Source organism: Desulfovibrio sp. Huiquan2017, from assembly GCF_017351175.1.
In the GTDB taxonomy this organism is placed as follows: Bacteria; Desulfobacterota; Desulfovibrionia; order Desulfovibrionales; family Desulfovibrionaceae; genus Pseudodesulfovibrio.
Map to the genome: position 1 here is coordinate 283,244 of NZ_JAFMPN010000001.1, position 48,598 is coordinate 331,841.

The 48,598-nt window shown below is 61.9% G+C and carries 43 protein-coding genes, 1 tRNA gene and 1 other RNA gene (1 of these 45 only partly in view); 21 read left to right on the forward strand and 24 right to left on the reverse strand.

Going from position 1 to position 48,598, the window contains the following annotated elements; translation table 11 throughout:
* A protein-coding gene (locus J0909_RS01465) for a metal-dependent hydrolase (RefSeq protein ID WP_207259837.1) crosses the window boundary here: on the forward strand, positions 1–141 show its end. 537 nt of this gene lie to the left of the window's left edge; the window shows 141 of its 678 coding nt (coding positions 538–678); the start codon falls outside the window, past its left edge; its stop codon occupies positions 139–141.
* Between the two features lie 4 nt (positions 142–145).
* On the opposite strand, the gene J0909_RS01470 is transcribed toward J0909_RS01465, so the two are convergent.
* Complete coding sequence (locus J0909_RS01470) at positions 146–991, reverse strand: aldo/keto reductase (RefSeq protein WP_207259838.1); 846 nt, start codon at positions 989–991, stop codon at positions 146–148.
* A gap of 94 nt (positions 992–1,085) precedes the next feature.
* Positions 1,086–2,900 (reverse strand): excinuclease ABC subunit UvrC, encoded by a 1,815-nt coding sequence (gene uvrC, locus J0909_RS01475; RefSeq protein WP_207259839.1) that lies wholly within the window; start codon positions 2,898–2,900, stop codon positions 1,086–1,088.
* A gap of 281 nt (positions 2,901–3,181) precedes the next feature.
* Between uvrC and J0909_RS01480 the strand changes: the two genes are divergently transcribed.
* The 9 genes from J0909_RS01480 to J0909_RS01520 all read left to right on the forward strand — a co-directional run bounded on the left by J0909_RS01480 (position 3,182) and on the right by J0909_RS01520 (position 11,745).
* Positions 3,182–4,579, forward strand: a complete 1,398-nt coding sequence (locus tag J0909_RS01480; protein ID WP_207259840.1) for an outer membrane homotrimeric porin — start codon at positions 3,182–3,184, stop codon at positions 4,577–4,579.
* A 288-nt stretch (positions 4,580–4,867) separates the two neighbouring features.
* Positions 4,868–6,172: a histidinol dehydrogenase gene (gene hisD / locus J0909_RS01485; protein WP_207259841.1), complete on the forward strand. Its 1,305-nt coding sequence runs from the start codon at positions 4,868–4,870 to the stop codon at positions 6,170–6,172.
* A 25-nt stretch (positions 6,173–6,197) separates the two neighbouring features.
* The gene (locus J0909_RS01490) at positions 6,198–7,094 is read left to right on the forward strand and encodes a phosphoribosylaminoimidazolesuccinocarboxamide synthase (RefSeq protein WP_207259842.1); all 897 of its coding nucleotides are present in this window, start codon (positions 6,198–6,200) and stop codon (positions 7,092–7,094) included.
* A gap of 283 nt (positions 7,095–7,377) precedes the next feature.
* Positions 7,378–7,668, forward strand: coding sequence for a 30S ribosomal protein S6 (gene rpsF, locus J0909_RS01495; RefSeq protein ID WP_207259843.1), 291 nt, complete (start codon positions 7,378–7,380; stop codon positions 7,666–7,668).
* Positions 7,669–7,679: 11 nt separating this feature from the next.
* On the forward strand, positions 7,680–7,943 hold the full coding sequence (gene rpsR / locus J0909_RS01500; RefSeq protein WP_014321549.1) for a 30S ribosomal protein S18: 264 nt from the start codon (positions 7,680–7,682) through the stop codon (positions 7,941–7,943).
* A gap of 12 nt (positions 7,944–7,955) precedes the next feature.
* A complete protein-coding gene (rplI, locus tag J0909_RS01505; RefSeq protein WP_207259844.1) occupies positions 7,956–8,507 on the forward strand; it encodes a 50S ribosomal protein L9 in 552 nt (183 codons plus the stop codon).
* The gene (gene dnaB, locus J0909_RS01510) at positions 8,476–9,930 is read left to right on the forward strand and encodes a replicative DNA helicase (protein ID WP_207259845.1); all 1,455 of its coding nucleotides are present in this window, start codon (positions 8,476–8,478) and stop codon (positions 9,928–9,930) included. Before rplI ends, dnaB begins: the two co-directional genes overlap by 32 nt.
* A 21-nt stretch (positions 9,931–9,951) precedes the next feature.
* Positions 9,952–11,241, forward strand: coding sequence for a phenylacetate--CoA ligase family protein (locus tag J0909_RS01515; RefSeq protein ID WP_207259846.1), 1,290 nt, complete (start codon positions 9,952–9,954; stop codon positions 11,239–11,241).
* A gap of 6 nt (positions 11,242–11,247) precedes the next feature.
* On the forward strand, positions 11,248–11,745 hold the full coding sequence (locus J0909_RS01520; RefSeq protein ID WP_207259847.1) for a DUF456 domain-containing protein: 498 nt from the start codon (positions 11,248–11,250) through the stop codon (positions 11,743–11,745).
* A 23-nt stretch (positions 11,746–11,768) separates the two neighbouring features.
* Here J0909_RS01520 and J0909_RS01525 read toward each other — a convergent pair whose 3' ends face one another.
* Both J0909_RS01525 and J0909_RS01530 read right to left on the reverse strand, forming a co-directional pair.
* Entirely contained in the window at positions 11,769–12,116 is a 348-nt protein-coding gene (locus tag J0909_RS01525) for a carboxymuconolactone decarboxylase family protein (RefSeq protein ID WP_207259848.1), read from the reverse strand.
* Positions 12,117–12,268: 152 nt separating this feature from the next.
* Positions 12,269–12,616: a carboxymuconolactone decarboxylase family protein gene (locus J0909_RS01530; RefSeq protein ID WP_207259849.1), complete on the reverse strand. Its 348-nt coding sequence runs from the start codon at positions 12,614–12,616 to the stop codon at positions 12,269–12,271.
* A 126-nt stretch (positions 12,617–12,742) separates the two neighbouring features.
* Here J0909_RS01530 and J0909_RS01535 point away from each other — a divergent pair, with 126 nt between their 5' ends.
* The gene (locus tag J0909_RS01535) at positions 12,743–13,570 is read left to right on the forward strand and encodes a LysR substrate-binding domain-containing protein (RefSeq protein WP_286181664.1); all 828 of its coding nucleotides are present in this window, start codon (positions 12,743–12,745) and stop codon (positions 13,568–13,570) included.
* Here J0909_RS01535 and J0909_RS01540 read toward each other — a convergent pair.
* Entirely contained in the window at positions 13,567–14,451 is an 885-nt protein-coding gene (locus J0909_RS01540; RefSeq protein ID WP_207259851.1) for a patatin-like phospholipase family protein, read from the reverse strand. The two genes, J0909_RS01535 and J0909_RS01540, sit on opposite strands and share 4 nt — an antisense overlap.
* Positions 14,452–14,615: 164 nt before the next feature.
* On the opposite strand from J0909_RS01540, the gene thrC reads away from it, so the two are divergent.
* From thrC to J0909_RS01555, 3 genes are read left to right on the forward strand one after another with little or no spacing between them, the layout of a single operon-like run.
* The gene (thrC, locus tag J0909_RS01545) at positions 14,616–16,064 is read left to right on the forward strand and encodes a threonine synthase (RefSeq protein WP_207259852.1); all 1,449 of its coding nucleotides are present in this window, start codon (positions 14,616–14,618) and stop codon (positions 16,062–16,064) included.
* Between the two features lie 28 nt (positions 16,065–16,092).
* Positions 16,093–16,842: a TlyA family RNA methyltransferase gene (locus J0909_RS01550; RefSeq protein ID WP_207259853.1), complete on the forward strand. Its 750-nt coding sequence runs from the start codon at positions 16,093–16,095 to the stop codon at positions 16,840–16,842.
* Between the two features lie 3 nt (positions 16,843–16,845).
* Positions 16,846–17,718, forward strand: coding sequence for a DMT family transporter (locus tag J0909_RS01555; RefSeq protein WP_207259854.1), 873 nt, complete (start codon positions 16,846–16,848; stop codon positions 17,716–17,718).
* 7 nt (positions 17,719–17,725) lie between these two features.
* On the opposite strand, the gene J0909_RS01560 is transcribed toward J0909_RS01555, so the two are convergent.
* The 4 genes from J0909_RS01560 to J0909_RS01575 form a co-directional block, all read right to left on the reverse strand.
* Positions 17,726–18,550: a rhodanese-like domain-containing protein gene (locus tag J0909_RS01560; RefSeq protein ID WP_207259855.1), complete on the reverse strand. Its 825-nt coding sequence runs from the start codon at positions 18,548–18,550 to the stop codon at positions 17,726–17,728.
* A 99-nt stretch (positions 18,551–18,649) separates the two neighbouring features.
* A complete protein-coding gene (locus J0909_RS01565) occupies positions 18,650–19,360 on the reverse strand; it encodes an energy-coupling factor transporter transmembrane component T family protein (RefSeq protein ID WP_207259856.1) in 711 nt (236 codons plus the stop codon).
* The gene (locus tag J0909_RS01570) at positions 19,360–20,100 is read right to left on the reverse strand and encodes an energy-coupling factor ABC transporter ATP-binding protein (protein WP_207259857.1); all 741 of its coding nucleotides are present in this window, start codon (positions 20,098–20,100) and stop codon (positions 19,360–19,362) included. The genes J0909_RS01565 and J0909_RS01570 overlap by 1 nt, the downstream gene beginning before the upstream one ends.
* 153 nt (positions 20,101–20,253) lie before the next feature.
* Positions 20,254–21,465: an OmpP1/FadL family transporter gene (locus J0909_RS01575; protein ID WP_207259858.1), complete on the reverse strand. Its 1,212-nt coding sequence runs from the start codon at positions 21,463–21,465 to the stop codon at positions 20,254–20,256.
* Positions 21,466–21,732: 267 nt separating this feature from the next.
* Here J0909_RS01575 and J0909_RS01580 point away from each other — a divergent pair, with 267 nt between their 5' ends.
* Positions 21,733–22,170: a hypothetical protein gene (locus J0909_RS01580; RefSeq protein ID WP_207259859.1), complete on the forward strand. Its 438-nt coding sequence runs from the start codon at positions 21,733–21,735 to the stop codon at positions 22,168–22,170.
* Positions 22,171–22,210: 40 nt separating this feature from the next.
* Here J0909_RS01580 and J0909_RS01585 read toward each other — a convergent pair whose 3' ends face one another.
* Complete coding sequence (locus J0909_RS01585; RefSeq protein WP_207259860.1) at positions 22,211–22,957, reverse strand: DUF4198 domain-containing protein; 747 nt, start codon at positions 22,955–22,957, stop codon at positions 22,211–22,213.
* A 139-nt stretch (positions 22,958–23,096) separates the two neighbouring features.
* A complete protein-coding gene (locus J0909_RS01590; protein ID WP_207259861.1) occupies positions 23,097–24,020 on the reverse strand; it encodes a bile acid:sodium symporter family protein in 924 nt (307 codons plus the stop codon).
* A 230-nt stretch (positions 24,021–24,250) separates the two neighbouring features.
* Between J0909_RS01590 and ffs the strand changes: the two genes are divergently transcribed.
* An RNA gene (gene ffs / locus J0909_RS01595) (signal recognition particle sRNA small type) lies at positions 24,251–24,344 on the forward strand.
* A gap of 41 nt (positions 24,345–24,385) precedes the next feature.
* On the opposite strand, the gene J0909_RS01600 is transcribed toward ffs, so the two are convergent.
* Entirely contained in the window at positions 24,386–27,820 is a 3,435-nt protein-coding gene (locus J0909_RS01600) for a hybrid sensor histidine kinase/response regulator (RefSeq protein WP_207259862.1), read from the reverse strand.
* A 413-nt stretch (positions 27,821–28,233) separates the two neighbouring features.
* Here J0909_RS01600 and J0909_RS01605 point away from each other — a divergent pair, with 413 nt between their 5' ends.
* Positions 28,234–28,422, forward strand: a complete 189-nt coding sequence (locus J0909_RS01605; RefSeq protein ID WP_207259863.1) for a hypothetical protein — start codon at positions 28,234–28,236, stop codon at positions 28,420–28,422.
* A 61-nt stretch (positions 28,423–28,483) separates the two neighbouring features.
* Here J0909_RS01605 and J0909_RS01610 read toward each other — a convergent pair.
* From J0909_RS01610 to J0909_RS01620, 3 genes are all read right to left on the reverse strand, one after another.
* Positions 28,484–28,575: transfer RNA gene (locus tag J0909_RS01610), tRNA-Ser, on the reverse strand.
* Between the two features lie 61 nt (positions 28,576–28,636).
* Positions 28,637–29,554 carry a dihydroorotate dehydrogenase gene (locus J0909_RS01615; protein ID WP_207259864.1) on the reverse strand — a complete coding sequence of 306 codons (918 nt, stop codon included), beginning with the start codon at positions 29,552–29,554 and terminating at the stop codon, positions 28,637–28,639.
* 12 nt (positions 29,555–29,566) lie between these two features.
* On the reverse strand, positions 29,567–30,352 hold the full coding sequence (locus tag J0909_RS01620; protein WP_207259865.1) for an iron-sulfur cluster-binding protein: 786 nt from the start codon (positions 30,350–30,352) through the stop codon (positions 29,567–29,569).
* Between the two features lie 11 nt (positions 30,353–30,363).
* On the opposite strand from J0909_RS01620, the gene J0909_RS01625 reads away from it, so the two are divergent.
* Positions 30,364–32,382 (forward strand): peptidase U32 family protein, encoded by a 2,019-nt coding sequence (locus J0909_RS01625; RefSeq protein WP_207259866.1) that lies wholly within the window; start codon positions 30,364–30,366, stop codon positions 32,380–32,382.
* A 46-nt stretch (positions 32,383–32,428) separates the two neighbouring features.
* Here J0909_RS01625 and J0909_RS01630 read toward each other — a convergent pair whose 3' ends face one another.
* From J0909_RS01630 to carB, 8 genes are all read right to left on the reverse strand, one after another.
* A complete protein-coding gene (locus tag J0909_RS01630) occupies positions 32,429–34,456 on the reverse strand; it encodes a methyl-accepting chemotaxis protein (protein WP_207259867.1) in 2,028 nt (675 codons plus the stop codon).
* A 239-nt stretch (positions 34,457–34,695) separates the two neighbouring features.
* On the reverse strand, positions 34,696–35,034 hold the full coding sequence (locus J0909_RS01635) for a phenylpyruvate tautomerase MIF-related protein (RefSeq protein ID WP_207259868.1): 339 nt from the start codon (positions 35,032–35,034) through the stop codon (positions 34,696–34,698).
* Positions 35,035–35,043: 9 nt separating this feature from the next.
* A complete protein-coding gene (locus tag J0909_RS01640) occupies positions 35,044–35,826 on the reverse strand; it encodes a PhzF family phenazine biosynthesis protein (protein ID WP_207259869.1) in 783 nt (260 codons plus the stop codon).
* 16 nt (positions 35,827–35,842) lie between these two features.
* Complete coding sequence (locus J0909_RS01645) at positions 35,843–38,191, reverse strand: penicillin-binding protein 1A (protein ID WP_207259870.1); 2,349 nt, start codon at positions 38,189–38,191, stop codon at positions 35,843–35,845.
* Between the two features lie 10 nt (positions 38,192–38,201).
* The gene (locus tag J0909_RS01650; RefSeq protein WP_207259871.1) at positions 38,202–38,765 is read right to left on the reverse strand and encodes a YkgJ family cysteine cluster protein; all 564 of its coding nucleotides are present in this window, start codon (positions 38,763–38,765) and stop codon (positions 38,202–38,204) included.
* A complete protein-coding gene (locus J0909_RS01655; RefSeq protein WP_207259872.1) occupies positions 38,762–39,778 on the reverse strand; it encodes a KpsF/GutQ family sugar-phosphate isomerase in 1,017 nt (338 codons plus the stop codon). Before J0909_RS01655 ends, J0909_RS01650 begins: the two co-directional genes overlap by 4 nt.
* A 124-nt stretch (positions 39,779–39,902) precedes the next feature.
* Positions 39,903–41,315, reverse strand: a complete 1,413-nt coding sequence (gene purF, locus J0909_RS01660; RefSeq protein ID WP_207259873.1) for an amidophosphoribosyltransferase — start codon at positions 41,313–41,315, stop codon at positions 39,903–39,905.
* A 28-nt stretch (positions 41,316–41,343) separates the two neighbouring features.
* The gene (gene carB / locus J0909_RS01665; RefSeq protein ID WP_207259876.1) at positions 41,344–44,577 is read right to left on the reverse strand and encodes a carbamoyl-phosphate synthase large subunit; all 3,234 of its coding nucleotides are present in this window, start codon (positions 44,575–44,577) and stop codon (positions 41,344–41,346) included.
* Positions 44,578–44,949: 372 nt separating this feature from the next.
* Between carB and J0909_RS01670 the strand changes: the two genes are divergently transcribed.
* The gene (locus J0909_RS01670; protein ID WP_207259877.1) at positions 44,950–45,231 is read left to right on the forward strand and encodes a FeoA family protein; all 282 of its coding nucleotides are present in this window, start codon (positions 44,950–44,952) and stop codon (positions 45,229–45,231) included.
* Positions 45,232–45,400: 169 nt separating this feature from the next.
* On the forward strand, positions 45,401–46,351 hold the full coding sequence (locus J0909_RS01675; RefSeq protein ID WP_207259878.1) for a YbgA family protein: 951 nt from the start codon (positions 45,401–45,403) through the stop codon (positions 46,349–46,351).
* A 54-nt stretch (positions 46,352–46,405) separates the two neighbouring features.
* Here the strand turns inward: J0909_RS01675 and J0909_RS01680 are convergent, their stop codons facing one another.
* Positions 46,406–47,188, reverse strand: coding sequence for a radical SAM protein (locus J0909_RS01680; protein ID WP_207259879.1), 783 nt, complete (start codon positions 47,186–47,188; stop codon positions 46,406–46,408).
* A gap of 211 nt (positions 47,189–47,399) precedes the next feature.
* Here J0909_RS01680 and J0909_RS01685 point away from each other — a divergent pair, with 211 nt between their 5' ends.
* Entirely contained in the window at positions 47,400–48,461 is a 1,062-nt protein-coding gene (locus J0909_RS01685) for a glycosyltransferase (protein WP_286181666.1), read from the forward strand.
* Positions 48,462–48,598 lie beyond the last annotated feature (137 nt).

The window sequence follows — 48,598 nt, forward strand, 5'->3', positions numbered from 1 at the left end:
TGCAGGAAGCTCATCCCCCAGCACTGGGGAACGTGGCCCATCCTGGCCCAGAACACCCGGGACATGGCCGAACAGCTCGCCCTGGTGGCCCCGGATACCGACATGCTCGAGCTGGCCGTGGGCGAGCCCGTGACCCTCTAGTCAGCTAGAGTTCCTCGTAGACCGCCGGGTCCTGCCCCTTGAGGCGGCCATCCGGACGCGTGAGCGCGTCGATGGTTGCCATGTCCGCATCGCACAACTGGAAATTGAAGACATTCAAATTCTCCGCCCGGCGGTCGGCCGTGGCCGACCTGGGCAGGGGCACAACGCCAGACTGGATGTGCCAGCGCAGGACGACCTGAGCCACGGTCTTGCCCGTGACCTCGGCTATTTCGCACAAGGTGCCGTCTTTCAGGATATCGACGCCTTGACCCAACGGGCTCCACGCCTGGGTGACGACGTTGTGCCGCCGGTCAAAGGCCCGTTGCGGCCTCTGGGAAAAATACGGGTGCAGCTCCACCTGATTGACCGCCGGGGCCACGCCGGTTTCCCGGACCAGGGCCTCCACATGTTCGGGCAGAAAATTGCACACGCCCACCGAGCGGACCAGACCACGCTCCCGAGCTTCGAGCAGGCCCTCCCACGCCTCCACGAACAATCCGCGCTTCGGGTTGGGCCAATGGATCAGATAGAGATCCCAGTAGTCCAGTCCGGCCCGATACAGGGACTCTTCCACCGTGCGCAGGGCCTCAGCGCGCCGCTGGTGTCGGCCCGGCAGTTTGGAGACCAGGAACAACTCCTCGCGGGGGATGTCCGCCCACCGGACGGCCTCGCCAAGGGCCCCCTCATTCTCGAAGTTGAAGGCCGAATCCAAAAGACGGTATCCGGCCCGAATGCCGTCGGCCATGGCCTCCACGCCGGCGGCTCCGTTAAGCGTATAAGTACCGAGCCCGATGGCGGGCATAGTCCGGCCGTCATTCAGGTTGATGTCGGGAATACGGATTTCGTGCATGGATCGTCTCCGGGTGGATGGGCGTGAGGCGCGGGCGGCGCCAAGGCCGTTTTGGTCAACATACGGCATTTCCGACGGGATTCAACCCGGGAAATCAGGCATCTCGCGACGACTTGAGGGTCTGGAGGGCGGCGTGAATCCGCTCTGCCCGCTTGGGTCCGATGCCGGGCACCCCACCGATGACCCGAGGGTCGGCCTCCAGCATGGCGTCCAGGGACTCGAAGCGATCCCAAAGAATGCGCGCGGTCTTGGGACCGATGCCGGGCAAGGAGGTCAACTCGCTGCTCAGGACCGCCTTCTTGCGCGCCCGGCGCTGTCTGCCCAGAACGAAACGATGAGCCGCGTCGCGGATCTTCTGCAGAAAAAGCAATTCCGGACTGCCGGGCTTGAGCGGCATGGGATTCTTGCGCCCGGGCCGGAAGATCACGTCCCCCAACTCACCCGCGCGCCGCGACTCGCCCTTGGCGATGGATGCCAGCTCCCAGCCGCACTCCTCGGTGCATTCGGCCAACCCCCTTTCCACGGCCGCTATCTGGCCGCGCCCACCGTCTATGAGCACCAGATCGGGCCACGGCGGGCCGGATTCCATGCGGCGCCGCGCCCACCCGGCCAGGGCTGCATAGTCGTCCCCGGTCCCCTCAAGATCGGGAAAGGCGTACAGTCGCGACGCTTCGGGATTGCGTCGGCCGTCCTCAAAGACGACCTGCCCCACGCGCATGTTCGTGCCCCCCAGGTGCGAAGCGTCCACGCACTCGATGCGCACAGGCTCCTCGGGCAGCCGCAACGCCCTTTGCAGTCGCGACGTGATGGTCTCGCTCGTCTCCACCGCCCGGGCGGCCACGTTGCGGGCAATGCCCAAGAGCTGCTTTTCCTGGGTATTTCGGGGCGCGACGATATGCACGTTCCCCCCGCCGCGCTCGGCCAGGACCTCGGGCAACGGGGATTCATCAAGCTCCATGGGCACGACCACCGTAGGTGGAATAAAGCGGCCCGGTCCGTAAAACTGGCCGATAAAGCTCTCGACCACCTCCGGGCCTTCGTCCAGGGTCAGGCCGGGCCAGAGAAACTGTTTCTGGTCCAGGAGCCGTCCCTGGCGCACGAAAAGCAGACCAAGACCAAGCCCCTGGCCGGTCTCGGCCAAACCGATCACATCCCGGTCGCGGTTGTCGTGGATCACGGCGGCCTGTCCTTCCACCGTCTTCTTTACGGCGCGAATCTGGTCGCGGTATTCAGCGGCCAGCTCGTAGGCCATATCCATGGATGCCGCCTTCATCTTGCGGGTCAGATCGTCCACCAGCTCCAAGCTGCGGCCCGACAGGAGCATCTCCACCCGATGCACCATCTCCGCATAGGCCGCGTGGTCCACATCCTTGACGCACGGAGCCCAGCACTGGCCGATGTCGTGATACAGGCAGGGCCGTACGCGGTTGCGGAAGGCGGCGTCCTTGCACTTGCGCAGGGGAAAGACCTTGCCGAGCAGCTTCCAGACAGTGCGGGCCGCCGCGGCCGAGGTGAACGGGCCGAAGTAAACGGAGCCGTCGCGGACCACCTTGCGGGTCATGGACAGACGAGGGAACTCGTTCTGTCGGTCCAGGCGAAAGAGCACGTACTGCTTGTCGTCCTTGAGCACCACGTTGTAGCGCGGCCGGTGCTTCTTGATCAGCCCGGACTCCAGAAGCAATGCCTCTTTTTCCGTGGCCGTAAGCAGGGTGTCGATCCGCCGGATGCGGCTGACCAGGGCCCGGGTCTTGGGAGTCTGCGCCGCCGGATTGCGGAAATAGGAAGCCAGTCGGCGGCGCAACCTCTTGGCCTTGCCCACATAGAGAATCCGGCCGCGCTCATCTTTCATTAAATAGACGCCCGGAGTGTCCGGGAAACGGTCGGCAAAAAATTTGTACTCAGTGTCCATATCGGTGCGGTATTTTTTCAACACAATTTGTATGAGACGCGGCTATACGGTGAATTCCGACGCAATCCATCTTATCAAATTACACAACAACTATCTTATTTTATAAGTAATAAATACAAAACAATTGCCCGGCGAGTTCAATTTTTTGGTCGGTAAAAAAATTTTTACCCAAATGATTTTTTCGAGCAAAATCCCTTGCAAAAGGGATCAACCTGGGCTAAACGGAACAACAGTTAAGGCGTTAACTTGGTTTTTTAACCGCAAAGAAAGGAAGATCACAAATGAAACGTTTGACTTTGCTCGCAGCCGCCCTGGTTATGGTCCTGGGCATGGCTGTGTCCGCTTCCGCCGCTCCCGAGGTTTCCATCTCCGGTAACCTCCTGATCAACGCGATCTGGGAGAGCAACTGGGGCTTTGGCAAGGACCGGGCCGACCACGTAGGCGATAAGGCCATGGAAATCCGTCAGCGCGCTGACCTGTACTTCACCGTCACCGCCAACGAGAACCTGAAGGGCGTCCTTGGTTTCCGTTCCGTCAAGTCTAACTGGGGCCAGGGCGGCTTCGAGCTGGACGGCGCTGGCAGCGGCACCCGGAACACCATCGACATCCGTGACGCTTACATCGATTACAACTGGCCCGGCACCGACGTCAACGTCAAGGCCGGTCTGTACACCGTGGCTCTGCCCCAGGCTGTTGGCGGCGCTTCCATGATCATCGCCGAGCGTGCTGGCGCCGTCATGGTTTCCACCCCGGTGACCGACAACGTCTCCGTCCTGGCCGGTTACACCCGCCTGTTCGACGTTGACAACAACAAGAAAGACAACTCCGACACCGACTCCAACGAGAACACCCTCGGCGCCGGCTTTGATGACGCTTACGCTGACGGTTGGCTGCTGGCCGTGCCCCTGTCCTTCGAGGGCGTGTCCGCCACTCCGTACTTCCTGTACGCCGACTACGGCAAGAACTTCCTGCACGCCGCTTCCTACGACGCTGAAGACGCCAGCTTCGAGTACGACTCTGACACCGATGCCCACTCCTACTGGGTTGGTACCGATTTCAAGATGTCCATCTTCGATCCGTTCATCGTGCGCGCTGACCTTGCCTTTGGTAAGACTGACGTGGATGACTACGACAACGCCGAGACCTCTGGTTGGATGTTCGACGCCGCTCTTGATTACACCGGCTTCGACTTCATGACCGTGACCGGTTACTTCGTCTACACCTCCGGTGACGACAGCGACGTGAAAACGGACGGCGGCAACTCCATGCCCGTCCTGAACTCCGACTGGGCTGTTGGTTCCTTCTTCTTCGGCGGTGGTTCCATCACCTCTGACGACATCAACGGTGGCGACATCGAAACCGGTTTCTGGGTTCTTGGTCTTGATCTGGCCGACATCCAGTCCTTCGCCGACGGCCTGACCCACACTGTACACGTCCTGTACGCCAAGGGTACCAACGACGAGAAGGCCGCCAACGTCTCCAAGACCTACGGCATTGGCCTGACCGACCAGGACTCCCTGTGGGAAGTTGACTTCAACACCGACTACCAGATCTACGACGAGCTGACCCTGTACACCCAGCTGGGCTACATCAACTCCGACTTCGACGAAGACGTCTGGGGTAAGGATGTTGACGACGACGCTTGGAAGGTCGCCACTGGTGTTGTCTACAAGTTCTAAGCTCGCTTAGAACCATAAGCTGAAAAGCTTATTCGCCAAGTAACGCCCAGAGGGCCGGGGAGTGCAAACCCCGGCCCTCTTCTTTTTTTTCTTGCGGGTTGGACGAGGAACGCGGACACTGTCCGGCGGAGACGGGACGTAGCGGGAGTGCGCGACACCATCTCCCCAGACGATGCGAAAGCGGCACAACGCCCGCCCAGCCCCGCCGCCCTCGACTTTTGATCGACGCTCGGCTATAAAATATCCCCTTGGATGAACAACAAGACAACCGTCTTTCATGAGGTCATCATGCCCTGTAGAAATTTGACGTATACGAATCGGGACGACTGGACCGGCATCGCCCGCTGGCTGGGGAAACGCAAGGACCCGGACACAAAAGTGGACACCATCGTCCGGGACATCCTCGCCGATGTCCGTGAACGGGGCGACGAGGCCCTGACCGAATACACCCGCAAATTCGACTGCGCCTCCTTTGAAACGACCGGCCTTCGCGTGCCCGAAAAAGCCATCGCCACGGCCCTGGAGAAAATTCCGAACGACGACGCGGCCATCCTCAAAGAAGCCATCCAGCGGGTGCGCGACTTCCACCTGAACCAGAAGGAAACGTCCTGGTGGACCACCGCCGAGGACGGCACCATTCTCGGCCAGATGGTCCGCCCCGTGGACCGCGTCGGGCTTTATGTGCCCGGCGGCCAGGGCGGCGAGACTCCGCTCATTTCCAGCTTGATCATGAACGCCATCCCGGCCCAGGTGGCCGGGGTCGAATCCATTGCCGTGACCTCGCCGCCGCGCAAGGACGGCACGCTCAACCCGTATATCCTGGCCACGGCCGCCCTCCTCGGATTGAACGAGATCCATCTGGCCGGATCCGCCTGGGCCATCGCGGCACTGGCCTTCGGCACCGAATCCATCGCCCCGTGCGACGTCCTGGCCGGGCCGGGCAACATCTTCGTGGCCACAGCCAAATCCCAGCTCATCGGCCAGGTAGGCATCGACATGGTCGCCGGTCCGTCCGAGATCGTCATCCTGGCGGACGGTTCAGCCAATCCGCAATGGCTGGCGGCGGACATGCTGTCCCAAGCCGAACACGACCCCCTGGCCGCCTCCATCCTGGTCACTCCGGACGCGGAACTGGCCGCCCGGGTCCGGGAAGCGCTGACGCCCCAATGCGAGGCCTTGCCGCGTTGCGACATCGCCGCAAAATCGTTGGAAAGCTGGGGCGCGATCGTCACCGTGCCCGACATCGAAACAGGGACTGAACTGGTCAACCTGCTCGCCCCCGAGCACCTGGAACTGGCCGTGGCCGATCCATGGCCCCTGCTCGGCTCCATCCGCCACGCCGGCGCCATCTTTATGGGCCACACTTCGCCCGAGCCCGTGGGCGATTATTTTGCCGGACCCAACCACGTGTTGCCCACCCTGCGCACGGTTCGTTTCTCCTCCGCTCTTTCAGTGCAAAACTTCTGCAAGAAATCCAGCGTGATCGCCACGAGCCCAAGCTACGTGGCCGAACACGGTGCCAAAATCGCCCGACTGGCCAGGTTGGAAGGACTCGAAGCCCACGCCCGCAGCATGGAACAACGCAACAAATAGTAGTACAATCATAAAGAGGAATATCATGGCTGCCGTTTTTGAAACCAATATCACCGAATACCCGCTCATCTCCCGGGGCAAGGTCCGCGACATCTACGAGATCGACGAGAACAGTCTGCTCCTGGTGACCACTGATCGCATTTCCGCCTTCGACGTGGTCATGCCCGACCCCATTGAGGACAAAGGCAAGGTGCTCAATCAGATCACCCTGTTCTGGATGAAGATGATGGAGGATCTGGTTCCCAACCACATCCTCGCCACCAACGTGGATGACTACCCCGAACCGCTGCACAAATACCGCGATCAGTTGCAGGATCGCTCGGTCCTGGCCAAGAAAGCCAGCCCCTTGCCCATAGAATGCATCGTGCGCGGCTTCATTACCGGCACAGGCTGGTCCGACTACAAGAAGACCGGGGAAGTCTGCGGCCACAAGCTGCCCGAAGGGCTCCAGGAATCCGCGATGCTCGAAACGCCGCTGTTCACCCCATCCACCAAGGCGGACCTGGGCGAGCACGACGAGAACATCTCCTTGGACAAGGCCGCCGAACTGCTCGGCGAAGAGAAGATGCGCAAGGTCGAAAAACTGGCGCTCGACATCTACACTCGGGCCCGCGACTACGCAAAAAAACGCGGCATCCTCATCGCGGACACCAAATTCGAGTTCGGCATTCTGGACGGGGAACTGCTCTTCATCGACGAGGCCCTGACCCCGGACTCCTCCCGTTTCTGGCCCGAGGCAGGGTACGCGCCCGGCAAATCCCAGCCGAGCTTCGACAAGCAGTACTTCCGCGATTGGCTGGTGGAGATCGGTTTCAACAAGCAGCCGCCCGCGCCCCATGTGCCCGCGGACATCGCCGCCCGGACCCGCGCGAAGTATCTCGAAGCCTACAGGCTCCTGACCGGCGAAGATCTGAAGGTCTAGGAGAGATCATGCCCGAATGGCTGCAACTCATCGCCTTGGTCATCGCTGGTCTGGCCATCGGCCGGTTCCTGCGGGGCAAATTCGGCGGAGGTTGAGGCCCGTCGAAACAATGCGGCTGGACGCCGCCCGAGGACAAAGATAAGCAATCCGAGGACAAGGATGGGAAATAGGCGATGCGGAGCCCGGACCGCCCCTTGACAGGCGGCCCGATTCCCCATATGTAACCCCTCTTGCCTTGCTCTCCCCCAGGTGGGGGAGGGCCAATGACCAAAAGGAGTATGAAATGGCAAACAATTACGAGACGCTCGTCCTGCTCTCTCCGGAGCTGGCTGAGGAAGACAGGAGAGTCATCCTGGACAACCTCACCGGCATCGTGGACCGCGAGGGCGGCAGCATGGTTGAGACCGACGACTGGGGCATGCGCCAGCTGGCCTACCCCGTCCAGAAGCAGACCCGTGGATACTACGTTCGCCTGGTGTACGACGCCCCCGGCGCGCTGGTTGCCGAACTCGAGCGCAACATCCGCATCACCGACGGCATCTTCAAGTTCATGACCGTCAAACTGGCTGCCTAGGAGGTTTCACCATGGCTTTCCGCAAAAAATTCACCCCGAGGAAGAAGTTCTGCCGCTTCTGCGCGGATGCAGAGCTGCCGCTGGATTACAAGCGTCCGGACATCCTCCGCGACTTCGTCACCGAGCGCGGCAAGATCATCGCCCGGCGCATCACCGGCACTTGCGCCAAGCACCAGCGCCGTCTGACCAACGAGATCAAGCGCGCCCGCCAGATGGCCCTGCTTTTCTACACCACCGTTCACAGCACCGATGTGAAGAAACGGAGCTCCATGTAGGAGGGAGGACCGATGAAACTTATCTTACGCGCTGACGTCGACGCCCTTGGTCGGCTCGGAGACATCGTTACCGTCAAGCCCGGCTACGGCCGCAACTACCTGATCCCCCAGGGTCTGGCCAAGCCTGCGACCACCGCCAATCTGAAGGCCTTCGAACTGGAGCGCCGCAAACTGCAGGAGCAGGCCGATTCCCTGCGCGCCCAGGCCGAAGGTCTGGCCGCCCGCATCGCCGCCGCGCCCGTCGAGATCGAAGTGCGTGTCGGCGACGGCGACAAGCTGTACGGCTCCGTGACCACCACCAACATCGGTGACGCCATGGAAGCCGCCGGCATCGAGATCGATCGCCGCAAGATCATCCTGGCCGAGCCCATCCGCTCGCTGGGCGAATACGAGATCGAAATCCGCCTGCACCCGGACGTGCGCGGTGAGCTGAAGCTCTCCGTCGTCCGCCATGGCGGTCCCGTTGTCGAGGAAATCGAAGAGACCGAAGTAACCGAAGAAGTGGCCGAGGCCGTCGAGGAATCCATAGAGAATGCCGAAGACGCCGAAACCGCCGAGGCCTAAATCAGGCCAGTACGCCGATAATCCGGAAGAGGCCCTGGACAGGGCCTCTTCCGATCTCCTACGTAAAGTCCCGCCCCATTCCTTCGAGGCCGAGCAGTCCGTTCTCGGCGGCGTGTTCCAGTCCGAGAACACGTTCCACCAGTTGGTGGACATCATTGGCCCGGACGATTTTTATTCTCCGGTCCACCGGGACATCTTCAAAGCCTTCACCCAGCTTTACGACGCCCACCAGCCCATCGACGTGGTCACCGTGGCCAACCAGTTGACCCAGAACGGGACGTTGGACACCGTGGGCGGACCGGTCTACCTGGCGGAACTGTCCGACTCCGTGGTCAGCGCCTCCAACGCCCTGCACCACGCCCAGATCGTTCGCGACAAGTGCATTCTGCGTGATCTGATCGACATCTCCAGCGGGATCATCTCCAACTGCTTTTCCTCGCGCGATGTGAGCGAGGTCCTGGACGAATCCGAAAAGGAAATCTTCCGCATCGCCCAATCCAAGGAGATGCGCGGCATGCTGTCCAGCGGACAGTTGGTGCCCAAAGTCTTCGATGAGTTGACCGCCCGCTTCAACAACAAATCCGTGGTCACGGGCATCCAGACCCACTACCACGAATTCGACAGCATGACCGCCGGGTTGCAGAACTCGGACCTGATCATCATCGCGGGCCGGCCGTCCATGGGCAAGACCGCGTTCGCTTTGAACGTGGCCCTGCGCGCCGCAGCCCGGTCCGAATGTCCCACGGCCATCTTCTCGCTGGAAATGTCCATGGAGCAGCTCATGACCCGTTTGCTGGCCGTACAGAGCAAGGTGGAACTGTCCAACCTGCGCACCGGCTATCTCGACGACTCGGACTGGAACAAGCTGTACGAGGGCGCTGACGTGCTCAGCAAGGCGCCGATCTACATCGACGACACTCCGGCGCTGTCCACCCTCGAACTCCAGGCCCGCTGCCGCCGCCTCAAGGCCGAGCACAACCTCGGGCTGGTGGTGGTGGACTATCTCCAGCTCATGCGCTCCAGCGCCCGGCCCGACTCCCGCGAGCAGGAGATCTCCGACATCTCCCGCCACCTCAAGGCGCTGGCCAAGGAACTGAACGTGCCGGTCATCGCTCTGTCCCAGCTCAACCGCAAGGTCGAGGAACGCACGGACAAGCGCCCCATGATGTCGGACCTGCGCGAATCCGGAGCCATCGAGCAGGACGCGGACATCATCATCTTTCTCTACCGTGACGCCGCCTACAACAAGAACGAGGACAACCCGCTCAAGAACCACGCGGAAGTCATTATCGGCAAGCAGCGCAACGGCCCCACCGGCCGGTGCGAGCTCTTCTTCAAGAAGGAATACACCTTGTTCGAGAACATGGACGCCACTGCCTATCCCTCCGAGCTGCCCGAGGGATTCCACCAAGACTCCGACTAACCTCAATCTCGCGGAACCGCTATGTACTACGATCCGGTAGAAACCCTGGACCGCGCCGCCCTGGAAACACTCCAGGCCGAACGCCTCAGACAAACCATCGCCATCGCCAAGCACTCCCCCTTCTATGCCGAACGGCTCAAGGGGGTCGAACCCGGCGACATAACGACCCCGGCGGACATCACCGACCTGCCCTTCACGACCAAGGACGACCTGCGGAGCCAGTATCCCCACGGCCTGCTGGCCCGGCCTCTGGAAGACTTCGTCCGGCTGCACGCCTCAAGCGGCACCACCGGCTCGCCCGTGGCCGTATTCTATACCCAGAAGGACCTGGACACCTGGGCCGATCTCATGGCCCGGTCCATGTACTGCTGCGGCTGCCGCAAGAGCGACGTGTTGCAGAACACCTCGGGCTACGGCCTGTTCACGGGCGGCCTGGGCATCCACTACGGCTCCGAGCGGCTGGGCATGCTGACCATCCCGGCGGGCACGGGCAATACCAAACGCCAGATCAAGATGATCTGCGACCATCATGTTACGGTCCTGCACATCATCCCGTCCTTCGCCCTATATTTCGCCCAAAAAGTCCGCGAGGCGGGCTTTGATCCCAAGGACATGCCCTGGCGCATTGCGCTGATCGGGGCCGAGCCCCATACCGAGGAGGCTCGGGCCAAGATTGAAGAGCTGATGCACATCAAGGCCTACAATTCCTATGGCCTGTCCGAGATGAACGGGCCGGGCGTGGCCTTCGAGTGCGAATGCCAGAAGGGCATGCACCTGTGGGAAGACGCCTACATCGCCGAGATCATCAATCCCGAGACCGGGGCACACGTGGCCGAAGGCGAGGTGGGCGAGTTGGTCATGACCACGCTGACCCGCGAGGGCATGCCGATCATCCGCTACCGCACCCGTGACCTGACCCGCTTCCTGCCGGGCGAATGTGAATGCGGCCGGACACACCGACGCATCGACCGCATCGCGGGCCGGGCCGACGACATGATGATCCTCAAGGGCGTGAACATCTACCCCATGCAGATCGAGCAGTGCCTCATGGCCATGCCCGAGGTGGGCCAGAACTACCTCATCGAACTCGTCCGCGAGGGCGTGTCCGACCAAATGCGCGTCAAGGTGGAGATCAAGGACGAATTCTTCGTGGAGGACATGCGCGTGCTGCAGGGCTTGCAGAAGCGCATAGCCAAGAACCTCTGCTCCGAAATCCTGGTCACGCCGCGCGTGGAGTTGTGCCAATCGGACTCCATCCCCAAGGCCGAGGGCAAAGCCGTGCGGGTAGTGGATCTCCGCGGCAAGGAGTAGCCCCGCATGGAATACGTCTGGGCCATCCTGCTCATCCTGGGACTGCTGCTCTCACAAGTGCTCCAGCTCTTCAGCATGCCCGCCAACTGGGTGGCGCTGGGGTTGGTGGCGCTGTGGAAATACGCCTACCCCGAGTCCATGACCTGGAACTTCGTCATCGTCATCGGCGTGGCCGCCGCTCTGGGCGAGGCCCTGGAATTCGGCCTCCAAGCCTGGGGGGCGGGCCGCTACGGCGCGTCCGTGCGCGGCAACGTGGGCGGTATCGTCGGAGCCATTGCCGGAGCCATCTTCGGCGCGCCCTTCTTCCTCGGCCTTGGCGCGCTCCTTGGCGCACTCGGCGGAGCGTATCTGGGCTGCCTGGCGGCCGAGATCCCCGGCCGTACCCGTCCTGAGGCATTGCGTGCGGCCAAGGGCGCGTTCGTGGGCAAGGCGCTCGGCTTCACGGTCAAGACCGCCATCGGCGCGGCCGTGGTCATCCTGTCCATTCCGCGCGTCTGGCCATAACCAGCTTTCCCCTTTCCCCGCAGCTACTCAATCAGTCCGCGCTCGCGCAGGTAGGCCATGACCCGCGTGGTCTCGCCCATGCCTGTAGTCCCGCGCAGGGCCAGGGGCACGGCGCAGGTCTCCAGAATCTCGTCCACGGTGGCGCCCAACTCCAGGGCCTGCTCGCATTGAAAGAGAATGCACGCCCGACAGCCAATGCACAGGGACGCGGCCAGAGCCATGAGTCGCTTGTGCTTGCCGCTGACCGCCCCGTCCTTGTAGACCTCGCGATTGAGTTCGTCATAGGGTTCCGCCACCTCGGGCATGAGCTTCTTGAAAGCGGCGGCGTTGCCTTCATTCGCGTCCTTCAATTCCATCTGCTTCTCGACCATGCGGACCTCCGTATTGTTTGGAAGGTCCACTATGCCCCGCAGACAGGGGGCGGACAACCCGGAATTCCCGATACGGGCTATCGGCGGCGGTAAATCCTTTCCGTCGGCTGCCCGGGCGGTATGGCCGGGGCCATGCCGCCCGGTTTTGCCCCTTATTCCATCAGTCCCTTTTCCCGGAGGTACTCCACCACCCGGGCGGTCTGGGACGATCCCATGGTCCCGCCCAGGGACACCGCCACGGCGCAGGCTTCAAGAAGCTCGCCTACCGTGGCCCCCAGGGCAAGGGCGTTTTCCGTCTGGTAGAGGATGCAGCCCCGGCAACCGTGGACCAATGCGCCCACCAGGGCCATGAGCCGCTTGTGCTTGCCGCTAAGCTCCCCGTCCTTGTAGACCTCTGCGGGCAAGGCCTCATAGGCCTCGGCGATTTCCGGCATGACAGCCTTGTAGGCTCCCCAGTTTTCGCTGATACTTTGGTGCAATTCCAATTGATTTTCAGTCATGGCGGACTCCTTGTTGTGGTTTCCACCAGATTGCCCGAGATGAAAACATTCGACAAACGAATTGTTTTTATCTAACATATCAACATGCTTGATGACACATCTTTAATCCAACTTCCACCGGACCTCTTGCGCACATTCGTGGCCGCCGCCGACAGCGGCAGCTTTACCAAGGCCGCTCCCCTGGTCCACCGCACCCAGTCAGCGGTGAGCATGCAGATGCAACGGCTGGAACGGGACCTGGGGCGGACGTTGTTCCACCGGGAGGGAAGGGGCGTGGCCCTGACCTCCGAAGGCGACGTGCTCTACCGTTACGCCCGACGACTGCTGGCCCTGCACGATGAGGCCCTGATCGCGCTGGGCGGCCCCAGGCTGCATGGCGTGGTTCGCTTCGGCGCGCCCGAAGATTACTCCACCCGCTACCTGCCCGGTGCGCTGCAACGGTTCGCCGCCGCCCATCCGGGAGTGCAGGTGGATGTGTTCTGCGATGATTCGATACGGCTGCGGGACAAATTCCGGACCGGGGAGCTGGATGTGGCGCTGACCACGGAAGAACGCGCCGGGACCGTGGATTCCCGGCCGCTGCCCCTGGCCTGGCTGGTGGCGGAACGGGGCGCGCCCGTGGATCGGCGTCCCCTGCCGCTCGCCTTGTACCACACGGGCTGCCTGTACCGGCGCAATGCACTGGCCGCCCTTGAACGGGCGGGCATCGCCTACCGCGTGGCCTATGGCAGTCCAAGCATGACCGGTGTGCTGGCGGCCATCCGGGCAGGGCTGGCCGTGGGCCCGGTCGCCGTGGGCACGACCATGGAGGGCTGCCGCCTGGCCATGCCCAGGGACGGCTTGCCGAACATCCCTCCAGTGGCCACCCGCTTGCGCGTCAGGCAGGATGCCGCCCCGGCCTTGCCGGAGGCTTTTGCCGGTTTCTTGCGGCAGGAACTGGCCCTGCTCCCCTAACGCGAGGAAAAAACTCCCGGCAATTCCCGGGCGGCCAGTTCATACCCGTGCTGGATGATGGGTCCGGCCTTGTCGAAGTCCATCATGCTGCACAGGTTGATGGGGATGCTCAAAACCACGTCCGGCGGGTAGGCGGCGATCTTCTGCCGGGCGATGGAACCCTGCATGGCGTCGAAGGATTTATAGAGGATGTCATAGGCGCGATTCTCCTTGCGCTTCATGACGATCTTGTCGGTCATGGAGCCGAGGAAATCGGCCACGGCTTGGGACACGCCCGAGCCGTTCTCGTCCCCGTTGTGCCGGTCCGGTCTGATCTCGGCCCCCTTGACCGGAGGGGCACACAGGTTCACGGCGATGGTAAAGTCCGTCAGGTCGCTGAAGGTCGGGGCGATGGGCACGGGGTTGAGAATGCCGCCGTCGATAATGTCCTCGCCGTCCACCACCACGGGCTTGAAGAAAAGCGGCAGGGCGATGGACGCCTTGATGGCGTCGAAAATAGGCCCCTTGCGGATCCAGACTTCCTTGCGCCGCGAGATGTTCGCCGCCACGGCCGTGAAGCTGATCCTCAGGTTCTCAATGCGTTCCTCGCCGACCACCTGGCGCAGGGTGTCGATGAGTCGGTCGCCCTTGATCAGGCCATCCATGCCGAAAGAGACGTCCATCAGGGCCAGCATGTCCCGCTTGGTGACACCGCGCGCCCAGCGCTCGTACTCGTCGAGCTTGCCGATGGCGTGAATGCCGCCCACCAGTGCGCCCATGGAACAGCCCGAAATGGACTTGATCTCGCAACCGTGCTCCTCAAGCCAGCGAATGACGCCTATGTGCGCCAATCCACGGGCCCCGCCGCTACCCAAAACCAGGGAAATGGTTTTCTTACTCACATTGTACTCCGGTTTGGACGTCCGGCCGCAAAGGCCCGCCGCCCCGTTGTTTGCGAGGCCAGCCTACACAATTTTGACTTGCCATACACTACCTTTTAGGCGACCCTTTGGTCCCTTTTGAGGCGTGCATGACGAGAGCAACCCTATTCCCATCGGATGGACCAATGACTGCCGATATTTTTCCCTCTTACCGCGGACACATGGAATACTTCTGCCTGGGCTGCGGCAAGCGATTCCCCACGGATGAACTGTACTACACCTGTCCCGACTGCGGCGGTGTATTCCTGCTCGACAACCTGAAGTTCGACGAGTTGAAACAGACTTCGGGCGAAGGGTGGCGGACCATCTTCGACGCACGCGCGGCCTCCAAGAAGACCGCCCTGCGCGGCATCTTCCGCTTCTACGAGCTCATGGCCCCGGTGCTTGAAGAGGAGGACATCGTCTACCTCGGCGAGGGCAACACCCCGCTGGTGGCTTCGAGCCCGGCGCTCAACGCGGCCACCGGCCTGACCACGGCCTACAAGAACGACGGCCAGAACCCGTCGGCTTCGTTCAAGGACCGGGGCATGGCCTGCGGCTTCTCCTATCTGCGTTCGCTCATCCGCCGCCACGGCTGGGACCAGATCCTGACGGTCTGTGCCTCCACCGGCGACACCTCGGCCGCGGCCGCGCTCTATGCCTCCTATGCGGGCGGTGCCATCAAGTCCGTGGTCATCCTGCCGCACGGCAAAGTCACCCCGGCCCAGCTCGCCCAGCCGCTGGGCTCCGGGGCCGTGGTCCTGGAAGTGCCCGGCGTGTTCGACGACTGCATGAAGGTGGTCGAACACCTGGCCGACAACTACCGGGTGGCCCTGCTCAACTCCAAGAACGCCTGGCGCATCCTGGGCCAGGAGTCCTACGCCTTCGAGTGCGCCCAGTGGTACGACTGGGACATGGCTGGCAAATGCATCTTCGTGCCCATCGGCAATGCGGGCAACATCACCGCCATCATGGCCGGCTTCCTCAAGCTTTACGATCTCGGCATCATCACCGAGCTGCCGCGCATCTTCGGCGTACAGTCCCACCACGCGGACCCGGTCTACCGCTACTACGCGGTGGGCGACCCCAAGGAACGCGAGTACCACCCGGTCAAAGTCGGCGCGTCCGTGGCCCAGGCGGCCATGATCGGCAACCCGGTGTCCTTCCCGCGCGTCAAATACTTCGCCGAAAAATTCGAGGCCATAGGCGGCAAGCGCGCCTTCCAGGTCCTCCAGGTGACCGAGCAGCAGATCATGGACTCCATGATCCAGGCCAACCGCAACGGGCACATAGCCTGCACCCAGGGCGGCGAGTCCTTTGCCGGGGCCAAGCGCGCCCTGGAACTGGGCCTGGTGACCAAAGACGAACTGTGCGTCCTGGATTCCACGGCCCACCAGCTCAAATTCGTTGATTTCCAGAATATGTACTTCGACAACAGTTTCCCGCCCGAGTTCGGCATCGAGCCCGACATGCGGCTGGCCAACAAGCCGGAGCTGATCATCACTCCCGAGGAAAAGGAAACCCTGTCCGAAGCCGACTTCACCCGCCGGACCGCCGACAACGTGGTCGCCAAACTCGGCCTGGAGAAGAAGTAACCCCTTCCCCGGTCGAAAGAGCCCACCGATGCCCAAGAAACAACGCGCGGATCAACTGTTGGCCTCCCAGGGGCTGGCGGAAAGCCGGGAAAAAGCCAAACGGCTGATCATGGCCGGCAAGGTCCACTACATGGATCACGGCCAGAAGACGCCCGTGGCCAAGCCGGGCCAGCAATTCGCCGGGGATACGGAGTTCGTGGTCCCGGAGGACGACCGTTTCGTATCGCGCGGGGCCTACAAGCTGCTCACGGCAATTGAGGAATTCGCCATTGATTTCAATGGAAAGATAGTCATGGACGCGGGCGCGTCCACAGGCGGCTTCACGGACTGCGCGCTCCAGCACGGGGCGATGCGAGTCTACGCCGTGGACGTGGGCTACGGGCAACTGCACGAAAAACTCCGTCAGGACGACCGTGTGATCAACCTGGAACGGACCAACGTGCGCCATGCCGACCCCGACCTGATCCCCGAACCGGTGGATGTCATCGTGGCCGACGTATCCTTCATCTCCCTGACCAAGATATTGCCCGCCTGCCTGCAATTCCTGCGGCCGGGGGGCGAGTTGGTGGTCCTGGTCAAACCCCAATTCGAAGTGGGGCCGGGTCAGACCGACAAGGGCGTGGTCCGGGATGAAACGCTACGGCAGTCGGCCGTGGACATGGTGCTGGATTGCTGCCGGGACGAACTCGGGCTCATGGTGCTCGGCGTGGTTCCGTCCAAGATACTGGGCCCCAAGGGTAATCAGGAATATATGGCCTACCTGCGCAGGCCGGAATAACTCATGCTCCAAGGACTTGTCTACGCGGTCATCTCCGCCGCCTGTTTCGGCTCCATGGCCATCCTGGTCAAGTTCGGTTACATGGCGGGTATGGACGGGGCGGTGATGATGCAGATGCGCTTCACCGTGGCCGTGGTCCTGCTGCTCTTCTACCTGTTGGCCAAGACGCCCCGGCTGTTGCGCATCTCCCTGCGCGACCTGGGCAAATGTGCCTTTCTGGGGCTGGTGGTCTATTGGTTGCAGACCACCTGCTTCGTCAACGCCCTGGAAACCATCCCGGCGTCCACGGCGGCCCTGGTCCTGTACGGGCACCCCATGGCCGTGACCCTGCTCGCTTCCCTGTTCCTGCGCATGCGCGTGGACCGGGTGGTCATTCTCTCCCTGGCCCTGGTCATGGTCGGCTGCTGCCTGGTCTTCTACGACGCTTTCCTGCGCGAGGTGAATACCGCGGGGCTGGTCTACGCCCTGGGGGCCATGGCCACCTTCTCGGTCTACCTTATCCTGGTCCAAATCCTGCTCAAGGGATTAAAGCCGCTCACGGCCACCTTCTACGTCATGGCCTTCACGGCGATTTCCTTCACCTTGTCGGGCGACATCCACGCATGGACGACCCTGGACCCGCAACAAGCGCTCATCAGCCTGGCCCTGGGGCTGTTCCCGGGCGTGATCGCCGTGACCTTCCTGTTCACGGCCATTGAGCGGATCGGCAGCGCATACGCCTGCATCTTCTCATCCGTGGAGCCGATCATCACCCTGCTGGCGGCAGCGGTCTTCCTGGGCGAACCCGTGGTCTGGCTCCAGATATGGGGCGCGGCCCTGATCATCCTGGGTATCGTCACGCCCAACCTGCGCCTGAGGCGGACCGAGGCGGGCTGATCCCGGCCTAATTCCGCTTGTCCATGTGTTTGCCCAGCAGCTTGAGATGGGCCTTTTCCTCGCGGGCCAGGAGTTGCAGGACATTCTTCGTGTCCTCGCTCTGGGCCTGCATGGCGCAACGCAGGTAGTAATCCAGGGCCTGGGCTTCGACCATGGAAGCCAGCTCCAGCACCCCCTGGTCGCTGTCGAAGGCGCCGGGGAAACGATCCATGAACTCGCTGACCGGCACCCCGCCCTCGGCCATGTCAGAACTGTTGCGCAGGGCGACCGCCTCAAACTCGTCGCGGCTCATAACCTTCTCGGCGATGCGGGTGTACAGCTCGTACAGTGTGTCTTTGTGCTTATCCTCGAACCCGGCCAGCTCCATGAACAATTCGATGCGCTCCATGGTCTCGGCCATATCCGCGCGCTGCACGTAGAAGGCCTGGAGCACGTTCTCCATGGAGTATGCCTTGAGAATGACCTCGGCTGGACTCTCGGCTCCGGTGAAGGCGATCATGCCCAGCTCCATGGGGCCGAACGCCCCTTCCCCCTCCCAGGCGGAGATGCCGCCCACCAGATTGTTGATGTCCTCGAAGCCTTGCCCCTGAAGGAGCGCGGCAGCGGCCATGGACCGGCCGCCCGAGGCGCAATAGACGAGCAACGGACGCCGCTTGTCCAATTCTTCGAAGTGATCCGGCAACAGGGACAGGGGTACGAGCCGCGCCCCCGGGATATGGTCCTGCTCGTATTCCGCTTCTTGCCTGACGTCGAGAAGCGTATAGGAGTCAGGTTTGCTGCCTTCCATGAATTTACGCGCCTGGTCCGGCGTCATCTGTGTGATGGTGGACATGATTCCCTCCGATAATCCGGTCTGAAGGGCGAAAAAATACCCCGTTTAAGCAAACTTTAGGAGGGACGGCCCGGCCCGTCAACAGAATGGGGGGGCGGCCTACAGAAAAAACATGGCCGCAGTGGCCAGGAGCACGAAACCGGTTCCGGCCCAGTCCCGAGCCGCCCAGGCGAAATCCGGCTCCCAAGCCTCGGCCCGGTCCAGGCCCCGGCAAGCCACGGCCAAGGTCTGGTTCCAGGTCTTCTGGCCGAGATTGCGAATGACCGCCTGGGGAATCATGCGCATGCGCCGGAAGAACCCGGCCTTGGGACAGCGCCGGGCAACCACCCCGCGCACCCCGGACAGGGTGGACAGGCAGACCGGCAGGAAATGAACCATCAGCGACAGGGACAGAGCGATACGCCAGGCCCGCTCCCGGCCCAAAAACGGCCGAAGCGCCCAGGCCACGGCCAGCCCGAGGGCGCGGGCCGAGGTGGACAGGGCCAGGCACAGCCCGAGCATAAGCAGGGCCACCAGCCGAACGGCCAGTTGCGCCGCGTCCGAGGCCATGTACTCCACCGGCATTCCGGTGACGCCGTCGAGCACGGCCTTGACCGCCACCCAGAAAAAAACAAAGGAAAGCAGGCTGCGGACCATCTTTCCCCCGCCCGGTTGGCCCACGGCCAGAAAGCGACCCAACGCCAGCAGAAACACGGCGCACCCGGCGGCCGCCAGGACGTCCACCTTCCACAGCCCGGGGCCGATCAGCAGGGCCGCCGCCAGCTTGAGCCGAGGGTCCAGGGAACGGACCCAACCCGCCACGTCGGGCATCAGCGCGCCCCCTCGTCCCACGGCACGATGGTCCGGCAGGCGGTCCACGAGCCCGGCGCGCGCACCGAATGCTCGGCCACGCGGTCCAATACGGTCTCGGCCGGGCCGTTCAGGGCCAGTGCCCCGTCGTCAAGCACGGCCAGTCCGTCCACCAGGTCGATGAAGCTGTCCAGGTCATGGCTGGAAACCACCTGGGTCAACCCGGCCTCGCGGTTGGCCCGGATCAGGGCGCGCATCTCGCGCACACCGGGATAATCGAGCCCGCTGAACGGTTCGTCCAGCAGCAACACGCACGGCCGGTCCAACAAGGCCGCCGCCAGGCAAAGCTTGCGCTTGGTGCCCCAAGACAACGTGTGTACCGGACGGTCCCAATACTTCAACAAATTGAGCCGGTCTGCCATAGCCCGGGCTTCGGCAACGGCGGCCTCACCACGTTCGCGGCCCAGGAGCAGATCCTCCTCCACTGTGGCCCCGAGGATTTGCAGGTCCGCGTCCTGCATGACCAGCCGACAAACCTGGCGGATGCCGCCTTCATGGCCCGGGCTGACCCGCCCGGCCACCTCCAGGCTCCCCTTGGTCGGGGCGTACAGCCCGGCCATGAGCGCAAGCAGCGTGGACTTGCCGCTGCCGTTGGCCCCGGCCAAGCCGAGCAGCCCCCCTTTCTCCACCTTCAGGGAAACTCCGGACAGGACTTCGTCCCCGGAGGAATAATCGAACGTAACGGTATTGAGTTCTATCATTGTCTTCCTCACGCCAGACACTCCATCATCCCACCCCCCGCTGTCAACGCCGCAGGGCAGGGAAAGACAGTCTTACGGCGGACTCCGCGAACAACGTCCGCAGCAACGAAAGACCCCGCCGAGGCGGGGTCTTCAGTGTCTATGGCGCGGCTCCTAGAAATGGTAGCCGATGGAGGTACCGAGCCCCCAGGTGCGGCCGTTCTTGAAGTCCACATCATAGGCAGTGCCTCTGGAGTCGTGCATGGCCATACCTGTACGTTCCTTGGCAACAATGTACATGCCCGAAACATCCACGGTCCAGGCGTCCCACTTGTATCCGGCGCCCAGAGTGAATATCTGGCGATCATTGGCGGGCAGCATGGGGGAACTGTACTCATGGCGAATGGGCGTCTGGTCGTAGACATAACCCGCGCGCAAGGCGAATGCCTCGGTGAGACAGTATTCCGCGCCCAACTGGAAACGCCAGGTGGACTTATAGTTGAAGTCCTCGGAGGTATTGGACGCGGAGAAATCAGTAAAATTGAACTCGATGCGGTCGAACTGTTCCCATTGGGTATAGATCACGTCGAACTCGAAAGTCAGGTCTTTCGTGGGCGTAAAGCCCAGGCCCGCGGTGTAGCTCGCGGGAAAATCGGCAATCATGGTGGCGTTGCCCGAGTTGTTGATGGGGAGGTCGCTTCCGCGGATGGACGCGGAGCCCTTGCCTTCGAAATGCACGGGAGAGCGATAGGCCAGGCCCAGAGAGAACATATCGTTGAAATCATAGAGCAGGCCGAGGTTGAAGGCGAGAGAGGTCCCGTCCACGTCAACCTTGAACGTGCCGTCGCCCGGAACTCCCTTGCGGGTCGTAAAGAAGCCCTTGATGATTTCAATGCCGCCCCCCACGGAAAGGGAGTCGTTGACCTTGTAGGAGGCAACGGGGTTCAGGGAAAAGGTCTCCAGCAAGGCGTCCTGGATCATGGCCTTTCCGGCCCAATGCTGATTGTAGTTGGTACCCAGGCCGAACCGGGTGAATACGCCCACACCGAGAGTCCAGTCGTCGTTGATTTGACGGGTGGCAAAGGCGTGGGGCACGCCGAAGACCTGATTCTGGGTATTGCTCTTGTCGCCGTTGACGTACACTTCCGAAGATGGAGAAACCGCGGTCACGCCGCCGTAGATATTGGTACCCTCAAGCTTGCTCATCTGCGCCGGGTTGTAGGCGACGACCGAGGCGTCATTGCCGGTGGCGTAAGCGGCGGTACCCATGCCCAGAGCGCGGTTGCCCCACTCGTACAATGCGAAACCGCCAGCCTGGGCCATCGTGGCGGTGGCAAGCAGGCAAACCAGAAAACAGAACACAAAACATGCGGATGCGCGTTTCATCCTTCCCCCTTGAGAGCTCGTTTCAATGCCTCCGGCACCCTCCCAGATGCCTCGGAGAACTTCCACCCCGGACGCATTACGTTACTATATGGAAAAACTGCCCACTCATACATGAGGGAAAAAAGAATGTAAAACGAAAAAGTCTTTTCAAACAGCCGTTTAACTCATTTCCGGCGAAAACAAAAATGCCTGGGTGCGGCACGATTCTGGCACAGGATTAGGACATGCGCCCGAGGATGGAATAAATTTCCCGGCGCGGGAGGACACATGAAACAGTTCATTCCCCGGCTGGACGCCAAGGAAAAGAGTTTTCACGGAATGTTGGCCGTCGGCGGCCTGGCAGGCGTCATCGAAGGATCCATACGTTACGGCTTTACCGTACACACGGCGTTTCCGGGTATGCTGTTGACCCTGTTGGGGGCTTTCCTGGGAGGGTTCACCGGGCTGTTCATGAAGGACTGCATCCGGACTTGGCGGGGCCAAAAGCCCTACCGGGGGGTGCACAACGACGGCTGGATGATGGGCGGGTTCATGGGCACCTTTGTGGGCGCCCTGTTTCAGGTGACGGCCAGCCCGGACGGTGGCAACCTGGTCATCGGCGCCATTGTCGGGGCCTACCTCGGCGCGGTCTGCGGAGCGCTGCCGGACGAATTCGTCACTCCCATCCTGAGCAGGATGAACGAGGGGACGCCCGGCAGGCCCTGACGACGAAAGTGACGCGCAGGGCCCACCGGGCGGGGGTAAGCTATTTCATTTCCACCCAGATGACCGCACCCATCTCGAGTTCGCGGCCTTCATAAGGCTTCTCAGCGGTATTCAGACCGGCAAAGCCCCACCATCCCTTCCAAGGGCAGGCGAAGGTGAACACGCCCTGCCCGTCGGCGAGCACTTCCTGAGTAACCATACGCTCGTTGGGGGCCTGGCGCTTGCCATCCTTGTTGTAGAATTCCACTTCCACCCGGGTATAGGGGGCGGGCTTGCCGCCAACCATGACCACGCCCTGGAAAACGTTGCCCGCATAGTTGCCGAAGGGGCGGGTCAGAGGCACGATTTCGGTATCCAGGCCAAGCGGCGTATTCCAGTTCTCGCCCTCGCCATAGGCGTCGACCACCACCTTGGTGATGTGGCGGATGTAGTTGTTTTCCGCGTCTTCCTTGTAGGGAACCGGATCAAAGACGAAGGTGTACAGTCCCGGGGCCTTGGCAGTGAAGGAGGTATTCCAGGCCAGATGACCCATGACCTTGGTTTCCTTCAGCGTGGGCAGCAGATCCACGCGCTGGTCGTTGTCGATGGCCACGAAAAAGGCGGCGGGTTTCTCCAATTCCATGCCCTGACCCTCGAAGGGATGGGAAAAGGACAGGACCAGGTTCACGGTCCGCTTGGCCTGAGTCAATTCGTCGGTGTCGGGGATCAACATGCCGAAGTGAGCCTGGGCCGGACCGGCGAACAGAACGACGCACAGGACCGCCAGAGCGAAAATCAATTTCTTCATCACACACTCCTCAAAGATTGTTGCAAACAAAAAATCCGTCTTCTTACTTAATTCATGTTACTAGTATCAAACTAGTAACACAAGTCAAGTAAGATTACGGATTACTTACTCTTCATGGACAGTGATGGACCGAAACCGATCACTCCGGATGACGCCGCCAGCGCCGGGCCAGGGTCACGCCCGAAATATTGTGCCACAGACTAAAAAGCGCACCAGGCAATGCCGTGGCCACGCCAAAATGCTTCACGGCCAGGGCCACGCCCAGGCCCGAGTTCTGCATGCCCACCTCGATGGCCAAAGTCCGCGCGTCCCGCTTGTTGCAGTGCACGAGGCGGGCCAGGCCGTACCCGGCCGCCAGCCCCAACGAATTGTGCAGGACCACGGCCAGCAGGGCCAGTAACGGCAGCCCGAGCAGGGTCGCCTGGTTCAGGCCGATGATGCAGGCGATGAGCAGAGCTATGACGATGATGGACAGGGAAGGGAACCAACGCAGAAACGGTTCCAGCCATCGCCGGAAAAGACGGCGCAAAATCAGGCCGTCGATCAGCGGGAAGACCACGATCCAGAACACGGAGGTGACCATGGACCAGAAATCGATTTCCACCTGACGTTCCAGAAGCAGATAGATGATGGCCGGAGTGAGAACCGGCGCAATGCAGGTGGAGGCCAGGGTTATGGTCACGGAAAGCGGCACGTTGGCCTTGGACAGATAGGCGATGACGTTGGAGGCCGTGCCGCCAGGACAGGCCCCGACCACGATCATGCCGATGGTGATGTCCGGCGGCAGGCCGAGGACGCGGGAAATAATCACGGCCAGAACCGGCATGATGGCGTACTGCAAGACCATGCCGAGCCCCACCAGGGGCCACTTTCGCAATATCTCGACGAAATCCCCGAACTCCAGGGTCAGTCCCATGCCGAACATGATGACGCCCAGCCCCAGGGGGATGTGCGGCTTCACCCAGGTGAACGTCGGGGGGTAAACCAGGGCCACGGCGGACATGACCACGGCGATAAGAATAAAATTTCGCTCGAAAAGAAGGGGAACAGCGTCGATTTTCATGCCCGTGGGGTGGCTTAAATACGGATTCTTGTCAACGCTGGAGCAAAAAAACATGTCTCAAAGCATAGTTCCCGCGACAATCCGGCCCAAATGTCCCGCCATGGGCAAGGCCGCCCCCGGCAAGGCAGAATGGACGGCTCGCCGCCTCGCTGCGGAGCCGGGTTGAGCGGCATATGGGAAGAAGTGTTGACGAACGGTCGGGAACGCTGTAGGAAAACCATTCCCGTACAGAGGGAAGCCGGACGGCGGTCGCGTTGAGAATTCCGTCAGGTCCGAAAGGAAGCAGCGGTATCAATTGCTCCCGGGTGTCCGGTTTCCACTCAAAGGCGCGTTCAGTACTGAACGCGCCTTTTTTCTTGGGCCGATCAGCCGTCCGAGTCCGTCAGCTCCAGCTTGAGCGCCGTTTCCAGCTCTTCCAGGAGGGCCAGCCCCTTCTTGAAATCGTATTCGGCGATGAGCTTGAGCAACTGCGCCACCTCGGTCTGCACCTCGGTGGGCCAGACCAACTTCCTGACGGCCTCGCCCCGCTCCCGGCAATCCACCGGCGCTCCCTGGGAAAGCGGCAACCGCAACCCATCCAGGCTGGCCAGCAGTTCCTCCCGCGGGGCGACCTCCCCGTGCTGCGGAAAATCAGGTTCCTTGCCCCCGGCCCGCTTGAGTTCGCCGATGCTCCGAACAACCTCATCCAGCCGGACGGTGAAGGCGGCCAATTGCTCGGCGGTTTCCGTCTCTCTCTGATCCAGAGCCTTTTCCAGCTCACCGGCGGCCTCGAACAGCCCCATTGCCCCGAGCATGCCCGAGGTGCCCTTAACCGAATGAGCGAGCGCCACGGCCGCGTCGATGTCCCCAGCGGCTAGCTGTTCCCCGATCAGTTCGGCGGCGTTCGCGTACTTCTCGTCCAACAAAAGCAGCAGCGTTCTGTAGAGCTTCTCGTTTCCTCGGGCACGACGCAGGCCGAGTTGCACGTCGATGCCGTCCATCATGGCCGGAAGAGCGTCGGCATTCCCGGAGGGAGGCTCGGGGTGTCGGCCCGGAGCTGCCGAAGCGGCCGCCTGCTCGTCCCCCTTGACCAGCCACTTGGTCAGGACGGCGAAGAGGTCATCCGGATCGAAGGGCTTGGCGATATGGCCGTTCATGCCCACTTCCTTGCTCTTCTCGATGTCGGCAAGCATGGCATGGGCGGTCATGGCGATGATCGGCAAATCCTTGAAACGGGCCTGACTGCGGATGCGCCGGGTGGCTTCGTGCCCGTCCATGACCGGCATCTGGATATCCATGAGGATCAGGTCTACGTCGTGCTCCTCAAGAAATTCCAAGGCGGCCTGGCCGTTGTGGGCCTCGGAGACATCCACCCCGATGGAGGCCAGAATTTCCTGGGCCACCTGGCGGTTGATCTCATTGTCCTCCACCAGCAGAACGCGCTTGCCCGCCAGCCGGTCCAGAGCCTCTTCCGGCCGGACGGCCTCGTTCAGGGTGACCATCCCCTTGCCCAAGGTCTCCACCACAAGGTTGAACAAGAAGGACTGATTCACCGGTTTGAACAGCAGACCTCGGAACCCCAGTTCGTTGGTCCTCTTGACCAGGGAGGCGTTGCCGTAGGCGGAGACCATGAACATGGGCGGCTTGACCGTGATGGCCTCGTCCTTGAGAATCCGTTCGGCGGTCTCCAGTCCGTCCATTTCCGGCATGCGCCAGTCCACCACCAGCAGCTTGTAGGCGGCCTCGTTCCCGTCGGCGCGCAGGATGTCGAGGGCCTCGGCCCCGGACTTGGCCGTGGTCACGGACAACCCCATGTATTCGAGCATGCCCTTGAGGATGATCCGCGAAGTGGGATTGTCGTCCACCACAAGGGCCGGCATGCCCTGGAGCTCCTGAGGCAGGGTCGCGCTCTCCGTCTCCTCGTGGAAGACGGGAAAGGTGGCTTCGAACCAGAAAAGACTGCCCTTGCCGAACTCGCTCTCCGCCCCGATCGTGCCGCCCATGAGGTCCACCAGTTGTTTGCACAGGCTCAAGCCCAGTCCGGTGCCTCCGTATTTCCGGGTGGTGGAGGCGTCCGCCTGGGTGAAGGGCTGGAAGAGTTCCTGGATTTTTTCAGGCTTGATGCCGATGCCGTCATCCCTGACCGAGAAACGCAACGTGGCGTTGTTCGCGTCCTTTTTCACGGTGGAGATGCCCACCACCACGGACCCCTTGTCGGTGAACTTGACGGCGTTGTTGCATAGATTGATGAGGATCTGGGCCAGCCGCATGGGATCGCCCTGAACGGCGGGCGGCACGTCCGCGCCCACGCTGATGAGAAATTCGAGCTTCTTTTCGTTGGCCCGGGGCGAGACGATGGTGGTCAACTGTTCGAGGACCTGTTCCAACTTGAACCCCACGGACTCCACGGTGAGCATGCCCGCCTCGATCTTGGACAGGTCGAGCACATCGTTGATGATGCCGAGCAGAGACTTTGCCGAAATGTCGATCTTGTTCAGGTAGTCCCGCTGAGTGGCGGTCAGCTCGGTCATCTTGATCAAGTGAGTCATACCGATGATGGCGTTCATGGGTGTGCGTATTTCATGGCTCATGTTGGCCAAGAACTCGCTCTTGGCCTTGGTGGCCTTCTCCGCCGCATCCTTGGCCTTGATGATCTCCTTCTCGGTCTGCTTGCGGATGTGGATCTCCGAGGTGAGCAGCCGGTTGGTCTTGTTCAGCTCGTCCGTGCGCTCGACCACCCGCTTCTCCAATTCGTCGTAGGCGGTCTTGAGATTGGCCTGGGCGATACGCAGGGGAGTGATGTCCGTGATCATGGCGAACACCCCGCAGAAAATCCCTTCAGCATCGAACTGGGGGCTGGCCGAAATAAGGGTCCAGACCTCGGAGCCGTCCCGGCGTACAAATCGCCGCTCGTACTGGGAGGCCTGCCCGGCGCGACGCTTCTCAAGCTCCCTCGCGTGATTCTTCTGGTCGTCACCGTGAATGATATCCGGCACGAACATGCCCGTCAGTTCCTCTTCGGTATAGCCGAGCATGTCAGCGAAAATCCGGTTGACCTGGGAGATGTGTTCCGACGCATCGACCATGACGATGCCCTCAATGCTCGTCTCGAACAGACGGCGATACTTCACCTCGCTCTCGCGCAGTTCGGTCTCCCGCAAATGAATCTGGGCGGCCATCTCGTTAAATTTGGAGAGAATGAGCTGGACCTCTTGGAACCCCTCCTGCTCTTCCTCCGCGAGTTCGCCGTACTCACCGGCGGACAACCCCTCGATGCGCCGGATGAGCTGCCCGAGCGGCAGGCGCAACCCCCGGTTGAGAACGACCCGGGTGGACAGGCCGAGGACAATCACCACGGACAGCAGGGAAATCAGACTGATCCAGGTGGTCTCAAAAACCTTCTCGCGAAAAATGGCCTGGGTCAAACCGAGACGGACCACGCCGACTTCGATGTTATCGTAGCTGATACGCTTTTCTCTGACGATGGTCTCGCCCGGCGTGATCTCGCCGAAGCGGTAGATATCGTTGCCGCGATGATCCCGGACTTCGATGAAAACCACTATGTCGATGTTGGCGAAGGTGTTGCACAGGTTGACGACGGATTCCTCTTCCATGTGCCAGAGGTAGGATTCCAGGCTGTTGGCCAGGTGGGTTAAGGCCTCGTCGGCCCGCTGTTTGAACTGGGCCTCGGATTTTTGAAACAGGAGGACGAAAATGATCGAGGAAATGGCGAGGGAGGAGAGCACCACCACGACCACAAGACTTGTGGTCAGGTGTTGCACCAGGGAACGCTTTCTCCTGATTTTATGCAACGATGGCATTCACTGCCTCCTCTCCGGGGGTCTCCAGAACCCGTTTGCGGCCCGTCTTGCTACACGCCGCACAGCCTCGGCGGGCGGATGCCGCTCCGCTCGCTTACAGCCGTCCCCCACACACTTCATAGGCCCCGAACAGCTTCCCGTCGATTATATTCAACATCCGCAGCCGACCCCGGACGAACCACCGATTCATTGCAGCCAACGGCCCGAAACCAATTGCAGCGCATCCGCCCCCTGCCGTTAGCCCAACTCGCTGAAAAACAATGCCAAGGTCAGCACTGTACCACACGCACCCCGGACGGGACCAGCCCTTTGTGCCCGGTCACTCCGGCCGGTCGACCCGTCTTTTCTGTAACCTCCGGGTCACCCCGAACGCTTATATTTGTAGGGGGAGGAACCTCAACAAGGTGGCACTTATGCTCGACAAGAATAGCAGTGAGCCCATACTCAGCGAAATGGAAATCCGTTTTCTCCTGTCCGACCAGCCGATCCGCACGCCCATTCCGCGCCCGGCCCGGAGCAAGGCAAAGGTGGCGAACAGGAACGCCCGGAAAAGAAAAGGCAACGCCCTGTCCGCCGGGCCCCGGGAACAGGAACAACCCTGAGTCCCTGAAGCGCGACACGAAAAAAGGCTTACGATGTACATCGTAAGCCTTTTGCATTCGGTGGCGGAGAGGAGAGGATTTGAACCTCCGTTGGAGTTCCCCCCAAACACGCTTTCCAGGCGTGCTCCTTAAGCCGGACTCGGACACCTCTCCGCGTTGAGAGGGAGTAACTACCTAATATGGTGAGGCTTGGCAAGTAAAAATTTTCTCTTTTCTAGAGCGGAAGTTGCAAGCTTCCCCGGAACTCGTCCAGACTCTTGGCCCCGATCTCGGAAAGCAGGCTCTCCATGGCGTCGGCCAGGCCAAAAGCGAAGTCCGGACGCAGGAAATTGGCGGTCCCGACCTGCACGGCCTGCGCACCCACCAGCAGGAATTCCAGGGCGTCCTCGGCAGAGCTGATGCCGCCGATGCCGACCACCGGGATGTCCACGGCATGCACGGCCTGGTGCACGCAACGCAGGGCCACGGGCTTGACTGCCGGGCCGGACAACCCGGCGATGACGTTGGCGATGCGCGGTTTACGGTTGCGGATGTCCACGGCCATACCCGACAAGGTGTTGATCAGCGACAACGAATCCGCCCCCCCCGCTTCGGCGGCCTTCGCGCAGACCGCGATGTCGGTCACGTTGGGCGAAAGCTTGACCATGACGTGTTTATTCCCGGCCCGCTTCTTGACCGCTTCGGTGACCCGGGTGATCTGGGCAGGGTCCTGGCCGAAGGCGATGCCTCCCTCCTTGACGTTGGGGCAGGAGACGTTGACCTCCAACGCGGCCACGCCCTCCTCGCCCGCCAGCACCCCGGCCAACTCGCCGAACTCGGCGGCGTCGCAGGCGTACAGGTTGGCGATCACGGCCACTTTCCGCCAGGGCAGGTTCGGCAGGGCCTTGGTCACGAAGTGTTCCACCCCGGGGTTCTGGATGCCGATGGCATTGAGCATGCCGCACGGCGTCTCGGCGATACGCGGCATGGGGTTGCCTTCACGCGGCTTGAGCGAGAGCCCTTTGGCCACGATGCCGCCCAGCCGGGTCAGATCGCCATAGGGCGCGAATTCCAGACCGGAGCCAAAGGTCCCGGACGCGGTCATGACCGGATTTTTGAGGGAAAGACCGCCGAAATTAACTTGCATATCCATGGCTGCGGCCTCCTAAAGCTCCACGTTGTCCGTCCAAAACACCGGTCCGCGCGTGCAGACCTGCACGTGATGTCCCGCGCCGTCCTTGGTCACGCACCCCAGGCACGCGCCTACACCACAGGCCATACGGTTTTCGAGGGACACCTGGGCCCGGCCCCCGTACTCCCCGGCGAACCGCTGCACCGTGCGCATAAACGGCGTGGGCCCGCAGGCCAGGACCAGCCCATTCCGCCCGGCATACTCCTCAATCAGCCCCCGCATGGTCTCGATAATGCAATCCAGGTCGGACGGTTCCGCTTCCAGCATGCACCGACTTTCCACGGTCCGAGACAGGAGTTCATAGGGGTAACAGTCCAACGGCAGGCGATGAGCCAGAAACAGGTCCAGATTGCCGGGTTGCGGATGTTGCTCGACATATCCGCGAAAAGGTGCGATGCCGATGCCCCCGGCAAGCAACAGGGTCGGCGTATCCGGCTCCACGGCAAAGGAGTTGCCAAGCGGCCCCCACATGGTCACCATGTCGCCGGGTTCCAACTCGGCGATGCGCCGGGTGCCCCGCCCCACGGCCTGGATGAACAGGGTTATGGATGTTTCATCGCCCGAACTGATGGAAAAGGGCCGTCCCCAAACCATGTCGAGTTCCCAGGCGACGGGCCGGATCATGACGAACTGGCCGGGTTTCCACCCGTCCCAGTCCGGGCGTTCCAGCGTCAATTCGAAAAACGCGCCCGCCGTTTTTGATTGACCGACCGGGGATACTTTCAATACCTTGACACTGCGACAATTCCTCAAGGACATACGGATACCTTATGAGCACTAAACATATACCTGAAATAATGGCCCCTGCCGGGGACGGAAACGCCTTTCTGGCGGCCGTCGCGGCCGGAGCCGACGCGGTCTACGTGGGGTTGAAACATTTCTCGGCCCGCATGCAGGCCCAGAACTTCTCTATCAGCGAGTTGGCGAGGCTGGCAAGCCTCGGCCGGGATCGCGGCACCAAGACCTACGTTGCCATGAACACCCTGGTCAAGCCCCAGGACGTGGAATCCGCCGGGCGGCTCATCGACCGCCTGCAAAAAAACGTCAAACCCTACGCCCTGATCGTCCAGGATCTGGCCATGCTGACCCTGGCGAAGCAGGCGGGCTTCACCGGCGAACTCCACCTGTCCACCCTGTCCAACGTGACCCACCCGGACGGGTTGGCCGTAGCCAGGAAGCTCGGGGCGAGCCGCGTGGTCCTGCCCCGCGAGCTGAATCTGGACGAGGTCAAGCTCATGGCCGAGGCGTGCCCCAAGGACCTGGACTTGGAGATATTCGTCCACGGCGCGTTGTGCCACTGCGTGTCTGGCCGCTGCTACTGGTCCAGCTACCTGGGCGGCAAATCCGGCCTGCGCGGCCGTTGCGTGCAGCCCTGCCGCCGCCTCTACACCACGGGCAAAGACCAGCCGGAACGGCTTTTCTCCTGCTCGGACCTCTCCCTGGATGTGCTGACCAAGCCGCTGCTCGACATGAACCGGGTGGTCGCTTGGAAGATCGAGGGACGCAAAAAGGGCCCGCACTACGTCTACTACACGGTGAAGGCCTACCAGATGCTCCGCGACAACCCGCAGGACGGAGCGGCCAAGAAAACCGCCATGGAGCTGCTCGACCAAGCCCTCGGACGGCCCTCCAGCCACTCCGTGTTCCTGCCCCAGCGCGCTTTCCAGCCGGTCCAGCCCAAAGAGGAAACAAGCTCCGGGCGGCTCATCGGCGAAATCCGGCGGGACCAGAAAAAACTCTTTTTCGAGCCGCGCGAACAACTCGAACCCGGTGACCTGGTGCGCGTAGGATATGAGGATCAGCCCGGCCACCGGACCCTTCCCATCCGCCGTCGCGTGCCCAAGCGCGGACGCATTGACATTCCCTTTTCCAAAAAACAGGCGGGCCCGCCCGTGCCCACGGGCACCAAAGTCTTTCTCGTGGATCGGCGCGAGCCCGAACTGATGAAACAAATCAAGGAACTGGAGCGGGAGCTTGACTTCTTCCCGGCCCCGGAGCCCAAGGAATCGACCTTCACTCCCACCTGGCCCCAGGCCGCTCCGCGCAAACAATCCAAATCCCGGGCACGGGGCGGCGCCCGGCCCAGCACCCGCTCCGAGTCCGTAACCCTGTTCCGGCAACCGCCCACGGGCCGGACATGGGACCGCCCCGCCTACTGGCTGGAACGGTCGGTCCTGGGCAAGGTGCCCTCCAAGATCGCGTCCCGCGCCCAATGGTGGCTGCCCCCGGTCATCTGGCCCGGCGAGGACAAGAAATATCGTGGGCTCATCAAGGAAGCCATGCGCAAGGGGGCCCGCGAGTTCGTGCTCAACGCCCCGTGGCAGGTCGGCTACTTCGAGGACCGCCCGAACGCGACCCTGACCGCCGGACCGTTCTGCAACGTGGCCAACAAGCTCGCCCTGGACGTGCTGCGCGGCCTGGGCTTTTCCAGCGCCATCATCAACCCGGAGCTGCCCTTCGAGGATCTCCAGGCCCTCAGCCAGAATCCGCCCCTGCCTCTGGGCTTTGTCATCAAAGGGTTGTGGCCCTTCGGCATCTCCCGATTCCTGGCCGATTCCGTGCCGTTTGACGAAGCCGTCAAATCGCCAATGAACGAAGTCGCCTTCGTGCGTAAGTACGGCCAGAACAATTGGATATTCCCGGGGTGGGAAGTGGACCTGACCAAGGAAACCCGCACCCTGGAACGGCTTGGCTACAAAACCTTCGTGACCATGCTCGAACCCTGGCCGCGCAATGTTCCCCGGCCCAAGCGGACCAGTGAATTCAACTGGCGGTTGAAACTGCTGTAACGGAAGAATGCGGGAGCCCCCTCCGTCAAAGAGGGCTCCCGTATTTCTATTGCACCGCTTGCGGCTTGTGAGCGGGAATCTGTCCGGCGGGAACGTCCTCGCCAGGCCGGTCGTCGCCGCCCAGTCCCCCGATGATCGTCTCCAGCATCTCGGCCATGGAGGTCAGACCGGCAATGGCCGAGGCCGCCTCCTGCACGTCCTCGGCAGTGTTCGAAGCCAGTTGGCTCACGTCCAGCACCGCGCCGCTCATCTGCTCGGTAGCCACGGACTGCTGACGGGCCGCGATGGCGATACCTTCGACGCGATCGGCCACGTCGGCCGAAAACTTCTGGATGTTTTGGAACGCGCTCACCGAATTGCCAACCTGGCCGTTGGCGTCGGTCACGTGAATCAAAGTTTCCTTTACTTCATCTATATTGCGCCCCGTGGCCTCCTGGATGGCGGTAATGCGTTCCTCCACTTCCTTGGTGGCGACCATGGTCTTCTCGGCCAACTTACGCACCTCATCGGCCACCACGGCGAATCCCCTCCCCGCCTCGCCCGCCCGGGCGGCCTCGATGGCCGCGTTCAAGGCCAGCAGGTTGGTCTGATCCGCAATTTCGTTGATCACGCTGATGACTTGACCGATGGACTCGGTATCCGAACCCAGGCGGGTCATGCCTTCCTCCAGCACGGAGACCGTCCCGGCCACCTCGGACATGGCCTTTTCGGCCCGCCGGACCACCTGGATGCCTTGGCTGGCTTCGGAACTCGCCTCGCTGGCCTTGTTGGAGGCGTCGGACACGTTCATGGCCACTTCGTTGACCGTAGCGTTCATTTCCTCCATGGCCGTGGCCGACTCGGCCATGCGCTCCTGCTGCGAGACCGCGCTCTCGGCGATCTTCCCGGTGCGGTCCTGGAGGTCGCGCGACACCGTCGCCAGCTTTTTGGCCACCTCATCGGCCTGTCCGGCGGCTTCGGCCATGCGTTCCAGCAAAGCCTGGACGCGCTCCTGCTGAGCCAAGGCCTCGTCCCGCGCCCGACCCGCCGCCTCGGCTTGGATGCGTGCATCCTCTCCCTTGGCCTGGGCCTCGCCTATGACGGCGCGAAGGTTGGCGACCATATCCATGAGCACATCCTTCAGCTCACCCAGTTCGGCAGTAAACAGGCCCTCGGGTTCCACGTCCAGATCACCCCCGGCCACTGCCCGGGCAAAACGGTTGAGCCGCAGCAGCGGCCGGTTGATGGAACGCATAACCCACCACAGCAACAGCAGAATGGCCACACCCACGGCCAATTCCACTCCAATCACGCAATAGTCGATCATTCGCGCCTCATGCCGCGACCGGGCCACGCTGCTGTCGGCTATCCCGGCGTAAACCGGCTCCAAAGAACGGGCCGCCTTGATAAGCCCGGTTGTGATGGCCGCGATCTGCTTTTCCTTGGCCACATACTTGTTGAAGGCGTCGAGGTATCCTTGCAGGGCCTTGAGTTGCCCGGCCACTTCCTCAGGCGTGTATGCGGCTGCAAGCATCCGGCGCAATTCGTCCGCGCCCTTGGTCACTCGGCCCACGTACAGCTCACCGCCCCGGATGATGTAGTTCTTCTCCTGCCGCCGCATCTGGAGCAGTTTGATGACGAACTCCGTGGACATGGCCCGCTTGCCGAATTCGGCCTCCATGTTGCGGGCGGCCTGGATGAAATCCCAACGCAACCCGTCCTTCATGGTCAGCCCCATGTCCACGTACAAATCGTTCACTTCGACCAGCGCGTCACGATATTGCTTCAGGATGCCCAGAGCCTCGCGACAATGATCGGCCAACCCCGGCTCGATACGGGCGATTTCCTCCAAAACGTGCCCGGCCTTGTCCGCATTGGCCATAGCCTTGCCAGTATATTGCTCGTCTTTGCGCAACAGAAAATTCTTTTCCTGCCGTCTTGCCTGAAGAAAAAGAGCTGTGCCGTCATTGGCCAGAGTTGCCAGTTCCCGAGCCCGGGTCACGTACTTCCCGCCGACAACGTTCACGGCGAATATCCCGGACAACCCCAATAGCACGGAAACAAAAATCAGAATCAACTTGCTTTTGATGCTCATGTGCGCCCCTTCATGAGAAATTACATTGCCGAAAGCCACAGTATTGCAAAAGGCGTGCACAGGAATACTTTCATCATTTCAGGATATTAATGGTGCAATATCGCGCAAAGCAGCTCTTGCGCGACCAGAATGGCCCGCGCGACGAGGGGCGAAATGGGAGGGGATGAAGCGTCCGGCCACCTCGCAAGGCGGCGCGACACGGGGCTGGGAGACAAAAAGGGCGGAGGCCGGAGGCGTTGCTAGAAAGTCCGTCCGTCCCAACCGAAGAGATGGCGCTCGATGTTGCCGAAGGCGATGTAGACGCGATTGCCCGGAATGGCCAATTCCCGATTCAGGAAGTCGCACAAACCGGCGGATAATTCCGGGGTACGGTCCTCGGGCAGGCCGATGGAATCGAGAGTGACGAAAGCCGCCGGATCGGCGGTACCGCCGAAGGAAAGGCGCTTGCCAGGCTCAAGTTCCGCCAAAACGTAGGATTCGGGTTTGCCGAGAAGCTCGGCGGCCAGGGCCGAAAGCCGCTTGAGGCAGGCGGTCTCGTCGGGAACGCGGACGTTGGTTTCCACTTTGATGAACGGCATGGCCCCTCCCTAGAGGTGGATGGTCCCGGTCATGTAGGTCACGGCGCGGCCCGCGATTTTGACGCGGTCGCCGAGGTATTCGCAGTGCAGCGTACCGCCTCGCCGGGAGGCTTGGTAGGCCAGAAACCTGGACTTGCCCAGCCGGTCCGCCCAGTATGGGACCAGGGTGCAGTGAGCCGAACCGGTGACCGGATCTTCGGGAATGGAATCTCCCGAGACGAATACGCGGGAAACGAAATCATAATCCAGGCCGGGCGCGGTGCAGATGAGGCACAACCCATCCAGGGCCGAAACCTGACGAAAGTCAGGATCGAGCGCCCGGATTTCGTCCTCGGTTTCGAAGACGGCCAACATGTCCCGGGAGCCCATGTAAAGTTCGGCGGGCCGCGCGCCCAGGGCCGAGGCCACGCGCTCGGTGACCTGAATCCCGGAGCAGGACCAGGCCGGAAAGTCCATGGAATAGAAGTTGCCCTCGCGGTCCACGAAAAGCCGCCCGCTCTTGGTCTGGAAGACCACCACAGGATCGATGTAGTTCAGATGGTGAAAGAGGACGTGGGCACTGGCCAGGGTGGCGTGCCCACACAGGTCGATCTCGGCCTCCGGCGTGAACCAGCGCAACTCGAAGTACTCCCCGTTGCGCACAAAAAAGGCGGTCTCGGGCAGGTTGTTCTCCTGAGCGATGCCCATCATCAGCTCGTCGGACGGCCACTCGTAGAGCGGGACCACGGCCGCCGGATTGCCGCCGAAGACCTCGTCCGCAAATGCGTCCACCTGATAGAGATCGAGTTCCATGGCGCCCTCGAATTACCTAGAAGGTTTGCTTGAACAAATCATCGTCCGAGGCCGAAGTCTCTCCATTGCCGCCATACGAGCCGGAAGCTTCCGTGGGCTCGGAGCCCACCTTGAACGGCAGGAAGAATTCCTGGGTCGAGGACGGCGTGGCCAGTTTGCCGGTCCGGCCGTCCACCTTGACCATAACGATTCCCGGCGGCTGAGTGAAGTCCTCATAGGGATAATCGTTTTCCACCTGCTTGCGGTAATCCACCCAGATAGGTGAGGCCGCCCGCGAACCGGTCTCCCACTTGCCCATGGGGGTCAATTCGTCGAAGCCGACGTACACGCCGGTCAGCAGGTACGGGGCATACCCCATGAACCATGCATCCTGCTCCAGGTTCGAGGTACCGGTCTTGCCCGCCACGGGCCGTCCCAGCACCCTGGCCCTCCAGCCAGTGCCATTCTGGACCACCTGCTTCATGAGCGTGGCCATGATGTAGGCGGTCTGCGGGCTGAAGGCGTCCACGGCCTCGGGCTTGGAGGTGTACAGTTCGTCGCCCCAAGCCGACTTTACGGACAGGACCGTGCGCGGCTTGATGTAGGAGCCGCCGCGCGGGAACGTGGTATAGGCCTCGCAAAGATTCATGGGCGTGACCACGGCGGACCCCAGGGACACGGACAGGTCGGGCGGGAAATCCGATTCCAGCCCCATAGCCCTGGCCCGTTCAATGATGGTCCGGATGCCGATCCTCTGGGCGATGCGGATAGTGCACAGGTTCTTGGACTTGACCAAGGCGGTGCGCAACAGGGTCGGGCCCTCGAAGGTGCCCTCGAAGTTCTGGGGGCGCCACAGCTTGCCCTCGGCATCGTTGGCGTAGACGATGGGCGCGTCCAGGACGATGGAGGCGGCGGTATAGCCATTGTCGATGGCCGCCGAATAAACGATGGGCTTGAAGGCCGAGCCGGGCTGCCGTCGCGCCTGGGTGGCCCGGTTGAACTGGCTCTTGGCGAAGGAGTAGCCGCCCACCAGGGCAACGACCTCGCCGGTGTCTGGCTTGATGGAAACCAGAGCGCCCTCCACTTCGGGTTCACGCTCCAGGTCGAGAATCCAGGTGCCGTCCTCGTTCTTCGGAGCCTGAGCCACGGTCACCCAGACCTCGTCGCCCTTCTTGAGGACCTTGCGGGCGTCGGTCGGATCGGGCACGTCCTCATGGCTCTTCTTGGGGTCGGGCTTGCGCACCCACCACATGGCCTTGAGCGGAATTTCCCCCTTGAACTTGCCGAAATGCACAAAGGCCCTGTCTCGGACGACCTTGACCACGAAGGCCTTGAGGAGCTGGTCCTTCTCCATGATATTGTCGGTGGTCTGCGGCCCCTCTTCGAGAATGCGCGGCTCATCGGCCGGGGTGAAATTGCCGATGGGGCCGGTCCAGCCGCGCCGCTTGGCCGAATCGATAAGCCCGCGCCGAAGGGCCTTTTCGGCCGCCGCCTGATGCTTGAGATCACACGGGGTGGTCACGGTCAGGCCGCCGTTGTAGACCTCGTCCTCGCCGAACTGGTCCACGAGCCAGCGGCGGACTTCCTCAAGGTAGTACGCGCCCACCCGCCAGGACGGGTCCTCCATGGACTTGAGTTCAATGGGCTCCACCAGGGCCTCCTGATACTGGTCCTCGCTGATCCAGCCGAGGTTGCGCATCTGGCCCAGGACGTACTCCTGGCGCTGCCGCGCCAACGGGTAGCTCTGGTAGGGATTGTACCTGGTTGGCGCCTGGGGCAGCCCCGCAAGCATGGCCGCCTCGGCAATGCTCAGGTCCTTGGCGTGTTTGGCGAAATAGGTTCTGGCCGCGGCCTCCACACCGTAGGAATGCGCGCCCAGGAAGATATGGTTCAGATAGATGGTCAGGATCTCTTCCTTGGTCAGGTAGTTCTCCAGACGGAAGGCGAGGATGGCTTCCTTGAGCTTGCGCTTGTAGCTGCGCTCGGAAGTCAGCAGCAGCCGCTTGATGATCTGCTGAGTGATGGTCGAGCCGCCCTGCTTGGTGCGGCCGGCCATGAGGTTGGCCTTGAAGGCGCGGACGATGGCGGTCAGGTCCACGCCGTCGTGCTGATAGAAGGAGGCGTCCTCGGCGGCCAGGAACGCCTTGGGAATCCATGTGCTCATCTGGTCCAGAGTGACCAGGAACCGCTTCTCCCTGTAGAAATAGCCGAGCACCTTGTCGTCCTGGCCGTACACCGTGGTCACCAGGGGCGGCTTGTAGTCCGTGATATTCTTAAAGCCGGGCAGATCGCTGGAGGCCCAGTGGTAGAGCCAGATGGCCCCGCCGATCCCCGAAAGGGTGCAAACAAGAACGAATATGCCGAATATCTTAAGGAATTTATTCATTTTTCATCCATCAGAAGGTTTTCTTGACCGGATTGGCGCCCTTGGTCGGAGGCAGCCCCCAGACCAGGCGCAACCGGCCGTACAGATCCTTCACGGTCGCCCTGTTGGTGTCAAGGATATCGAGTATCCGCGTCAGAGTGCCCCCTTCCCGCCGGGCAAGGCAGGTGGGAGCGTCAAAATGCGTAACCGTTCGCCCGGACATCCAGAAGGGAAACAAGCGGCAGTAATAGGGACGCGCTTCCTGCGGGATCTCGCAGCCCAGCGGCCCGAGGAAGCGGCACGCCCCCATGGAATCCACGGCCAGCCGAAAATGCTCCTTGCCCTCGGGGAAGAGTTGCCGGACCAAGGCTTCCTCGCCGGGGAAAAGGCGGCAGGCGTAGTCAATGAAGGCCTTGGAGTTGGGCGAAACCACGAACCCTCCGGTGTACGGCACCAACTCCTGAATGCGTTCCTTCTCGATTTGGGACAGGGGAAAGCAGAACTCCTCCTGGCCCGAGGAGATACGGCAGCAGGTCGGCCCCTGGAAGGAGCAACGCCTGCAAACGTCCGCGTCGTCGGTCCGGGACGATGTCATCGGCCAGTTCCCCCGCCGTTGTCGCCCGCGAATGTCAGTTCGCCCTTGCCGAGCAGGTCGTGGAGGTGAATCATGCCAGCCAGCCGCCCGTCGTCGCGGACCACGGGCAAAACGGTGATCTGGTTGCGCTCCATGAGATCGAGGACCCGGGCGGAGGATTCCCCGGTCAAGGCCCGCCGGGGCGACACGGTCATGACCTCGCCCACGGGCCGCTCCATGCGGAGCCCGTCGGCGCAGACCATGCGACGCACGTCGCCGTCGGTCAACACGCCCTTGAGAAAATTGGCCTCGTCCACCACGGCCACCAAGCCAAGCCCCCCGTCGTTCAGGGTGGCCAGAGCCGCTCTCAGGAGGGCCGCTTCCCGAACCACTGGCAGACCGTCGGTGTGCATGAGCTGATCCACGCAGGCGGCCAGCCGTTGGCCCAGCGAACCGCCGGGATGAAAACGCTTGAAATCGTCCTGGCCGAAGGATTTCCACTCCATGAGGCAAACAGCCAGGGCGTCGCCCACGGCCAGTTGCGCGGTGGTCGAGGATGTCGGAGCGAGCCCCATGGGACAGGCTTCACGGGGCACGCGGACCTTGATGTGGATATCCGCGAGCTCCGCCATGGGCGAAGCGGGATTGGAAGTCATGGCGATGACCGTGGCCCCCAGGGACTTCAACGTGGGCAGGATGGCGTTGACCTCATCCGTGGCTCCGGAGTTGGACAGGGCCAGAACGACGTCCTCGTCGCGAATCATGCCCAAGTCGCCATGGGCCCCCTCCACCGGATGAAGAAAGAAGGACGGTGTGCCCGTGGAGGACAGGGTAGCCGCGATCTTGCGGCCCACCAACCCGGACTTGCCCAAGCCGGTGATGACCACGCGGCCCGTGCATCGCGCCATGGCGGTCAGGGCCTCGACGAAGGGGCCGTCCAGTTGGTCGTGTACGGCCTTGAGTCCCTCGGCCTCGATATCCAGGACCTCGCGGGCCAAGGCCAGCCAATCCGTGCGCTCAGAGGTGCATGCCATGTGTTGTTCTCCCGTATATGAACCGGCGGGGGACGAAAAAACGTCCCCTGCCCGGCGGACGGTCCTCGCGCCGCCCTTGCCCGGCCTGTGTCCGCATGGACGCCGGGCGTTGGTGATTCGCGGCCTAGCAGAATTCCTTGATGATCCCCGGGGAGGCCTCCAGGCAGTCTTTGCCCATGTGGTCGTTCAGGGGAATCGGATAGTTGCCGTCGAAACAGGCCAGACACCACTCGTCCTGGGTGACGGAGTCGAGCAGGCCGGGGATAGTCAGGAAGTGCAGGGAGTCGATGTCCATGAACCGGGCGATGTTCTCCACCGAATGGTTGGCCGCGATGAGCTCACCCTTGGAGGAGAAGTCGATGCCGTAGAAGCAGGGGAACTTGATGGGCGGGCAGCTGACGCGCAGATGAATCTCCCGCGCGCCCAGTTCTCGCAGTTTCTTCACCCGGGCGCGGATGGTCGTGCCGCGCACGATGGAATCCTCAATGATGATGATCCGCTTGCCCTGAATCATGGACTTGACCGGGTTGAGCTTCACCCGGACCGAAAAGTCGCGCATGTCCTGGGAGGGCTGGATGAAGGTCCGGCCCACGTAGTGGTTGCGGATCATGGCCAGCTCCAGCGGCAGGCCGGACTCCTGGGAATACCCCACAGCCGCGTAGTTGCCCGAATCCGGGAACGGCATGACCATGTCGGCGTCCACCGGGGCTTCCTTGGCCAGCATGACACCCATGGCCTTACGTCGCTCATAGACGACATCGCCGAAGACGTGCGAGTCGGGCCGGGCGAAGTAGATCAGCTCGAAGATGCACTTGCTGCATCGCCTCGGCTCGGCGAAGCGGTGGGAGGTCAGCTTGTTGTTGTGGACCACGACCATCTCGCCCGGTTCGAGCGGACGCAGGTAGTCGGCCTCGACCAGGTCGAAGGCGCAGGTCTCGGAGGCGAAGACGTAATTGCCCCCCACTCGGCCGAGCGCCAGGGGCCGGAACCCGTTGGGATCCTTGACCGCGATCATCTTGTCGTTGGCCAGGATGAGCATGGAGTAAGCGCCGCGCACCTTGTTGCAGGCCTTGCCCACGGCCTCCTCAAGGGTCTCGGATTCGTGCAGGTACTTGATGATCAGGTGGGCGAAAACCTCGGTGTCCATGGTGGTCTGGAAGATGGAACCGTGGGCCTCAAGCTCGGTGCGCAATTCGTAGGTGTTGACCAGGTTGCCGTTGTGGGCCACGGCCAGGCGCAGGTCGCCGTGGCGGATCAAAAACGGCTGGGCGTTGCGGATGAGCGACGCACCCGTGGTGGAATAGCGGATGTGGCCTATGGCGATGGAGCCCTTGAGTTCCTTGCTCAGATGGCGTTCGTTGAACACGTCGGCCACCAGGCCCATGCCCTTCTGTTCACGAATCTTCTCGCCATCCCAGGTAACGATGCCCGCGGACTCCTGCCCGCGGTGCTGCAACGCGTACAGACCGAAATAGGTCATACGCGCCGCTTCCTTGTTCCCGTAGATGCCGAAAAGACCGCAATACTCTTTTTTCATGAAGAATCTCTCGCTGTCCGGCCTTTATCTAGCCGTAATACTCTTGCAGGCTCTTCACTTGCAGCCCGGTTTGTCTCAATTCGCATATGGCCTGCACCACCGCCCGAGCCCCGGACACCGTGGTGGTGTAGGGGATGTCGTACAGCAGCGCGTTCTGGCGGATCATTTTGGCGTCGCCCACGGTTTTCTTGCCCGAGGGGGTGTTGATGACCAGGTCAAAGGCCCCGTTCTTGATGTGATCGACCACGTGGGGCCGCTGCCCCTCGTGGACCTTGTGGACCTTCTCCACATTGACGCCCTTCTCCATGAGGAAGTCGGCGGTGCCGCCCGTAGCGGCGACCTTGAAGCCCATGGCTTCAAAATCCTTGGCCACCAGCACTATCTTGGCCTTGTCCCAATCGTTGACGGACATGAAGACCGTGCCCGACACGGGCAGCTTCTGGCCCGCGGCCAACTGCGACTTCATGTAGGCCAGGCCGAAACTCGGATCAATGCCCATAACCTCGCCGGTGGAGCGCATTTCGGGTCCGAGCAGCACGTCCACGTTGGGGAAGCGGTTGAACGGGAACACGGATTCCTTGACCGAGATGTGGCCCCGCTTGCGCATGGACCAAGGGTGCAGGTCCTTGAGCTTCTCGCCGAGCATGATCCGGGTGGCCAGCTTGGCCAGCGGCACGCCCGTGGCCTTGGACACGAAGGGCACCGTGCGCGAGGCGCGCGGATTGACTTCGATGATGTAGACCTCGTTATCCTTGATGGCGAACTGAACGTTCATCAGCCCGACCACGCACAATTCCTTGGCCATGGCCACGGTCTGACGTTCGATCTCGCGGACGAGTTCGGAGGACAGGGAATACGGCGGCAGGACCGAAGCCGAATCGCCCGAGTGGATGCCCGCCTCCTCGATGTGCTCCATGACCCCGCCGATGTAGACGTCCTCGCCGTCGGCCAGGGCGTCCACATCCACTTCCACAGCGTTCTCGAGGAACTTGTCGATGAGGGTCGGATGCTCCGGGGAGACCAGGGCCGAATGACGGAAATAATGGTCGAACTCATCCATGGAATAGACGATGTCCATGCCCCGCCCGCCAAGCACGTAGGACGGCCGCAGGACCAGGGGAAAGCCGAGCTTGGACGCGATCTCGCGGGCCTCGACCATGGACATGGCCGTGCCGTTGGGGGGCTGGCGGAGGTTCAGCTTGTTCAGGAACTGCTTGAACCGCTCCCGGTCCTCGGCGCGGTCGATGGCGTCCGGGCTGGTGCCGATGAGCGGCACGCCCGCGTTCATCAACCGAAGGGCCAGATTGAGCGGAGTCTGACCGCCGAACTGGACGATGACGCCATCGGGCTTCTCGAACTCGATGATGTTCATGACGTCCTCGAAGGTCAGGGGCTCGAAGTAGAGCTTGTCCGAGGTGTCATAATCGGTGGAGACCGTCTCCGGGTTGGAGTTAACCATGATTGACTCCACACCGAGTTCCTTCAGGGTGAAGGAGGAATGGCAGCAGCAATAGTCGAACTCGATGCCCTGGCCGATGCGATTGGGCCCGCCGCCGAGGATGACGATCTTCCGACGGTCCTCGCGGACGTTCTCCTGTCCGGTTTCGTAAGTGGAGTAATAATACGGGGTGTAGGCCTCGAACTCGGCCGCGCAGGTGTCCACAAGGTAATAGGTGGGCTCGACGCCCAGTTCCTTGCGCAAGGCGCGCACCGCATCCTCGCTGGTCCGCCACATGGCCGCCAACTGCGGGTCGGAATACCCGTATTCCTTGGCTTGCCGGAGCATGTCGGCCATGCCCTCGGCCTCCCTGGACACGCCCTCGCGCTTGCCGAACTCGATGAGCCGGTGCTCCAGATCGATGATATCCTTGAACTGACGCAGGAACCACGGATCGATTTTCGTGGCTTCGTGGACCTCCTCCTCGGTCATGCCGCACAAGAGCGCGTTGCGCAGGGCGTAGATCCGCTGGGAGTTGGGACGGCGCAGGAGCTTCAGGATCTCATTGCGATCGAAATCGCAGGTATCGAATTGCTTGCCCAGGCCGGGGTGGCCGGTTTCGAGGGAACGCAGCCCCTTTTGCAGGGCTTCCTTGAAGGTCCGGCCGATGGCCATGGTCTCGCCCACGGACTTCATGGCCGTGGTCAGATAGTCCTCGGTGCCGGGAAATTTCTCGAAGGTGAACCGGGGAATCTTGACCACGCAGTAGTCAATGGCCGGTTCGAAGGAGGCCATGGTCTCCCGGGTGATGTCGTTGGGAATCTCGTCGAGCGTATAGCCCACGGCCAGCTTGGCCGCGATCTTGGCGATGGGGAAGCCGGTCGCCTTGGAAGCGAGCGCGGATGAACGGGACACACGCGGGTTCATCTCGATGATGATCAGCTCGCCGTCTTCGGGGTTGATCGCGAACTGGACGTTGGACCCGCCGGTCTCCACGCCGATCTCGCGCATGACCGCCAGCGAAGCGTCCCGAAGGCGCTGGTATTCGTCGTCGGTCAGCGTCTGGGCCGGGGCCACGGTGACCGAGTCGCCGGTATGCACGCCCATGGGATCGAGGTTCTCGATGGAACAGATGATCACGCAGTTGTCTTTCTTGTCCCGCATGACCTCCAGTTCGTACTCCTTCCAGCCGAGGATGGAGCGTTCGAGCATGATCTCGTGCTTCATGGACAGGGCCAGGCCGTTGGCGCAGATCTGCTCCAGCTCCTCCATGTTGTAGGCCACGCCGCCACCGGAGCCGCCCAGGGTGTAGGCGGGCCGGACGATGATCGGGAACGGGATCTTCGTGCCCCATTCGCGCACGTCGTCCATGTTGTGGCAAATGCCGCTTTCGGGCATGCCCAGGCCGATGTTGCGCATGGCCGCACGAAATTCCTCACGGGATTCCGCCTTGTTGATGACCTCGATGTTCGCGCCGATCAACTCGACGTTGAACTTGTCGAGCACACCCATGTCGGCCACGGCCAGGGCCGTGTTCAGGCCGGTTTGCCCCCCCAAAGTCGGCAAAAGAGCGTCGGGACGCTCTTTTTCGATAATTCGGGCCACGGTTTCGGGTTCAAGGGGCTCGATGTAGGTGGCATCGGCCAACTCCGGGTCCGTCATGATGGAAGCCGGATTGGAGTTGACCAGGACCACCTCGTACCCTTCCTCTTTGAGCGCCTTGAGGGCCTGGGTACCGGAGTAGTCGAACTCGCAGGCCTGGCCGATGACAATGGGGCCGGACCCGATCAACATGATCTTCTTGATATCTGTGCGTTTGGGCATTCTGCTCGAAGTAGTTGAAGTTACGGCGGTATTCGGAAGAGGTGTAAACAGTCCCCTCCCCCGCCCGGCTCGGCACCGCCGCCGCCCGCCGGACAAGCAATCTTTATTATAAGGTTATCCCCCGAAACGCAACGGTTAAGTACCGCCGAGCCCGGAAGGATGCTGGGGGAAGGAGGAGAGAATACGACGCCCCGGCGCAATCACCCGATTCCCGGGCCGCATCCTCCGGGACCGGCCTCACCGCTTTCCCGGATCAAGAACATCCCAGCCTGATCGCCTGGGAACAGTCGAAAGACCGCAAATTCCCATTGACAGGGGTTGTATTGATACTTACTCTCAACCTCAACGCAAGCTTTGAGGGAAAATCCAGCGATGCAAAAGCCTTTGACAGAGTTTCCGACTGGTGCGGTAGTACGTATTTCTGGTATAGACGGAGGCAGAAATGCGCGGGCGCGAATGCTCGCCATGGGCATGACGCCCGGCTGCCCGGTGACCGTCCTGGCGGGCGGCTCCAAGGGGTGCCGTGTGCGAGTGCGCGGCTCGGACGTGGTCTTGTGCTGCGGCCTGGCCGGGAAAATCCTGGCCGTGCCCGACGAGTCCGACGAAGGTCCCCGCTGCGCCTGCTGCCCGTCCCCACGCGCCCGGGCGATCTAGCCGCCCTCCCCCGACGTCTTTCAGGCCGCCCGCCAGGGCGGCCTTTTCTTTGCCCACGCATCCCGACGCCGCGATGCGCACCGCTTCCCGGATGCGCACTAATGTGAATTATACTTGTCCGGGTCCTGAAAGCGATGCTAACCTTTGGAGCAAAAGTAAGGGAGGTTCCATGTCCGACACCATCAAGATCGGAGTCAGTGCCTGCGTGGCCGGGGAGAGAGTGCGTCACGACCGCTCCCACCGACGCAGCGCCTACCTGACTGAGACACTGGCTCGGCATGTGGAGTTCGTGCCGATCTGCCCCGAGATAGCCTGCGGCATGGGCATCCCGCGTGAACCACTGCGTCAGGTGGACTGCGCAGGCGAAATCCGGCTCATCGGCTACGAGTCCGGCCTTGACTTGACCGACAAGATGACCCGATGGGCCGATCGCGTGCTCAAAGGGCTGGACAAGGAAGGCGTCTGCGGCTTCGTCCTGCGCGTGCACTCCCCCTCCTGCGCCGAACACAAGGCCAGGATATACTCCACAAAGGGCTTGCCCCCGCGCCTGGGCCCGGGTTTCTTCACCCGCATGCTCCAGGCCCGCTACCCGCTGCTGCCCGTGGTTTCCTCGGAAGGACTGCAAAACGCCGAACTGCGCGAAAACTTCGTCCGCCGGGTCTTTACCCTGCACCGCTGGCGCGCCCTGACCGCCAAGGGGACCTCCATCGGCAACCTGGTGGACTTCCACACACGGCACAAGATGCTCATTCGCGCCCACGACCTGCGCGGCTACCGGGAGCTCGGCCACCTCCTCGGCAAGAGCTCCCTGGACCGGGCCGAAACCGTTTTTCACACCTATGGCACCCAACTCTTCAAGTCCCTGTCCCTCAAGGCCACCCCGAGCAAAAACCGCGATGTCCTGTCTCATGCAGCAGGCTTTTTCAAGAAAAATCTTGATCCCGAGGACAAGCTCGAACTGCACGCCATGATCACGGCTTACGCCAAGGGCAAGGTCCCCCTGCTCGTGCCCGTCACCCTGCTCAACCATTACGCCCGCAAGTTCGACCGGCCGTACCTGACCCAACAATATTACCTCAACCCCGAGCCCGGTGAGCTCAAGCTGCTCAATCACGTCTGAAAAAAGCCCCCGCCACACCACTGCGGGGGCTTTCTCCGTCAACACGCCGTTCGTTCAGCAAAAGACCGAAGGCCCGGGCTCCAACCGCAGCCGCACGCCCTTCACATCGCCGCCGCCGGCCAGCCAGGCCCTGAGCATCTCCCGATTGCGGAAAACTACCGGGTGCGGGCAGCCGTAGCCTGCCTGATCCAGCAGCCCCGCTGCCTGATCGGGATAATGCTTGGCCGCCGAAAGGCAGGCCAGCAGGTTCAGGCACAACTCGTTCAGAGGGAATCGTAATGTCATAGCCTTGCCCAGCGGCAACATGACGTCGGACAGCCGCCCGGCCCGGAAATAGGCCACGGCCAGATCGAATTGGGCCGCGTGCAGCCCGGGCAACCGCCGGGCGATGGCCTCGCGTTCGGCCACGTCATAAGTTATCCGCTCCGCCGCATACGGCGAATCGTCCAGGTTGCTGATGCGCACGTCGAACCCGTAACGCCGGGCCCAGAACAACCCCTCGACGGCCTCGTCCGGGTTCAGCCGCATGTCCACGCCCCGACAACCGGCCAGGCGCATGGCTTTGAGCAACCCGTCAGTGGGCACCGCATCAAGCCGCGCGCTCCACAACACGTTCAGATCGCGCACGCGCATGTCCAGACACATGGCCGTCACCCGTTCGTGATCCCTGAACATGGCCGGGTCCTCGAAGGCCAGGGCGCGAATGCCCTGCTCGCGCAACGCGCATTCCACTTCGTCCAGACACCAACTTCGGTCAAAGCGAACGACGCCGTGCGCGAAGGGGAACTCATCCCGCGTCGCCCCATCCGATGCAATTGTTTGCAATTCCAAACGCATATTTTACCCCGTGCCCGATTTTTGACGTTTTCGTCGTACTCGGCAGGCGATATTGCAAACACTTTGCCAACGATCTCTTCCTCACGCCCGGACCGGCCGCGGCGGCCGGCGGTCATTTGACAAACCGCGTAAATATATTAGGGTCCGCAGTCGTCGGGAAGGGCCACGACCGTTGTGACCGACAGCAACCAACATATCGAGTCAATTTCCTATGAATATACTTTTCGTGAATTCCACCCGCAAATGGGGCGGGGTCAAAACGTGGTGCATCGACATGGCGGAGAGCCTCATCCGCCAGGGCCACAAAACTTGGATCATCGGCCGCCCCGGCCCGTTCGTGGATAAAGCGGCTCGGCTGGGAATACCCGCAACCGGGCATTCCTTCGGATTTGATCTCAACCCCGTGTCCATCGCCTTTTTCCTTCGGTTCCTTTCGCGCAACAAGATCGATGTCGTGATTTGCAACATCTCCAAGGAACTGCGCACAGCCGGAATAGCCGCCAAGATGCTGGGAATCCCCGTGGTGCACCGTCTGGGCGCGCCGGGCGACGTGGAAAACGAATTCAAGACGCGAGCGACGCAACGCCTCCTGGGTGCGCACCTGCTCGCATGCAGCGACTTTGTGCTCAAGCATCTGAAACGGTCAGTGCCCATATTCCAGGAATATGATTTCACGGCCATATTCCCGGGTACCCGTCCAAATCCGCATGCTCCCAGCCACAATCACGTGCCGAGGACGATCATCGCCACAAGCCAGCTCAACAAGGACAAGGGCCATCCCCACCTCCTGAAGGCGCTCGCGGCTCTGAAGAACAGGGGATACGAATTTCGATGCATCATTGTCGGCACGGGCAAGGACGAAGCCAGGCTCAAGGGCCTCTGTCGTTCTCTCGGATTGACCGACGCCGTGGAGTGGACTGGTTTTGTTACCGACGTGCAGGCCGAGCTGGCCAAGGCGGACATTTTCGTCCTGCCGACGTTCTGTGAGCCCCTCGGGATCGCGCTGGAGGAAGCCATGGCCCATGGGCTTATTCCTGTGGCACGAAATATCGGGGGCCCCACCGAGATATGGCCTCCCGACATGCGCGAACTTCTGATCCCCCCCAAAAGCAATGAAGCGGGGTTTGAAAAGACTCTCGCTCAATTGCTGGATCTTCCCGACGATGAGCTGTTTGCCATGAAGCTGGCCGTCCGTGACCACGCCGCCGCCACATTTTCGCTGGACACTCAGGCGCGGAAGTTTCTCGCATGGCTTGAGCCCTTTGCGGGATAGCCCCCTGCGCCCGGGAGCAGGGCCAGGCGCAACCACCCGACTCCCGCCGCGAAGCGACTTTCACGCTCCTCCCTTGAACCCCAAAAGAACAAATCAAAAAATACCATGTCGGCACTCCCGAGTTTTGCTGGTAACAA

Bases quoted from the DNA above. Each gene is read 5' to 3' on its own strand.
- uvrC (WP_207259839.1), bottom strand. From the start codon at position 2,900: ATGGACACTGAGTACAAATTTTTTGCCGACCGTTTCCCGGACACTCCG.
- J0909_RS01530 (WP_207259849.1), bottom strand. From the start codon at position 12,616: ATGACTGAAAATCAATTGGAATTGCACCAAAGTATCAGCGAAAACTGG.
- thrC (WP_207259852.1), top strand. From the start codon at position 14,616: ATGACTGCCGATATTTTTCCCTCTTACCGCGGACACATGGAATACTTC.
- purF (WP_207259873.1), bottom strand. From the start codon at position 41,315: ATGAAAAAAGAGTATTGCGGTCTTTTCGGCATCTACGGGAACAAGGAA.
- J0909_RS01480 (WP_207259840.1), top strand. From the start codon at position 3,182: ATGAAACGTTTGACTTTGCTCGCAGCCGCCCTGGTTATGGTCCTGGGC.
- J0909_RS01515 (WP_207259846.1), top strand. From the start codon at position 9,952: ATGTACTACGATCCGGTAGAAACCCTGGACCGCGCCGCCCTGGAAACA.
- J0909_RS01470 (WP_207259838.1), bottom strand. From the start codon at position 991: ATGCACGAAATCCGTATTCCCGACATCAACCTGAATGACGGCCGGACT.
- hisD (WP_207259841.1), top strand. From the start codon at position 4,868: ATGCCCTGTAGAAATTTGACGTATACGAATCGGGACGACTGGACCGGC.
- rpsR (WP_014321549.1), top strand. From the start codon at position 7,680: ATGGCTTTCCGCAAAAAATTCACCCCGAGGAAGAAGTTCTGCCGCTTC.
- J0909_RS01575 (WP_207259858.1), bottom strand. From the start codon at position 21,465: ATGAAACGCGCATCCGCATGTTTTGTGTTCTGTTTTCTGGTTTGCCTG.
- carB (WP_207259876.1), bottom strand. From the start codon at position 44,577: ATGCCCAAACGCACAGATATCAAGAAGATCATGTTGATCGGGTCCGGC.
- J0909_RS01560 (WP_207259855.1), bottom strand. From the start codon at position 18,550: ATGTCCACCATCACACAGATGACGCCGGACCAGGCGCGTAAATTCATG.
- J0909_RS01570 (WP_207259857.1), bottom strand. From the start codon at position 20,100: ATGATAGAACTCAATACCGTTACGTTCGATTATTCCTCCGGGGACGAA.
- J0909_RS01555 (WP_207259854.1), top strand. From the start codon at position 16,846: ATGCTCCAAGGACTTGTCTACGCGGTCATCTCCGCCGCCTGTTTCGGC.
- J0909_RS01620 (WP_207259865.1), bottom strand. From the start codon at position 30,352: ATGTCCTTGAGGAATTGTCGCAGTGTCAAGGTATTGAAAGTATCCCCG.
- J0909_RS01580 (WP_207259859.1), top strand. From the start codon at position 21,733: ATGAAACAGTTCATTCCCCGGCTGGACGCCAAGGAAAAGAGTTTTCAC.
- J0909_RS01585 (WP_207259860.1), bottom strand. From the start codon at position 22,957: ATGAAGAAATTGATTTTCGCTCTGGCGGTCCTGTGCGTCGTTCTGTTC.
- J0909_RS01600 (WP_207259862.1), bottom strand. From the start codon at position 27,820: ATGCCATCGTTGCATAAAATCAGGAGAAAGCGTTCCCTGGTGCAACAC.
- J0909_RS01680 (WP_207259879.1), bottom strand. From the start codon at position 47,188: ATGCGTTTGGAATTGCAAACAATTGCATCGGATGGGGCGACGCGGGAT.
- J0909_RS01490 (WP_207259842.1), top strand. From the start codon at position 6,198: ATGGCTGCCGTTTTTGAAACCAATATCACCGAATACCCGCTCATCTCC.
- J0909_RS01645 (WP_207259870.1), bottom strand. From the start codon at position 38,191: ATGAATAAATTCCTTAAGATATTCGGCATATTCGTTCTTGTTTGCACC.
- J0909_RS01565 (WP_207259856.1), bottom strand. From the start codon at position 19,360: ATGCCCGACGTGGCGGGTTGGGTCCGTTCCCTGGACCCTCGGCTCAAG.
- J0909_RS01630 (WP_207259867.1), bottom strand. From the start codon at position 34,456: ATGAGCATCAAAAGCAAGTTGATTCTGATTTTTGTTTCCGTGCTATTG.
- dnaB (WP_207259845.1), top strand. From the start codon at position 8,476: ATGCCGAAGACGCCGAAACCGCCGAGGCCTAAATCAGGCCAGTACGCC.
- J0909_RS01525 (WP_207259848.1), bottom strand. From the start codon at position 12,116: ATGGTCGAGAAGCAGATGGAATTGAAGGACGCGAATGAAGGCAACGCC.
- J0909_RS01685 (WP_286181666.1), top strand. From the start codon at position 47,400: ATGAATATACTTTTCGTGAATTCCACCCGCAAATGGGGCGGGGTCAAA.
- rplI (WP_207259844.1), top strand. From the start codon at position 7,956: ATGAAACTTATCTTACGCGCTGACGTCGACGCCCTTGGTCGGCTCGGA.
- J0909_RS01520 (WP_207259847.1), top strand. From the start codon at position 11,248: ATGGAATACGTCTGGGCCATCCTGCTCATCCTGGGACTGCTGCTCTCA.
- J0909_RS01640 (WP_207259869.1), bottom strand. From the start codon at position 35,826: ATGGAACTCGATCTCTATCAGGTGGACGCATTTGCGGACGAGGTCTTC.
- J0909_RS01655 (WP_207259872.1), bottom strand. From the start codon at position 39,778: ATGGCATGCACCTCTGAGCGCACGGATTGGCTGGCCTTGGCCCGCGAG.
- J0909_RS01625 (WP_207259866.1), top strand. From the start codon at position 30,364: ATGAGCACTAAACATATACCTGAAATAATGGCCCCTGCCGGGGACGGA.
- J0909_RS01635 (WP_207259868.1), bottom strand. From the start codon at position 35,034: ATGCCGTTCATCAAAGTGGAAACCAACGTCCGCGTTCCCGACGAGACC.
- J0909_RS01670 (WP_207259877.1), top strand. From the start codon at position 44,950: ATGCAAAAGCCTTTGACAGAGTTTCCGACTGGTGCGGTAGTACGTATT.
- rpsF (WP_207259843.1), top strand. From the start codon at position 7,378: ATGGCAAACAATTACGAGACGCTCGTCCTGCTCTCTCCGGAGCTGGCT.
- J0909_RS01615 (WP_207259864.1), bottom strand. From the start codon at position 29,554: ATGGATATGCAAGTTAATTTCGGCGGTCTTTCCCTCAAAAATCCGGTC.
- J0909_RS01550 (WP_207259853.1), top strand. From the start codon at position 16,093: ATGCCCAAGAAACAACGCGCGGATCAACTGTTGGCCTCCCAGGGGCTG.
- J0909_RS01650 (WP_207259871.1), bottom strand. From the start codon at position 38,765: ATGACATCGTCCCGGACCGACGACGCGGACGTTTGCAGGCGTTGCTCC.
- J0909_RS01590 (WP_207259861.1), bottom strand. From the start codon at position 24,020: ATGAAAATCGACGCTGTTCCCCTTCTTTTCGAGCGAAATTTTATTCTT.
- J0909_RS01605 (WP_207259863.1), top strand. From the start codon at position 28,234: ATGCTCGACAAGAATAGCAGTGAGCCCATACTCAGCGAAATGGAAATC.
- J0909_RS01675 (WP_207259878.1), top strand. From the start codon at position 45,401: ATGTCCGACACCATCAAGATCGGAGTCAGTGCCTGCGTGGCCGGGGAG.